The following is a 57671-nucleotide window of genomic DNA, read 5'->3' as shown; positions in this document are numbered from 1 at the left end:
CACATCCGGCGACGCCACACCGAGTGCCCCCGGGACGGCCGGCACCAAGCCGCCCGCCGACCGGCCCACCGACACGTCCGCGAATCCGAAGGCGCCGCAGGCCAAGGCACCGGCGACGAAGGCACAATTGACCACCGCGCTGCTGAACGCCCAGGAACTCCCGGCCGGATTGACGATCAAGAAGACCGCCGCGCCCGAGGAGATCGAGACGCCGACCGCCTCCGATCCCCGGTGTCAGCCGCTGATCGGCCAGCGTCGAACCAGCGTCGCCGCGATCGAACGCGAGCTCGTCGGCGGCACCGACCCGCAAGGGGTCGCCCAGCCCGACACCGATCTCGTCCTGAGCAGCTACCCACTCGACCTGCTCGACAGCCAGTGGTCCACCTACCTCGCGGCGGCCAAGACCTGCAAGCGGTTCACCTTCGACGTCGACCGCGGCACGGTCGAGTACCAGGTGCTCGGCGTCCGGATCGACGCGTACGGCCCGGGCAGCGTCGAGATCTCCTCGATGTTGCGGGTCCAGGGCGCCACCGCGCCGTTCACCCAGGCCGTCGCCCGAGTCGGCACGACCGTAGTGCAGTTGCGGGCGACCGGCGAGGACGGCACCACGACCCCGCCCACCTTCCCGGACCACCTCGTCCAGGGCCAGATCGACAAGGTCAGGTCCCAACTCGGCGGCTGACCGGCTCCGTACGGCCGGAGTCGGGTCGGGGGCGCGAGCCGGCCCCGTACCCGGCTCCCGCCTCCGCCCCGGCTCCGCCTCCGCCCGGCCCCGATCCCGGCTCGGTGGTCGGCTCCCATTGGCGCAGGTGCCGCGCGCCGGGGTGCGACCCGCGGATTGCACCTCGATCGGGTGCCGTCGCCGGAGCACGCCGATCCGAGCCGGCCCATTGACGTCGCCCCGTCGTGGCGTGACGATGAGTCGCGGCCCGCTCCACGCTCTCGATTCGAGAGAACCGCATTCGGCACGGTGAGGACCGCTCGTGGCGCACACCGATCCCACGCGGCACGACCTGATGCTCCTGGTCCGGCGCCGACTCGCCGACGGCGGCGTCGTGCTGCACGGCCCGAGCGGGATCGGCAAGACCTTCCTGCTGCGCTCGCTCCTCGACACGGGCGATCCCAAGGCGGTCGTACTGGTCACCGAACCCGCGGCCGCCGATCGTGAGGTGCCCTTCTCCTCGCTGGCCGACCTGCTCGGCCCGGTCGACGACGAGGTGCTCCGGACACTGCCCGCACCACAGCGCTCCGCGCTCCGCGTCGTGCTGTGTCGCGAACCGCCCGCGCCGGGCGGCCCGGACCCGCTTGCCCTGCGCCTGGGCGTACTCGCGGTGCTGCGCACGCTGTCCGCGCGCGGCCCGATACTCGTCGGGATCGACGGTGCGCAGTGGGTGGACGTGGCCGGCGCCGAGGTGCTGGCCTTCGCCGCCCGGCGGCTGGACCCGGCCCGGGTGCGCGTCGTCGTCGCCGAGACCGCGGATCCGCCCGCCGGCCCGGTACACGGCACCCGGTTCTGCCCGGGCACCCCCTTCGAACTCGAACTGCCGCCGCTGGGCCTGCCGGAGACCCGCGACCTCCTCGACCGTCACCGCGTCGCACACGCGCACGGCCACGACCCCGAGGACGGCGAGCACCGGCCGCTTCCGCACTGGCTGAGCAGGCAGGTGTACGAGGCGAGCGCGGGCAACCCGATGTACGCGCTCGAACTCGACCGTGCGCTGCGCCGGTTGCCGCACCTCCCGGCCCGGGACCAACCGTTGCCGGTACCCGACCGGCTGCGCCGACTGCTCACCGCGCGCCTGGAAGGGCTGCCTCCCGAGGCCCGTTGGCTGCTCCTGCTGGTCGGCTCCACCGCGAGACCCACCATCGCACTGCTGCGCGCCGCAGCCGGCCTGGCCTACCGCGCGCTCGACGCCCCGACCGCCACGAGCGAGCAGGCGAGCGCCGAACTCGTCCGGCGTACCGTGGCCGGCGCAGCCGCCGCCGGCATCCTCGACGTGTGCGAGGAGGGCGGGCAACTCCGGTTCACCCACCCGCTGTTCGCCGCCGCGCTGTACGCCGACGGCTCACCGCAGGAGCGCCGGGCCGCGCACGCCGCGCTCGCCGAGTTGTCGGGCGAGCCGATCGACCGGGCCCGGCACCTGGCGTTGGCCTCTCCGTGGCCCGACGAGCGGGTCGCCGCGACGCTGATGGCCGCCGCCGCGCAGGCTCGCCGCAGGGGCATGCCCGAGGAGGCCGCGGCGCTGGCCCGACTCGCCGTGGCCCGAACCCCCGACGAACACGCGGACCGCCGTTGCGAACGTTGCCTCGACGGCGCCGGTCACGCGTATGCGGCGGCCGACTACGAGCTCGCGCGGGAACTGGCGCACCGGGTGTTCACGTTCGGCTCCACCCCCGGGCAACGGGTCCGGGCCTGCATCCAGATCATCAACGCGGCCAACCAGGCCCTGCACGACCTGGACGAGGTGTTCGCCGAGGCCTTCGCCCAGGTCGGCGACGACCTGTGCGGCCGGGCCCGACTGCACTACCTGCGGGCCTGCAAGGCCCATATCAGCGACGGCGATTCCGCCGTCGCCTGGGCCGAGGCGGCACGTGCCGCGGCGCTCGCGCGGCAGGCCGAGGACCTGACCACCGAGCAGGTGGCGCTCGCCCTCCAGGCGTTCGTGGGCACCCTCCAGGGTCGCCCGGACGCGCGCGACCCGCTCACCCGCGCGTTGGCCCGCCCGCAGGACGCGGGGCCCACCGGACGCCACGCCGGGCCCCGGGCGGTCAAGGCCCGGCTCGACTTCTTCGCCGACCGCCTCGTCGACGCCGGCGCCGAACTCGATCGGATGTTGCGCCGGGCCGAGGAGTCCGACGACGCGGAGGAACGAGTCTTCGTGCTCTGCGGAAGGATCGACGTAGACGTGCGGGCCGGGCGCATCGATCGAGCGATGGCCGGCGCCCACGAGGTGTTGGGCCTGGCCCGGGACATGGGCGCCTATCTCGGCCAGGTGTACTACGCGGCGGCGGTCGCGGAGGCCGCGGGCGGGGACCTCGAACGCGGCGCGGAGTTGGCCCGCGAGGGGGTGCGCGCGGCGCGGGCCGACCAGGAGCAGGTATACCTGCCGCTCGCGTTGTGCGTCCTGGGCCAGATCCAGCGGCGCCTGCGCGATCCGGTCGGCGCCGTGGGCTGTCTGAGCCGGGCCCGCGCCATCGCCGCGCGGCGCGGCATCGTCGATCCGGCGGCCATCCCGTGGTCGGTGGACCTGGCCGAGGCGCTGGTGGCGCTGGGCGACCATGCTCAGGCCCGTGCGGTCGTGGACGAAGTGCGGGACACCGCACTGCGGTTGGGCCGGGACGGGGCGGCGGCGTCGCTGGCCCGAGCGGACGCGATGGTGCGCGGCGAGTCCGGTGATCTGGTGGGCGCGGCCACGTGTCTGCGCGAGACCGCCGCGCGGCACCACGAACTCGGCCTGCCCGTCGAACACGGCCGCGACCTGCTGGCGCTGGGCGCGGTGGAGTTGCGGCGGCGGCATCCGGCCGCTGCGCTGGCCTCGTGGCGGGCGGCGGAGGCGGCGTTCGCGGAGGCGGCCGCACGTCCCTGGCTCGACCAGGCCCGGGCCGAACTCGCCCGCCTCACCCGGGTGGACGATTCCGAGCCGGGGGACCCGTCCGACGAGGCGCGATCGCGTGCGTTGACGCCCGCGGAGCACCGCGTGGCGGAACTGGTCGGCGACGGCGCGACCAATCGCGAGATCGCCACGCGCCTGTTCCTGTCCGCCAAGACGGTCGAGTCCACCCTGACCCGGGTATACCGCAAACTCGGCATCCGCTCCCGCGCCGACCTGATCAGGCTCTCCCTCGGCGCATCCGGCGAACCGGATCCGACGGCCTGAACGGGCCACCCGGGCACGCCCCACAGGCCCGACGGCCCGAACGCACCACGGGGGCAACGCCGAAGGCCCCCAACGGACTGAACGCACCACCCGGCTACGAGGCACGGGCCCAACGACCACCCGGGTACGACGCGGCCCCGACGGCCTGAACGCACCACCCGGGCGCACCGAATGCCCCCCAGCGCCCCGAGCACCTCGCCGACCCGACGACGGATGCACCTTCCGAGCAGCCCGGCGACTCACGCACTTCCCGAACGGCCCCGCGCCGGCCCGGCAGACGTACGCACCACCCGGCCACCCACCGCCCCGGCACCCCCCTACCCACCGCCCGCCGCCCGCCGCCCGCCGCCTCGACCCGAGCAGGGGGCCACCGGGAAACCCCCTGCTTTGTGGTCGGGGGGTTCCCGGTCGCCGTCGGGTGGATCAACGTTGCACATGTCCCTCCGCCGGCCGGCGAGGGGCTTCCTCCGCAACCCGGACGTCGTGCCGTGCCTGCCATGTCGCCCATGTCGTCCGGGTTGTCCGACACCGCGTGCTCCGTCCCGTGCGTGGTGTGCCCTCGCCGGTCGCGTCCCCTCGATCTCCGTCCGGCGTCCCAGGTGCCGGACGAGAAGGAGACACGATGATTCTGCGGAATCGCGGTACGTCCCGACCCGCCGCAGCCGAATCACCCGCCCCGCCTCGGCGTTGGCGGAGCGTGTGTGCCGGTGTGACCGCCGCTCTCTGCCTGGCTGCGCCCATGGCCGGCACCGCGTCGGCAACCGGCACCCCGACGGCTGCCACGAAGCCGTCCGTCGCCGCGCCGCTCAAGGTGACGCCGGACGCCCCGGCCGCATCGCACGCCGCCTACGGCTCGGCGCAACTGGCCTTCACCGAACTGACGCAGGTCCAGAATCAGTGGTGCTGGGCCGGTACCGGCCTGTCCGTGGCCCGCTATCTCGGTCGCGGGCTGAGCACCAGCCAGAACACCTTCTGCGACTACGCCCGAGGTCTGCCCGCCGGATACCCCTGCCCCAACCAGCCCGGCGAACTCAGCGATGTACAACGGGCCTGGACCCGCCTGGGCCTGACCCCCGGCCGGATCACCGGCACGTTGGACTTCGGCACGGTCGCCTCCTCGATCGACGCCAACTCGCCGATCGAGGTCGGCATCTACTGGACCTCGGGCGGCGGCCACGCGAACGTCCTGTACGGCTACGACTCGGACTACGGCACGTTGATGTACGCGGACCCGTGGCCCGCCAGCCCGCGCTACGGCGAGATGGATTACGACTCGTACGTCAGCAACTACGAGTTCCAGTGGGCCGAATCCCTGTACGGAGAGGCGTGAGCGTGATGACCGACAACCACCCTTCCCCCCAGAGTGTTTCGCACCCCCTCCGGCCCCGGACCGTACGCTCGCGCACCCTGCGTCGCGGCGGCGGCGCGCTCGCGGCCGTCGGTGTCGGCGCGTTGTTGTTCCTGGCCCCGACGGCGTCGGCCGCCCCGGCCGGCTCCGCATCCGACAACGCCGCCCTCGTCGGCGGCGACGCGCCCACCGCCGCCGACCGCAGCGCGGCCCAGCAGACGCTGGCCGCCCCTGCGACCACGAGCCGACTGGCCGCGTTCTTCGTCCACCTCGACCAGCGCACCGCGGGCCGATCCGGTGCCGTCGTACAGTCGAAGGTCGCCCCCGAGGCCGCCGCGGCACAGGCCCCGCAACTCGTGGGCGCTCCGGTCCCGGTCTACTCGCTCAACGCGGACTTCGTCCGCGGGAGGACGTCCGCGCCGGTCGCCGACTTCGCGTATCTGGCCACCGAGGCCCGTTCGGCGGCCGGAGTCGAGGCGACGGTGTGGACGGTCCGCGACCGGAACACGCGGGCGTGGCGCGTCACCAACGTGCTCTCCGGAGCCGACGAGGTCGGCTACGCCCGGCAGGCGGCCGGTGACCCGGTGTTCACCGAACCGCAGATCGCCGCCTGGTATCACGTGCGGGACGGCCGGGTTCTGCCGCTGAACCCCGCCGCCCGGGAGTCGGTCGGCGCGAACGGCACCACCGTGGCCGCGTATCGGCAACTCGTGCACGGCCGATACGGCGACAAGCTGCCCGGCTCGGACTACCGACGATCCGGCAAGGTGGGCGGCTTCACATCGAACGGAGCTCCCGCCGCCGACACCCACGACGGTGGGTTCGCCGCGTCCGATCTGGTCCTGCCGGGGAGTGCGGCCGGTGCCGTGGTCCTCGGGGTCGGCACGTGGGTGATCCGCCGCCGACGCCCGGCAACGGCCTGAGTCCGCCCGCCTGTTCCCCCCGCCGCCGCCCCGCGACCCGAGGTCGCGGGGCGGCGGCGTTCGGATGCCGGTTCGGGTCCGGCCGACGGCGGCCGTTTCGCCACCCGGGTCGACATCCAGTGGTCGTCGGCCGCGGGTTCGGCGCGTGGCCCATCATCCGCCCAGGACACGCGCACTGCCGTGCCCATCGCGGAACCATCCGGTCCGGTTCGCTCGCACCGGACCCGGCGCTCCCGTCCCGCGTCGGCCGGTGCGTGGTCGGGGCCGGTTCGGGAATGGCCGGCAATCGTCGTCGACGTCGCGGGGGGCCCTCGATCCGGCCCTCGACCTCGATCGATTCCATGCAATCGCAACACGGCGCGGGTACAGTCGCATCCCACACGTCAGCCGACCGAACCGCTCATAGAGTGGGTCGCGACGGTCTACGGACGGCAGCGTCGCGTGCGACGATCCGGTGCCGAGGGAAGAGGTGCGGGTGAGCGGGAGAGTGGACGGCGGTCAGGGTCGGAGACATGTGCGTCGACGCAGTGCGGCGACGTCGCAGGGACCGATCCCCCGAAGCCGCGCCACCCGTGCCACCCGCGATCAGCTCAACTGGCTCAACGAGGCGAGCCTGCGGATCGGCACCACCCTCGACCTGAAGACCACCGCACAGGAGCTGGCCGACTTCACCGTTCCCCGCCTGGCCGACGCCGCCGCCGTCGATCTCCTGGAGTCGGTGCTCCAGGGCGAGGAGGGCCAACGGCCACGCGGCCGGGGCAGACCGGTCCGTCGGGCGATGGCCGTGGCGGCGATCGAACGACTCGCCGACCTGGAACCCGACGAGGTGGGCGAGCTGTCCACGTCCGCCCCGGACCGGGACTCCCGCTTCACCCGCGCCTTGGCCGACGGCCGACCGCTGCTCATCGGCAGGTTCGGACCGGACGACTACGAGGAGTTGGCGCCCACCCCCAGTGCCGCCGCCAAGCTGCGTCAGGCCGGCGTGCACACGTACCTGATGGTGCCGCTGATCGCCCGTGGAGTGCTCCTGGGCCATGCCGACTTCATCCGCGCGGGCGGTCGGCCCGGCTTCACCGAGGCGGACCTGGCCCTGGCCGTGCAGTTGGCCTCCAAGGCCGCGGTGGACATGGACAACGCCCGGCTGTACGGGCGCGAGCGCGAGCACGTGGCCCGGCTCCAACGCAATCTGCTCCCCCGGGTCACGCCGCGCACGCCGGGCCTGGAGGTGGCCTCCCGATACATCCCGACCGCCGATCCGCTCGGGGTGGGCGGTGACTGGTTCGACGTGGCACCGCTGCCGGGCGGGCGGACCGCCCTCGTGGTGGGGGACGTGATGAGCCACGGCATGTCGGCGGCGGCCACCACCGGCGTACTGCGCGCCGTCGCGCGCACCCTGATGGCCCTGGATCTGACGCCCGAACGCATGCTCGCCCGCCTGGACTTGGCCGCCCGCGACCTGGAGGACGACCAGGTCGCCACCTGTCTGTGCGCCGTCTACGACCCGGCCGAGGCCAGTTACACCCTGGTCAGCGCCGGCCACCCACCGCCGCTGTTGGTCACTCCGGACGGGAAGGCGTCGTTCGTGGACGTGCCGGTCGGTGCGCCGATCGGTGCCGGCGTCATCCCCTACGATCCGCTGCGGTTGACCGTCCCGCCGGGCAGCCGACTGGTGCTCTACACCGACGGGCTGGTCAAGTCGCGCACCGAGGACATCGACGTACAACTGGCCCGACTGCGCGCCCTGGCCGCCGGGATGGGGCCGGTCGGGCTGGACTCCGGTGCGCTCGGCGACCTCGCGCCCGGCGGCGGGACCCGCTTCGACGAGGCCGTCGTGCTCGTCGCCGCCACCGAAGAACCCTTGCTGGGCACCGACTTGCACACCTGGGACCTGCCCGCGAGCGGCTCCGCGGCGGGGGTGGCCCGCAAGCTGGTCCGGGAGCAGCTCGACGTGTGGGAGCTGAGCGATCTCTCGGACGTCACCGAACTCGTGGTCAGCGAACTGGTCGGGAACGCGCTGCGCTACGGCATCGCACCGGGCCAACTGCGCCTGCTGCGGCACGATCGCCTGGTCGTCGAGGTCTCCGACACCGGCCCGGATCTCCCTCAGATCCAACACTCCTCGCTGAGCGACGAGGGCGGCCGGGGCCTGCAATTGATCAACATGCTGTGTCGGGGCTGGGGTTCCTGCCGGACCCCCAACGGCAAGATCGTCTGGGCGGAACAGGACATCCCGTAGGGGGCGCTCCGACGGGGCGGAAACGCGAGGTCCGCCGGTGCGTCGTCGTGGTCCGGCCTCGGGGTGGGCCGGCTGCGCGGGTGTCGGTCCGGCCGGGCCGGGTTGCCCGCCCGCCGCCGCCTCCTTCGATGCGGCGGCGGGCGGGCGTTCCGGCGCGGCGGACGGTCGGCAGTTCGGCAGTCGCGGCGCGGAATCGGTTCAGGTGCAGGTCGGTTCGCCGGCCACGGCCGGGACGGCGACCGCGTCCCAGGCGGCCCTGGTCTTGCGGAAGACGTCGCAGGTGGGGTCCAGGGCCTTGGCCGCGTACAGGGTCTGCCTGCGCTCCTGGCGGTAGTTCGTACCGCCGGCCCGGAACATCAGGCCCTGGTAGACGACCTTGGCGGCCATCCGGATGCCCACGCCGGTGACCGAGGTGGGGATGCAGGTCGGGCTGACGGGCTTGCCCCCGCCGGGGTTGGAGCCCTCCGCGAGCAGGTAGAACCAGTGGTTGAACACGCCCGCGGCCCGGTATTCGTCCATGGTCGGGATCGCCGAGCTGTAGCAGTTCGCGTCTCCGCGCAGCGACGGGTCGTACATGAAGCGCAGCGGTCCGCTCCCGAGGAGGTCGATCGTCTCGCCGATCGTGTAGTCCGGGGTGTCGAACGGCGCCGGCTCGTTGGCATATGCCTCGGTCAGGGTGCCCATGATGTCCGCGAACCCCTCGGCCAGGCCCGGTTCCGTGAACGGCCAGGCCGGGGACATCCGGTCGATGGCGTGCCCGTACTCGTGGCCCACCATGTCCATCGAAGTCAGCCACTGGTTGTTCGTGTTGTGGCCGATCACGACCCTGGTGCCGTCCCAGTGGAGCCGGACGTCGTTCAGGCCGACCTGGAGCGGCCAGGCGCCGCCGTTGCCGTTCTGCCCGTTGCGGCCGAGCCAGGTGCGGAGCATGTCGAACTGCTTCTGCGCGGCCCACATGGCGTCCACGCAGCCGGTCTCGATGTTGGTGGGGTTTCCGTTGCCCCAGTCGTCGACGGGCTTGCTGAACACACCACCACCGCCGTATTTCGCACAGCTCAGGTTCACCCGGAGCGGGTCGCGCAGCGAGTACGTGGAGCCGGAGTGCAGCGTGTCGATGGTGATCGGATCGGGACCGTTCCACGCACCGTGACCGGCCCCGGCACGCACCTCGTCGACGGAGTCGAGTACGGCACCGGTCGACGCGTCCACGTAGACGTGCAGCCTGCTCGGCGCGGAATCGGTGCGCCCGACCAGGACGGCCTCCCAGGCCAGTCGCGCCGCGTTCGCGTCGACCCGCACCACCAGGCGATGGCTGTCGACCCGATCGACCACGCGCAGCCGCGTCCGAGCGGTGCGCTCGGCCGCGGGCCATTCCACGGCCGGCCGGGTCGGCACGTCGATGCGCACGACGTCGGCCGTCTGCACGGCCTGCACCCGGCCGCTGCCGTCGGCAAGCACCGCGGCGTCTCCGCCGACCACGGGTAGGCCGCGATAGGTGCGCGCGTAGGAGATCGAGTAGGTGTCGCCGACCCAGGCCGACACGCTCTGCCGCACGTAGCGCTCACCGGGCGAACCGGGCGAACCGGTCGGGGTGGTCGGGCCGGTCATCGCCCGGTCGGCCGCGGCGATGGCCGTGGCCCGGGAGTCGGCCGCGAGGACAGGCCGTGGTCGGGCCGCGCCCGATGGGGCGGTCGTGCCGATCAACAGGCCGACCAGGACGCCCAGGACGGTCCCGAACGTCAGCGTTCTGCGATGCATCGAGGCTCCTCGGATCGAAGGCGGACCCCGACCACGAATCCGACTGCCGCCGCCCCCACCGTCCGGGACGAACAGCCCACCACACGAGCCGTTTTCGTCGCCCGAGCGCTCGAAACGCTCACAGCCCCCCGGCGCCGCGTCAAGCACCCACCACCCACCGTCACATTCCAGCAAACCCACCCGCGCCCGAAGCCCACGGCGGGGCGGCGCGGGAGGTCCGGGGACGAAGGGGCGCTGGGTGGTGGGGCGTATCGGGGTCGGGGGTGTGGTTTTCCGCAGGGGGGTCGGGTGCCGGGCCTCATGGTGTGCGGATCGGTGATCTCGCAGGCTGGTTCTGCCGGTGGTTCGGGCCCGTTCGTGTGGATCGCGGTCGCATCGGGTGAGCGAGGAGGTCGGCGGATGCCGAGGAACAGGATGCGGGCGGCGGCGGTCGCCCACGGCGCGCGGGAAACGTCGTCGGTGGTCGCGCGGGCCAGGGGGTTGGTCAAGGAGTACGGGTCGGGACCGACCCGGGTCACGGCGTTGGCGGGCGTGGACGTGGACATCGAGCGTGGTGGCTTCACCGCGATCATGGGGCCGTCCGGTTCCGGCAAGTCGACGCTGATGCAGTGTCTTGCCGGACTGGACACCGCCACCCACGGCAGCGTGGCCATCGGCGGTACCGAGTTGGCCGGTCTCGACGATGTCGCGTTGACCGAACTGCGGCGCGACCGGATCGGGTTCGTCTTCCAGGCGTTCAACCTGCTGCCCACGCTGAACACCCTGGAGAACATCACGCTGCCGGTGGAGATCGCCGGGCGCCGGGTCGACCGGGCGCATCTGGATCGCATCGTCGCGGCCACCGGCCTGGCCGGGCGCCTGCTCCATCGACCCGCCGAGTTGTCCGGCGGTCAGCAACAACGCGTCGCAGTGGCACGGGCGTTGGTGTCCCGACCGGAGATCGTCTTCGCCGACGAACCGACCGGGAACCTGGACTCGCGCGCGGGAACCGAGGTACTCGAACTGCTCCGGCACGGCGTCCGCGAGTGGGGTCGGACCGTATTGATGGTCACCCACGACCCGAACGCGGCGGCCTATGCGGACCGGGTGGTCTTCCTGGCCGACGGCCGGATCGTGGACGACCTGCCCCGGCCGACGGCGGAGGCCGTGTTCGAGCGGATGAGACGCCTGGACGGCTCCGGACGAAACGCCGAACCCACCCCTGCCACAGGCGTGGTCGGTCACGGCGCGAGCGAGGTGCGCGCGTGATGCTCGCTCGGATCGCGGTGCGCGGGGTCGTGGCGCACAAGGCCCGCATGCTCCTGGCCCTGGTGGCGATCGCCCTGGGCACTGCGTTCGTGGCCGGGACGCTGGTGTTCCGCGACTCGGTCGCGGCCTCCGCCCGCGCATCGTTCGCGGGATCGACGGCGGACGTGACGGTGACGCCCGCTCGCGACGGCGAGCGCCAGGACGGTACCGGGCTGCCTGCGACGCTGCCCGGCCGAGTCCTGGACACCGCGGCCCGCGCCGACGGCGTGCGTGCCGCCCACGGGCGGGTGCACGTGCCGCACACGGTGGTCCTGGACGGCCGTGGCAGGCCTTTGAGTTCGCGCGGGGACACGATCGCCGACTGGTCCGCCGATGCCGAGTCCGCGCCGCGGGTGACCCGGGGACGCGCACCGCTCGCCCCGGCGGAGCTGGTCGTGTCTGCGGACACCGCCGCGAAGCACGGGATCCGGATCGGCGATCGACTGCGGATCATGGCCGTCCCCGGGACCTTCGAGGCCACCGTGGTCGGCTTCGCCCGTGACCGCGCGGACCGGACTCCCGACGCCGACATCTTCCTGGAATCCGGTACCGCGCAGCGGCAACTCCTGGGCTCCATAGGCCGGTTCACCTCCATCGCCGTCACCGCCGCACCCGGTGTGCCGGATGCGCGGTTGCGTGCGCAGGTGCTGGCCGCGCTGCCCGATCCCGCCGCCTACACCGTCCGCACCCGCGACCGGGAGGCCGCCGCCCGCGGCGAAGCTGCCGGCGCCTCGTTGGACGTGGTCACCTACCTGATGCTCGCATTCGCCGGGATCTCCGTGCTCGTCGGCGTGTTCCTGATCGGCAACACCTTCTCCATGCTGGTCGCCGCGCGAACCCGGCAGAGCGGGCTGCTGCGCGCCGTCGGTGCCCGGCGCGGCCAGGTGAACCGGCTGATCCTGGGTGAGGCGGGGCTGTTGGGCGTCGCCGGGTCCACCCTGGGCCTGACCCTGGGGGTGGCCCTCGCGGCCGGGCTGACCCGGTTCGTCGGACCGGACGGCACCGGCCCGACGGCGAGCACGCCGACGGTGCGTTGGTCGACGCCGGTGGTCGCGTACGCGGTGGGCGTGTCGATCACCCTGGTGGCCGCCTACGTGCCCGCCCGGCGGGCCGGCCGGGTGTCCCCGATGGCGGCGCTGCTGCGCGCGGCCGGGACCGACGCGCAACGGCCGTTGCGCGCCCGCAACATCGTGGCCGGCACGAGCGTTGTGGCGGGCGCGGGTGCCCTGTTGCTCGCGGTATCCGCCGACGACCTCGCAGTGGCGGGGCCGTTGCTCGCGGTCGGCATCCTGCTCACCCTCCTGGGCATCGTGGCCGGCGCGCCGATCCTGAGCGTCCGGGCCGTGCGCGGCCTGAATCGGCTGCTCTCGCGGCACAGCGGACCGATCGGCCGGCTGGCCCGCGGCAACGCGATTCGCGACCCTCGGCGTACCGGCGCCACCGCCTCGGCCCTGATGGTCGGCATCGCACTGGTGAGCTTCCTGTCCCTGGTCGCCGCGTCGTTGGTGAGCTCGGTCGACGGGCAACTCGAACGCACGGTGAACGCGGACTACTTCGTCCTCTCCTCGCAGCCGATGACCGCGCAGGTGGCCCGCGTCGTCCGAGAGACGCCGGGTCTGGACCACGTCACCGCGCAGCAGACCGTGCGCGCCGACCTGATCACCGCGCACGGCACCGATCGCAATCACGATCTCACCGCGACCACCGAGCGCTTCACCGACGACTTCCGGCTCGCCTTCACCGCCGGTGACGCCCGTTCGACGCTGGCCGCGGGCGGGGACGGGATCACCGTGCCCCAGGCGTTCGCCGACGAGTACCGGCTCGCGGTCGGCGATCCGGTCCAGGTTCGTTTCCACGGCGGCGGCACGGCCCGGCTCCGGGTCGGCGGCATCGTGCGCGAGGGGGACGTATTCGCCTCCGGCGCGACCTACGTCGGTACCCACGTCGTCCGGGCGCAGCTGCCCGCCGACCAAATGCCCCTGGACGACGTGTACTTCGCCTCCGCCGCGGCAGGCGCGGACCGGGCCCAGGTCTACGCGGCCCTGGCGAAACGCCTGGACGGTTTCCCGCAGACCAAGGTCCGCGACCGGGACAGCTACCGCAAGGCGCTGCACGACACGGTCGCGTCGGCCCTGGGCCTGGTGTACGCGCTGTTGGCGCTGGCGATCCTGGTGGCCGTCCTGGGCGTGGCCAACACCCTCGCCCTGTCCGTGGTCGAACGCAGCCGGGAGATGGCGCTGCTGCGGGCCCTGGGCATGACCCGGCGGGGCGTGCGCCGGATGATCCGGGCGGAGGCGGTCCTGATCGCCGTGGTCGGCGCCGTCCTCGGTCTGCTGCCCGGCCTGGCCTGGGGCGCGGCCACCCAGCGCGTCCTGGCCGGCAAGGGTCTGGACACGCTCACCGTGCCGTGGCCGACCTGCGCGGCCGTCCTGGTCGGCGCGATCGTCGCCGGCACCCTCGCCGCCTGGCTCCCGGCCCGGCGCGCCGCCCGCGTGCACCTGCGCGAGGCGATGGCCGGCGCGGGATGAGCCGGTCGAGCGGCCGGTGACCCGCCCCATCGGGCCGGCCGGGTCGGGTGAGAGGCTCGAAGCACCGAGACGTGGGCGAGCGAAGCGAGGAAGGGTGTCGGAGGATTCGGGTCAAAGGCCGGCCACGGGACGCACGCGCCGATTCGCGGCCCCGGTGCGGGCCGGCGCGAGGGCCGTCGCGGACGCGGTTCGGGTGCTCTTCGTGGGTGCCGTGACCGTCGTGCCGACGACGCTCTTCTTGCTCGGAGCGGGCCTGGTGTACGCGGGCGTCCTCCGGTCCCGCCCGCGCCGGCGCGTGTTGCGCCCGATCGCGCGCGGCGCACGGGCACTGACCGACCTGGAACGCAGGCGCCTGACCGGGCCGCCCTCCCGCGCCACGCCCCGCCCCGCCCCTCCCGGTCCCGGCGCGGACCGCGCCGACCCGGCCGGTCCGGCCCCCACCGAGCCGGGCCCGGTCCACCCCACCCCGAGCGATCCGCGGCGCCTGATCCGCTATCTCGCGGCGCGTGTGCCGATCGGGCTGCTCGGTGGTGCCCTGCTCGGCCTCGTCGGCGGCGGGATCGGGTTCGCCGCGGTGATGGTGGGGGCGTGGCTCGCGGGCAGTCCGAACACCACCACGACCGACGTACTGATCCTGATCCCCTGTGGACTGGCCCTGCTCGCCCTGGCCCTGTACGGCCTGGTCGGTCTCGCGGACACCGATCGGGCCCTGGCCCGGCGCCTGCTCGAACCGGACCGGAGCGAGGTACTGCGCCGTCGGGTCGACGAGTTGGCCGCGAGTCGGGCGGGCGTGGTCGAGGCCGTGCACGAGGAACGTCGGCGGATCGAACGCGATCTGCACGACGGGGTGCAGCAGCGCCTGGTCGCCCTGGGCATGTTGCTCGGCCGGGCCCGGCGCGGCGGCGACCCCGCACGCACCGACGAATTGTTGCGGCAGGCGCACGAGCAGGCCCAACAGGCGCTGACCGACCTGCGGGACGTGGCGTGGCGGATCCACCCGACCGGATTGGACCACGGCGGGCTGCGCGCGGTGTTGGAGACGATCGCCGAACGGGCCCCGGTTCGGGTCGCGTTGAGCTACGACGTGGCCGCGGAGCCGGCGCCGATCGTGGCCACCGCCGTGTACTTCGTGGTCGCGGAGGCGATCACCAATACGGTCAAGCACGCACGCGCCGACACCGTCACGGTGTGCGTCCTCGGCGCCGGCGCCGCGGGTGATGCGGTTCGGGTACGCATCGTCGACGACGGCGTGGGCGGCGCGGATGCCGCCGGCGGCGGCCTCTCCGGGCTGGCCCGCCGGGTCGCCGCCCTGGACGGAACCCTGCGGGTGGACAGTCCGCCCGGAGGCCCCACCACGATCACCGCGGAGGTGCCGTGCGCATAGTCCTGGCCGACGATTCGGCCCTGCTGCGGGAGGGGTTGGCCCGCCTCCTCGCCGACGAGGGACACGACGTGGTCGCGAGCGTCGGCGACGGCGACGCCATGGTCGAGGCGGTCGCCGTGCACGTCCCCGACGTCGTGGTGGCCGACGTGCGCATGCCGCCCACGCACACCGACGAGGGACTGCGGGCGGCCCTGGAGGTCCGCCGCCGACAACCGGGGGTGGGCGTGCTGGTGCTCTCCCAGTACATCGAGAAGCGGTACGCCGTCGAGCTGTTGACCCACGACGGCGCGGCCGTGGGCTACCTGCTCAAGGATCGGGTCGCACACGTGGACGACTTCCTGGACGCGCTGGCCCGGGTCGCCGCCGGCGGCGCCGCGTTCGATCCCGAGGTGGTGCGCCAACTCCTGGCCCGGACCAGCCACGTCGACCCGCTGGACCGGCTCACCCCGCGCGAACGCGAGGTTTTGGCACACATGGCCGAGGGTCGCACGAACGCCGCCATCGCCCGGGCCCTGCACGTGTCGCAGAGCGCGGTGGAAAAGCACGTCAACGCGATCTTCGAACGCCTCGACCTGGCCCACCCGGCCGGTTCCGGATACAGCCGCCGGGTCCTGGCGATCCTGCGCTACCTGGGCTCCTGACCGACGACCGCACGGCGCGCACTTCACACCCGCCGGTCCGGACGAGCGCTCGCGGGCGCGTGCCCGCCGCGCGGTCACCCGGCGGCAATCCGCCGCCTGCGGCCCGCAATCGAGTACCCACCGCGCCCGTGGGCCGCTGACCGACCCGCGCCGCCCGCCTTCGGCCGATGCCGGGCGGGGACCGATCCCCGTTCGATCCCCGCCGGGTCGGGTCGAGATCCCGACGACGCCGTCGTGCCCGGCCCCGGCCTCCGCCCCGTGTCGGATCCGCGGCCGGATGACGTCGCCTACGGAACTCACCTCCCGACTCGTGCCTCGGCGGGCGAACCACGCGGGGTCACCCCCGACACCGCCAGCCTGGCGGACCGGACGATGTCTGAAAACGCCTTTCAGCCTGAGCCGAAACCTGCTGGTCCGAGGGCGTTCGAGGACGCACACTGTCGTGGTCCTCCCGACGCCGCGCCGACCGGGAGGCCACCCGCCACGGGGCATCCCGGGCGCAACGGACACGACCATGGGGGTACACCGGTGCTGCGCATCCACTTCACTGCGGACGACCTGGCCCGGACCCGACTCGCCACGACGGTCGGAGCGGTGGCCGAGACGTACCACGGCCTGGAGTTGTTACTCGGGCCGCGCAGACCGCTGCCCTTCCGGGCCTGGCGCACCGCGGTGACCGACCGGACGGACCCGGCGAGCGGCCCGCTCACCGCGCTGATGCCGGTGCGCGGCCCCGGCCTGGATCTGCGCACGCTGGTGGGGGACTCCTTCTCGCTCGACGAGGGCATCGAGAACCTGCTCGCGGTACCCACGCGGCGGCTGCGCAAGGAAATGGCGCACCTGACCTTCGCACCCGGCCACGCCACCTGGGTGCGCGACTTCCTGGACGGCGGCCGGGAGCCGCGCCGCGAGTTCGCCGACGCCCTGCGCGCCTTTCACGACGTGACGCTGGCGCCGTTCCGATCCCGGGTGCGGTCCCACCTGGAATCGGTGCGAAACGTATACGCGCGCACCCTGCTCGACGGCGGCGTCGACCGCCTGTTGGCCGAGTTGTGCGTACCGCTCGTGCGCTGGAAGCCGCCGGTCCTGGAGGTGGACTATTCCACGAAGGACGAGGACATCCGGCTCGGTGGCCGAGGGCTGGTCATCGCGCCGACCGTGTTCCTGTGGCGGAAGCTGATGCTGCTCCACGACACCGAGGACGAGAGCGCGCCGTACCTGCTCGCCGTCCCCACCGTGCGCGAACTGCGGGACGGCGCCGCGTTGTGGGAGCCCGGCGCGGCCGACGGCCGGGCACTCGGCGCGCTCCTGGGACAGACCCGCGCCGCCGCGCTGACGGTGATCAACGACGGGTGCAGCACCACGGAGTTGGCCCGTCGGCTGGACATGTCGGCGGCGTCCGCGAGCCAACACGCGACCATCCTGCGCAACGCCCGCCTGATCACCACCACCCGCCGCGGCAGCGCCGTCCTGCACACGCTGACCCCGCTGGGCCTCGAACTCCTCGGCAGCGACCCCCTCCATCCGGCCCACACCTGACCGGGGCCCATCCGGAGGGCGCCGGCGCCGGACATGGCGACAGCCCCCACGCACGGACCGCGTGAGGGCTGTCGGACATCGCACCCGGCCGGGTGCCGGGCCTCGCCCGTGTGTTCGGCCGCCCGCCGCCCGTGGGGTGCGGCGCAGCCGGATACGGGCTACGAGAGGCGGGTCGAGTCGGCCGCCTTCGCCCGGCGGCGCCCGGAACCGAGCAGCGGGACGATGTTGAGCAAAAGACCGACGATCGCCACGCCGGTGACCAGGTTGGCACCGGGCCGGTAGGCGCCGAAGTCGGTGTCCCCGGCACTGGCGCCGGTGGTGACCGCGGTGACCACGGCGAGGACGAGTGCCGCGCCGACCTGGCCGGAGGTCTGCACCAGGCCGGAGGCGAGGCCCTGTTCGGAGTCCTCGATGCCCTCGGTGGCCTGGGACATGATCGAACTGAAGCCGAATGCGAAGCCGCCGCCGAGGAGCAGCATGGTGGGCAGCACGGTGAAGGCGTAGTTCGGTGTGCTGCCGGCGGTGGCGAGGAACCAGGCGTAGCCCAGGCTCATCGAGGCCATCGACGCGATCAGCAGCGGCGCGGTGCCGTAGCGGTTGATCAGGCGTCCGGTGAACGGCGATCCGAAGGCCACCACGAGGCCGGCGGGCAGCAGCGCCAGCGCCATCCGCAGCGCGGACCAGCCCAGACCGTCCTGGAGGTAGAGCGTCATCATGAACTGGAAGCTCATGTACGAGCCCATCAGCGCGACGATGCTCAGGTTGGCCCGCACGACCGTGCCGATCCGCAGGATGCCGAAGCGCACCAACGGGTGGGCGAGTCGCTTCTCGACGAACACGAAGGCGGTGAGCAGCGCCGCGGCCAGCACGATCGAGCCGAGCGTGAGGGGTGCGGCCCAGCCGCGCTCGGGCGCGGAGACGACGGTGTAGACGGCGAGCAGCATGCCGCTGCTGAGGGTGGCGGCGCCGAACAGGTCGTGGCCGCCGGAGTCGGCGGGGCGGTCGCGCGGGATGAGTACGTAGCCGGCGACCAGGGCCAGGATGGCCAGCGGTACGGGGGTCAGGAAGGTCCAGCGCCAGCCGAACTCGGTGAGCAGTCCGCCCAGGATCAGGCCGGAGGAGTAGCCGCTGGCGCCGAAGACGGAGAAGACCGAGAGCGCTCGGTTGCGGGCCGGGCCCTCCGGGAACGTCGTGGTCAGGATGGACAGTGCGGTCGGCGCGGTGAAGGCCGCGGCCAGACCCTTGATGAAACGGCTGGCGATGAGCAGGCCGCCGCTGTCCACCAGGCCGCCCAGCAGCGAGGCGGCGGCGAACACCGCGAGGGCGATCAGGAACACCCGGCGGCGGCCGAGCAGGTCGGCGGTGCGACCGCCGAGCATCATCAGACCGCCGTATCCGAGCACGTATCCGTTGACGATCCACTGCAGCGAGGTCGCGGACATGCCCAGTTCGTGACCGATCGAGGGCAGCGCGACACCCACCATGGAGACGTCGAGGCCGTCCAGGAAGAGCACGAGGCACAACACGGCCAGGACGCCCCAGAGTCTGGGGGTCCAGTGCGGGGCGGACGTCGTCGGGTCGGACGCGGCGGACGAGGGGGCGGAGTTCTCGCGGGAGGACGGTCCCGCGTAGGTCTCGACTGTTGGGGCCATGGGGAAGAACTTATATGCGCACGCATTGAATGTCTACGCATAAAATGTGGGTGCAATAAATTTGCTTGCATGTTATGACGGGTGGCGCTACCGTGACGCGATGAAGACCGAGGAGCCGCTGATCGAGAGCTGGCGCAACCTGTTGTCGCAGTACAGCCGGGTCGCCCACGAGCTCGACCGTGCCCTCCAGGCGGACCACTGCCTGACCATGAGCGACTACGAGGTCCTGGATCGGCTGATCGCCGCCGACGGCTGCAAGGCCCGCATCCACGACCTGGTCGGAGACCTGCACCTGAGCCAGAGCGCCTCCTCGCGCGCGGTCGCCCGGCTGGAGAAGTGCGGTCTGGTGGAACGCGCGATGTGTGACACCGACCGCCGCGGCGTGTTCGTCACCGCCACCGACCGCGGCCGAGCCCTGCACGTCGAGGCCCGCCAAACGCAACTCGCCGTCCTGCGAAAGCACTTGACCTGACCCGAACGGGAACGGGCATGCACCGCGCGAAGGAGCGGGGCGGGGGTGGGGTAGCGTCGCGCGCATGTCCGAAGCCCCGAAGGTCCGTCCCTATCTCCCCGCCGACGAGGATGCCGCGGTCGACGTCTGGTCCCGGGCGGGCCGCATCGCACATCCCTTCATCCCCGGCGAGGGGGAGGGCGAGCGCGAGCGGAAGATGCGCGAGCTCTACCTCGTGCACGCCGACAACTGGGTCGCCGAGGTCGACGGCCGGGTGGTCGCGCTCCTCGGTCTCATCCTCGGCGAGGTCGACGGCGTGAACTGCCGTGAGATCGGCGGCCTGTTCGTGGCGCCGGAGGCACAGCGCACCGGCGTCGGCCGACTGCTCGTCGAGCACGCGGCGACGCTGCACGGCAGGCTCACGCTGGAGGTCTACGAGAAGAACACCCGGGCACGCGACTTCTACGCCCGGGTCGGTTTCACCGAGCACAGCCGCCGCACCGACGAAGCCTACGGCGAGATCATGCTCAAACTCGTCCGCCCGGCTCCGCGCGCCTGAACCCCGGTACGCCGGCCCCGCACCGAGGCCGCAAGTCCGGCCCCGGCGCCGCGACTTCGACCCCGGACGGGCCCGGCCCGGCACCGCGAGCGCGACCCGCCCCGGGAGCCCGGACCCCGAGCCGAAATCCCGCCGCCGACCCGCGCGGCCGGAGCGACGTGCGCTCCGGCCGGGCGGGTTCCCCGCGGTGGCGTGCCGGGCGATTCGCGCTCTACCGGCCGTAGTCCCGACCGACGACGAGGGGCTGTCCCGCCCAGTCCACATCGGTGAGGTCCTGCCCGGCATCGATCCGACCCAGCACCGTGTACTGGTAACACGGGAACCGGATACAGACGACGGGATGGCTCACGCCGTGCAGCACGGGAAATCCGGTGCGATTGGCGACCGAGACCACCGGTCCGGTGACGGTGTAGCCGGCGTCGCTGCGATCCTCGATCACCCGCGCGGGAACGACCGTCCGCGTCCCGGTCAAATCGGCGCCGGTGTAGACACACAGACTGGCCGCGGGGCAGGCCGCGGCGTCGACGACGTCGGCACGGGCCGCCGGGGCCGGGACGAGCGCGCCCAGGAGCGTACCCGCCGCGGCGCCGGCGGCGATGGTGGCCAATTTACGCATCATGCGAATGCCTCACTCTCGATGGAAGAACCGGTCGACCTCGACGGCTCGACGGGTCGTACGTCGGATCCACGCCGCCTGATCGGCGGGCTCCGACGCAGGCCACGCTGCCGCATCGACAGCGGTGCGTGAAACCCCATTTACGGACAGTGGCGAGGCACGTCGTTTCGGCCGCGCCACCGACCGCCGACACCCATCCCAACCCGGAATGTAATTGTGCCACCACGGACAGTAAAGCCCATGGAATCGCCCCACCGAGGCCCCGCCGAGCCCCCGGCAGCGTGACCCGGCGGACACCTCGCGGGCCGAATCACGCGGTTCACCCACCGACTTTCGGCCACATCCCCCTGGCCGAAACCGCCACGGTCCCCGCACGACCGCACCGAGCGCGCACCGAACACCGCGGTCGCGCGAACGGCCGTACGCTCAGCGAGAGTCCGCCTCCGCGGCGGCCGCGACGGCGGCGCGGCCGGCTTCCAGGCGGGCGGCCGGCAGTCGGAACGGCGAACAGGACAGGTAGTCCACGCCGACCTCGTGGAAGAAGTGGATCGAGTCCGGATCGCCCGCGTGTTCCCCGCACACCCCGATCCGCAACCCCGGCTTCGCCCGCCGGCCCTCCCGCGTGGCCAGGTCCACCAACCGCCCGACGCCGGCGCGGTCGAGGGTCTCGAACGGCGAGACGTCGAGGATGCCCCGCTCCAGGTAGCCGGCCAGGAAGGACGCCTCGGCGTCGTCCCGGGACAGGCCCCACGTGGTCTGGGTCAGGTCGTTGGTGCCGAACGAGAAGAAGTCCGCGACCGGCGCGATGGTCGCGGCGGTCAGCGCGGCCCTGGGCAGTTCGATCATGGTGCCCACCGGGCAGTGCACCGGGAACCCGGCCGCCCGACCGACCTCGACCAGGACCCGTTCGACCTCCGCGCGCACGATGCGCAGTTCCTCGACGGTGGCCACGAGCGGAATCATGATCTCCGCCCGCGGGTCCCCGCCGGCGCGCACCCGCGCGACCACCGCCTCGCCGATGGCCCGCACCTGGGTGGCCACCAGCCCGGGAATCGTCAGCGCCAACCGCACCCCGCGCAATCCCAGCATCGGATTCTGCTCGTGCAGGCGTTCGATCGCCTCGTGCACCCGCACCGCATGCGGGTCGGGATCCTCGCCCCGGGCCCGGGCGTTGGCCAGGCGGACCGCGGACTCGGTGTGGTCGGGCAGGAATTCGTGCAGCGGCGGGTCGAGCAGCCGAATGGTCACCGGCAGGCCGTCCATCGCCGCGAGCAGTTCGGTGAAGTCCGCGCGCTGGAGCGGCAACAGGGCGTCCAGGGCGAGCCGGCGGTCCGCGTCGGTGCGGGCCAGGATCAGGTCCTCGACGAGCGGACGACGCGTTCCCAGGAACATGTGCTCGGTACGACACAGCCCGATCCCGCGAGCGCCGAAGCGCCGGGCCCGGGCCGCGTCCGGGGCCGTGTCGGCATTCGCCAGGACCTGCAATCGCCGTACCGCGTCCGCCTGTTCCAGGAAGCGGGCGACCGCCTCGACCACGCCGGCGGAACGCACGCCGGTCTCCAGGTAGCGGGTCACCGCCGAGGGCACCAGCGGCAACGCGCCCGCGTACACGGTGCCGGCCGTACCGTCCACCGAGATCGTGTCGCCCTGTTCGAGCACCGTCCCGTCGGCGCCGGTGCAGCGTCCGCCCTCGACGTCGATGTCCAGGTCGGCCGCGCCGCACACGCAGACCTTGCCCATGCCCCGGGCCACCACCGCCGCGTGGCTGGTCTTGCCGCCCCGGCCGGTCAGCACGGCCTCGGCGGCGATCATGCCGGGCAGGTCGTCCGGGCTGGTCTCCGGGCGGACCAGCACGACCCGCTCACCGGTCGCGGCCCGCCGGATGGCCTCGGCCATGTCGAACACCGCCGCGCCGACCGCGGCACCGGGCGAGGCGGGCACCCCGTGCGCCAGCGGCGCGGCGTCCGCGTCCGCGTCGAAGCGCGGGAAGGTCAGCTGGTCCAGTTGCCGGCCGTCCACCCGGGACAGCGCCTGCGACCAGGTGATCGTGCCCTCGTCCACGAGCGCACAGGCGATCCGGAAGGCGGCCTCGGCGGTCCGTTTGCCGACCCGGGTCTGCAGGACCCACAACCGGCCGCGCTCGATGGTGAACTCGACGTCGCACAGGTCGCGATAGTGCCCTTCGAGCAGCCGCAGCACCTCGGTCAGGCGCGCGTACGAGGCCGGATCCAGCCCTTCGAGGTCCTGGAGCGGCAGCGCGTCCCGGACCCCGGAGACCACGTCCTCGCCCTGCGCGTCGGGCAGGTAGTCGCCGTACACGCCGGCCCGCCCGGTGCCGGGGTCGCGGGTGAAGGCCACGCCGGTACCCGAGTCCGGTCCCGAGTTGCCGAACACCATCGCCTGTACGGTCACCGCCGTGCCCAGGTCGTCCGGGATGTGCTCGCGCCGGCGATAGACCCGGGCCCGCTCGCCGTTCCACGATCGAAACACCGCCAGGACGGCTCCGGCGAGTTGTTCGCGCGGATCCTGCGGAAACTCCTCACCCGCCTCCTCGCGCACGATGCCCCGGAACTCCCGGACGATCTCCGTCAACTCGCCCACGCCCAGCCCGAGATCGTCGGCCACACCCGCGCGCAGCCGATATCGGGTGAGCACCTCCTCGAAGCGCGCCGCGGGCACGCCCAGCACGGTGGCCCCGTACATCTGCACCAGTCGGCGATAGGAATCCCACGCGAAGCGCTCGCGGCCGCTCGCCGCGGCCAGGCCGAGCACCGAGGCGTCGTTGAGGCCGACGTCGAGGATCGTGTCCATCATGCCGGGCATGGAGAACCGGGCGCCGGAGCGCACCGAGACCAGCAGCGGGTCGTCGGCCCCGCCCAGCCGCCGCCCGATCGAGCGTTCCAGGCGGGCGAGGTGTTCGGCGATCTCCTCGGGCAGTCCGCTCGGCGGCGCGCCCGTGCGCAGGAAGGCCCGGCACGCGTCCGTGCCGATCGTGAATCCCGGCGGCACGGGCAGGCCCAACCGGGTCATCTCGGCGAGGTTCGCGCCTTTGCCGCCGAGCAGTTCGGCCTGATCCCGGGAGCCTTCGCCGAACTCGTACACGTACGCGGTCGCCATGGGGGCATCCCTTCCCGCGCGGTGGGCCCGCGACGAACGGCCCGTACCGACGCGTGCCGCCGGGCGCGACCGGCGCGGCTGCCCGTCCGGTCCGCCGAGAAGGTCCGCCGGCATCCGGGCCGGGCTCGGGACGCGCCCGTCCGCGGCCGACCCGTCGCGATCGTCACGACATCGACACCGGCTGTCTTTCAGGGTAACGCCGTGTCGGATCGGCGCCGAGCCGTCCCGTCCCGGCCGCCGCCGGGGCGATCCGTGGCGGGGGAGCGCAGGCATCCGTCGGACACCGGCCGCGCAATGCCGCCGACGTGCGCGGGGCGCGCAAACGACCATTGACAACGCACAGTAATCAATCGATCGCGCTAAGCGTACCGCCGTCGTCGACACCTCGCCACAAACCCCCGAACACCGGGGCCCGCGTGCGCAAACGGCCGGCGCGGCGACACCGGCCCGCAGGCTCACGCGAGGGACTGCACCGGCCGCCGCGTCGTCGTCTCGATCTCACCCGCCGCCTTGTCCAGCAACTGCCGGGTCAGGTCGGTCAACGCCCGCGCGGCGGCGATCTCCTCGCCGACCTGCGGCTGATCGGGGTCGTCCGGGAACCGGCTCGCGTGCGCGTGCGAGCGCAACTCCGTTCCGTCCCGCAGCCGAAGCAGGGCGGCTGCCTCGGTGCGCTTGCCGTCCTCCTTGAACTCCATCTCGATGTGCCATCCGACGATCTGCATGAGTGTCGCCTCCAAGCCCCCGTCCGGTCGGTGCCGGCCGTGCCCCTCCGCACCGGCGTGGTGCGACCTGCCGCACCACGATGTTCCGCTCCCTTCCCTCACCCCGATCCGTCTCCCGGGTCGCCTTCGACTCGGCCACCCGTGGCCCGATCCCGGTCCGCCCGCTCGTCGATCGGCGGCGGTCCGGTCACCGTGACCCGGGCCGGGCGCAGCAGCCGATCGCCGACGCGGTAGCCCGGGGTGTGCACCACCGAACAGATCGGCGGATCCACTCCGGCCCGGACCCGATACGCCATCGCGTCGTGCAGGTGCGGGTCGAACTCGTCCCCGACCGTGCCGAACCCGCGCAGCCCCAGCGCCGCGAGCGAGCTCTCCAAGGTGTCGACGGCGGCGGCCACTCCCGGGGTCGACTCATCGGCGGCGCGGACCCGGTCGAAGTCGTCGATCGCCGGCAGCAGCGGCGTGAGCACATTGGCCAGCGCGACCTCGCGCACCGCGAGCCGATCCCGCCGTACGTGGGCACGATAGGCGTCGTAGTCGGCCCGAAGCCGCCGCAGTTCGTCCACGCGCTCGCTCACCTGCCCGCGCAGGGCCGCGATCTCGGCCAGCAGGGCGGCCAGGACCGGCGACTGCGGATGCCCGACGGGGACCGGCAACAGTCCCGGGCCGGACGTGGTCCCGTTCACGCGGTCCCACCTCCCCGCTTGTCGTCGTCGACGATCTCCGCATCGACCACGTCGTCGTCGGCGGTGTCACCGGCCGCGCCCGCTCCGGCCGCATCCTCGGCGCCGGGTTGGGGGTTCGCGTACATCGCGCTGCCCAGCTTCTGACTGATCGTGCCGACCTTCTCCGCGGCGTCGCGAATGGCGCTCAGGTCCTCGCCCTTGAGGGCGTCCTTCAGCTCGGTGAGCGAGGTCTCCACCTCGGTCCGCACGTCGGCCGGGACCCTGTCGCCGTTGTCCTTGATGAACTTCTCGGTGGTGTACACCAGTTGCTCGGCCTGGTTGCGGGTCTCCGCGGCCTCGCGGCGCTGGTGGTCCTCCTCCGCGTGCGCCTCCGCATCACGCATCATCCGGTCGATGTCGTCCTTCGGCAGGCCGGAGCCGCCGGTGATGGTCATCGACTGCTCCTTGCCCGTGCCCATGTCCTTCGCGGACACGTGCACGATGCCGTTGGCGTCGATGTCGAAGGTGACCTCGATCTGCGGCAGCCCGCGCGGGGCCGGCGGCAGACCGGTCAGCTCGAACATGCCCAGTCTCTTGTTGTAGGCGGCGATCTCCCGCTCGCCCTGGAACACCTGGATCTGCACCGACGGCTGGTTGTCGTCCGCCGTGGTGAAGATCTCCGAACGCTTGGTCGGGATCGTGGTGTTGCGCTCGATCAGCTTGGTCATGATGCCGCCCTTGGTCTCGATACCGAGAGACAGCGGCGTCACGTCCAGCAGCAGGACGTCCTTGACCTCACCCTTGAGCACACCCGCCTGGAGCGCGGCACCCACGGCGACGACCTCGTCCGGATTGACGCCCTTGTTGGGCTCCTTGCCGTCGGTGAGCTCGCGGACGAGTTCGGTGACGGCCGGCATCCGGGTCGAGCCGCCCACCAGCACCACCTGGTCGACGTCCGAGACGGAGATGCCGGCGTCCTTGATCGCCGCGTGGAACGGTCCCCGGCAGCGCTCCAGCAGATCGACCGTCAGCTGCTGGAACTGGGCGCGGGTGAGCTTCTCGTCCAGGTGCAGCGGGCCCTCGGCCGAGGCCGTGATGTAGGGCAGGTTGATCGAGGTCTCGGTCGCGCTGGACAGCTCCACCTTGGCCTTCTCCGCCGCCTCGCGCAGCCGTTGGAGGGCCATCTTGTCCTTGGACAGGTCCACGCCGTGGGCGTTCTTGAACTGCTTGACCAGGTAGTCCATCACTCGCTGGTCCCAGTCGTCACCGCCCAGATGGGTGTCGCCGTGCGTCGCCTTGACCTCCACGACGCCCTCGCCGATCTCCAACAGCGACACGTCGAACGTGCCGCCGCCCAGGTCGAACACCAGGATCATCTGGTCGCGCGACTTGTCCAGGCCGTAGGCCAGCGCCGCCGCGGTGGGCTCGTTGACGATGCGCAGCACGTTCAGACCGGCGATCTCCCCGGCCTCCTTGGTGGCCTGCCGCTGGGCGTCGTCGAAGTACGCCGGGACCGTGACCACCGCGTCGGTGACCTTCTCGCCGAGGTATGCCTCGGCGTCGCGCTTGAGTTTCTGCAGGACCCGCGCGGCGATCTCCTGCGCGGTGTACCGCTTGCCGTCGATCTCGCCCACGTCGGGAAAGTGCCACGAGTTGTCGCCCATGTGCCGCTTCACCGATCGTGCGGTGCGCTCGACGTTGGTCACCGCCTGGCGCTTGGCCACCTCACCGACCAGCACCTCGCCGTTCTTCGCGAACGCGACCACCGACGGTGTCGTCCGCGCACCTTCCGCATTCGTGATGACGGTGGGTTCACCGGCTTCGAGAACCGCGACCACCGAATTGGTCGTGCCGAGGTCGATACCGACCGGACGTGCCATGACGACGCTCCTCGTCGAACGTCGAGCGCTCCGGTGGCCGATCCCGCTTCGCGCCCCGGCACCACCGGCGCCGCGACCGCCCCCGACCCACGGACCCGCCACCGGGCTCTCGTACCTAGCGGCCGTGCGGGTACTACCTCCGGAATATGACCCGCCTGCCCCCATGTCAATCGCAACCGTCCCGATCACCACTCTCGCCCCACCAACGGTGACCGCACCCGCACGGCCGGTTGCCGAAGTGGCGCCCACCCCCGGCCACGCCCCGCCGGTCCCCGGGGCCGACTACCGCTCCGGGCCGAGTCCGGCGGGACGCGTGCACCCATAGGGTGATCACGACGTCACCTCACGGAGTCGTCGATCGACTGCCCGGGGCCGGCTCGTCGATGCGGGTCGGTGGTCCGCATCGGGTGGAAGTCGTGGATCGTTCATCGCATTCGGCCGGGCGGCAAGGCCCCCGAGGTGGTCTGCCGGCGGCGCCGGGGTGCGACCGGCTGCCGGTGCACGACCCGCAACTCCCGTGACCACGACGGCGAATGCCCGGGTGGTCGCGCCCGGGCGCAGCCAACTTGGTGGTGGACGGCGGCGGCCCTCGACATAATGCAGGGGCAATCTATTGCACGACGGCGATCCGATGCAGGACGTGTCCTCCATGCCCGCCGGGCACCACGGCCGGGACCGAGGACACGCCCCGGGGACGGCTTTCGCGTGGGGCGAGGGCCGCAGGCCGATCGCGTGGGCCGACCCTCGGCCCCCGATCGATCGGGCATCGGCTTCATCGACCGCCGTAGGCAAGGAGCGACACCGTGGTCTTTCCCCTTCCCCGTACGCTCGCGGCTCTGCGCGTCGCCCGAGAGGCCGCCCAGACCATTCGCAGAGCCGGGCGTCCTCGGCGGATCCGGCTCAAGTCCTCCGCCGCGGACCTGGTCACCGCGACCGACCTGCGGGTGGAGAAACTGGTCCGGGCCTGGCTGGGCAACCACTATCCGCAGGACGCGGTGGTCGGCGAAGAGGGCGGCGGGCTGGCCGAGTTGGATCTGCGTCGGCCGACCTGGTTCGTGGATCCGCTCGACGGCACCACCAACTTCGCGCACGGACTGCCGCACTACGCCTGCGCGATCGCGTTCTGGGACGGCGAAAAACTCGCCCTCGGCGTGGTCGCCGACGCCACCCGACGCCGGACCTACTGGGCCGAGGCCGGCCGCGGCGCCTACGAGGGCCGCAAGCGCCTGCACGTATCCGACACCCGCACGCTGGGCCGCAGTGTGATCGCCACCGGCTTCCCGCCGTCCCGGGCCACCGATCCGGACAACAACCTGGCCGAGTTCCTGTCCGTGGTCAACGACACCCGTGACGTGCGCCGGCTGGGCTGCGCGGGCATCGACCTGTCGTGGGTGGCGGCCGGGCGCCTGGACGCGTACTGGGAACAGCGCTGCGGCCCGTGGGACTGGGCGCCCGGCGCGATCCTGGTCCGCGAGGCCGGCGGGCGGGCCACCACGTTCGAGGGTGCCGACTGGAAGCCCGGCGACGGCGAGTTGGTGGCCTCCAACGGCGCCATCCACGACCGGCTGCTGCGCTCGTTCGCCCAGGCCAGGGCCGGCGCCGGGTTGCCCGCCCGGCCGATCGCGGCCTGACCGGGCGCCACGTCGGGACACCGCGCGGGCCCGCGACCGGTGGTCGAGCACCGTTCGCGGGCCGTTCGCGGCCTCAGCCCTTGCGTACCCGCTCGGCCCGGGCCAGGTCCATGCGCTCGCGCGCCGCGGTCACCTCCGGCCGCACCGACACCTCCGGCACGCCCACCTCCCACCACGCGCCGGCCTCGGTCCACCGATCCGGCCGGGTGCGCACGACCACCACGGCGGGCCGACGCGCCGCCCGCGCCGCCGCGTACGCCTTCGCCAACTCCTCCACCGTGTCCGCGGTGAACACCTCGGCGCCCAACGCCGCGGCGTGCGCGGCGAAATCGACCCGGTGGTCGGCTGCGGCGCCCGGACCCCGGCAGTCGGTGATCATGTTGTTGAACGGTGCCGCGCCTTGGCCCTCCTGGAGTCGGGCGATCACCGCGTATCCGCCGTTGTCGCAGACCACCGCGACGAACCGGTGTCCGGACAGGACCGCCGAGTACAGCTCGGAGTTGAGCATCAGGTAGGAACCGTCGCCCAGCAGGGTGGTGACCACGCCCGCCGGCCGCGCCATCGCCGCGCCCCACGCGCCTGCGATCTCGTAGCCCATGCAGGAGAACCCGTACTCGACGTCCATCGTCGCCGCGCCGACCGGGCCGTGGGACCGCCAGCCGCCGACCAGTTCACCGGGCAGCCCGCCCGCCGCGGTGAGCACGTAGTCGTCGGGCCCGGAGATCGTGTTGACCACGCCCACCACCTGCGCGTACGTCGGCGGCACGGCCGGCTCGCCCGCCTCGCGCAGCCGATCGACCACGCCGTCCCACGCCCGTCGTTCGCCCTCGGCCCGCGCGGTCCAGGCCGGGTCCGCCCGCCATTCGCCCAGCAGCGGCCCGAGTTCGCGCAGCGCCTCGCGGGCGTCCGCGGTCACCGGGGCGGCGCGCCGCTTGACCGCGTCGAACCGGGCCGCGTTGATCGACACCAGGCGCGCGTCGGCGGCGAACACGCTCCACGACGCGGTGGTGAAGTCCTGGAGGCGGGTGCCGACGGCCAGGATCAGGTCGGCGTCGGCGGCGAGCGCGTTGGCCGAGGCGGAGCCGGTCACCCCGAGCGGTCCGGCGTGCAGGGGGTGGTCGTGCGGGAGCAGCGTGCGTCCCGCGACCGTCTCGGCGAACGGGACACCGTGCGCCTGCGCCATCGCCAGCACCTCGCGCGCCGCGCCGGAGTAGCGCACCCCGCCGCCGACCACCAGCAGCGGGCGCCTCGCCTCGCGCAACAGCTCCGCCGCGTCCGCGAGTTCGCGCAGGTCGGCGCGCGGTCGCGGCGGCCGGTGCAGGCGCGGCGCGAACAGACTCACCGGGAAGTCGTACGCCTCGGCCTGGACGTCCTGCGGCAGTGCGAGGGTGACCGGCCCGCAGTCGGCCGGGTCGGTCAGCACCCGGGCCACGTGCGGGAGGGTGGCGATCAGCTGTTCCGGCCGGGTGATCCGGTCCCAGTAGCGACTGACCGCGCGGAAGGCGTCGTTGACGGTCGTGCTCGGGTCGTGGAAGTGCTCGACCTGTTGCAGCACCGGATCCGGGGCGCGGCTCGCGAAGGTGTCGCCGACCAGCAGAAGCAGCGGCAGCCGGTTGGCGTGCGCGACGCCCGCCGCGGTGACCATGTTCAGCGCGCCGGGCCCGATCGAGGAGGTGGCCGTGAGCACCTGGCGGCGCTGGGTGGCGCGGGCGTAGCCGACCGCGGCCAGCGCCATGCCCTGTTCGTTCTGGCCGCGCCAGACCGGCATCGCCGCGCCGGCCTCGTGCAGCGCGTCGCCCAGACCGAGCACGTTGCCGTGGCCGAAGATGGCGAACACGCCGGGGAAGAGCCTGGCCCGGCTGCCGTCGAGGAGTTCGCTCTCCTGGGCCACCAGCCAGCGCACCAGGGCCTGCGCGGTGGTCAGCCGCACGGTCGCCCCGGGCGTCGGGCCGGCCGCGGGCGTCGGCGTGCTCATCGGTTTCCTCCATCCGGCGTCGGCAGCGGGGTCATCGGGCACCTGGGATCGGGCGTCTGTTCGGCCCAGCTCTCCCGTACCCAGTGGTGGGCGGGGTCGTCGCAGGCGAGCATCGCCCGCTCGTCGCCCGGGCCGGCCATCACGTTGAGGTAGTAGAGGTGGTGTCCGGGGCAGGCCACGCAGGGACCGTGGTAACCGCGCGGGACGAGGAACACGTCGCCGTCGCGGACGGTCACCGTCTCGTCGATCGCGCCGTCGGTGGTGTAGGTGCGGTGCAGGCCGAAGCCGGTCCGGTCGGGCGTGCGTCCGTCCCGCCCGGCCACCCGGAAGAAGTAGATCTCCTCGTTGACGCTCTCGTGCGCGCTCGCCGTGTCGTGCTTGTGCGGCGGGTACGAGGACCAGTTGCCGTCCGGGGTGAGGATCTCGCAGACGATCAGCCTGTCCGCCTCGAACACGTCGGGGGTCATCAGGTTGTTCGCCTGCCGGGTCGCGCGCCCGGCGCCGCGCACCTCGACCGGCACGCCGGTCGCCGGGCCGTACGCCGGGTCCAGCCGCCGGCGGGCCCGCGCCGAGGCGAGCGCGAGTTGGCAGCCGTGCTCGCTGGACAGCCGCAGTTCGGCGTCGCGCGGTACGTACGCGAAGTCCGACACCGCGGTGAACACGCTCTCGCGTCCGACGAGTTCGAAGCGGCGGCCCTCGGTCTGCACGGTCGCCGAGCCGGCCAGCGGGATCACCGCGACCTCGTGCTCGCCGGTCGCCAGGTCCCGCCGGCCGCCGGGGGGCAGGTGGATCACCCGCAGGCCGCTGTGCCGCCAGCCGGCGAGTTCGGGAGTGATCAGCAGCGGATCCTCGGCGCCGGTGGCGGTGCCCCAGGGGTGGAACAGGGTCGGGTCGTTCACACGATCACCTCGATCGCTCGCGGGTCGGCGGCGCGCAGCACCCGCGCGGCGGCGGCCACCGCGCCGCGCACGTCCCCGTCCGCCGGGTACAGCAGCGCACGGCCCACCACCAGGCCGCGGACGGCCGGTTGGGCCAGGGCGCGCCCCCACGAGGACAGGTCGGCCTGCGGGTCGGCCGAGGGCACGCCGCCCAGTACCACGGTCGGCAGGGTGGTCGCGCCGGCCACCCGGTCCGGTTCCTCGGTGGCGGGCAGCTTGAGCCACGTGTAGGCGGAGGTGGTGCCCAGCGCCGAGGCGACGGTGACCGCGCGCACGTTGGCGGCGGTGCCGCGGTCGAGGACCAGTCGTCCACAGGCGTCGCGCCGGTAGGGCAGCGGTTCGATCATCGCCAGGATCCCGTGCTCGGCCAGTTCGCTCACCGCGCGGGCGCAACCCTCCAGCGTGGGTATCGTGCCCGCGTCCTCGTCGACGATGCGCAGCAGCATCTTGCCGCCGTCGAGCCGGTATCGGCGGATCGCGTCCGCGTCGTAGCCGGTGAAGCGGTCGTCGATCTCCCAGGACGCGCCGGACAGGCCGCCCCGGTTCATCGAACCGATCACCACCTTGTCCTCCAACACGCCCAGGAGCAGCAGTTCCTCGATCACGTCGGGGGTGCCCAGGACCCCGTCCACGTCCGGGTGTTCCAGGGCGTCGACCAGTCGGCCGAGCAGGTCGCGGCGGTCGGCCATGGCGAGCGGGTCGGTGCCCACCCCGAGCGAGCCGCGCCCGGGGTGGTCGGCGGCGACCAGGAAGAGGGTGCCGTGCGCGGAGAGCAGGCGCGGCCGGCGCCGGCGCTCGGCATAGGCGGTGCGTACCGCGTCGGGCCGGTTCGCCCGGGTCGCCAGCAGGTTGGTCCAGTCGCGGTCGCTGATCACGTTCGGTTCTCCAGCATCGGGTGGTTCACGAGTTCCTCGATGTCCGCATCGGTGGGCATCGCGTCGGCGCACGCGAGTCGGGCGGCGACCAGCGCCCCGGCGGCGTTGGCGTATTCGGCGATGCGTTCCGGGTCCCAGCCGGCGAGCAGGCCGTGCACGAGGGCCCCGCCGAAGGCGTCGCCCGCGCCGAGCCCGCACACCGCCTCGACCCGGCGGGGGGCGATGGTGGTGCTGCCCTCGGGCGTGGCCACCAGGACGCCTTCGCCGCCCTTCTTGACCAGGACCAGCCGCACGCCGCGGTCGAGCAGTCGGCGGGCCGCCTCGTCCGGGTCCGCGGTGCCGACCGCGATCGCCACCTCGGTCCGGTTGCCCACCACGACCGTGGCCTCGTCCACAAGGTCGCCGATGTGTCGGGTGGCGGCGGCCGGGTCGGACCAGAACATCGGCCGGTAGTCGAGGTCGAGCACGGTGTGCGCGCGTCGGCCCCGCGCGGCGAGCATCCGCCGATGGGTGCCGCGCGAGGGCTCGGTGCTCACGCCGGTGCCGGTCACCCACAACACCGGCACGTCGCGAACCAGGTCCCACGGCACGTCCTCGTCGGTGAGCGTGAGATCGGGGGCCACCGGGAGTCGGTAGAACAGCAGCGGCGGGTCCTCGGGCGGGTCGAGGGCGCAGAACACCACCGGGGTGAGCAGCCGTTCGTGGGTGGCCACCCACGTGGGGTCGACGCCGAAGTCGGTCAGCGCGGTGCGCACGTAGGTGCCGAACGGGTCGGCGCCGACCTTGGTCAGCACCGCGGAGCGGCGGCCCAGCCGGGCGGCGGCGACCGCCACGTTGGTGGCGGTGCCGCCGAGCGACCTGGCGAAGGTCTCGACCCGCTCCAGCGGGACGCCGCTCTGTTGCGGATACAGGTCCACCCCCACGCGCCCGACCGTGAGCACGTCCGGGGCCGGCCCCGAGGCCGGGCCGAGCGGGGGCCGCACACCGTCGGCGGCCCGCGCCGGCCCGGCCGCCGTCGGGCCCGTCATGTCTTCACCTCCGCATCCAACTCGTGGGCGAGTGCCTCGAGTTCGGCGCCGCCGGCCATCTGTCGGGTGAGTTCGGCCACGGTGATCTCGGATTTGCCGAAGCAGCCCTGGCTGCGGCCGCGGTTGAGCAACAGGAAGCGGTCTCCCACCGGGTAGGCGTGGTGCGGGTTGTGGGTGATGAACACGACGCCCAGACCGCGGTCCCGGGCCCGGGCGATGTAGCGGAGCACGACGCCCGCCTGTTTGACGCCGAGCGCGGCGGTCGGCTCGTCCAGGATCAGCACCTTGGCGCCGAAGTGCATGGCCCGCGCGATCGCCACGCACTGTCGCTCGCCGCCGGAGAGTGTGCCCACGGGCTGCTCGACGTCGCGCAGGTCGATGCCCATGTCCGACAGCGCCCGGCGCGCGGTGTCGCGTGCCGCGCCGATGTCCAGCCGGGAGAACGGGCCGCGGCCCTTGCGCGGTTCGGAGCCGAGGAAGAAGTTGCGCCACACGCTCATCAGCGGCACCACGGCCAGGTCCTGGTAGACCGTGGCGATGCCCCGGTCGAGGGCCTGCCGGGGCGAGGAGAACCGGACCGGCGTGCCCTCCACGAGGTAGGCGCCGCTGTCGTTGGCGTGTACGCCCGCCAGGATCTTGATGAAGGTCGACTTGCCCGCGCCGTTGTCGCCCAGGACGCACGTCACCTCGCCGGCGTCGACCGACGTGGAGACGTCGTCGAGGGCGATCACGCTGCCGAACCGCTTGCCGATGCCGCGCAGTTCGAGCAGATGCGCACCGGTGCCGGGACCGCTCGCCCCGGCCTTGGTCGCGCCCGCCCGCACGCCGGTGGCGCTCTCGCCGGTGGTCGGCTCCTCGGCCGGCGGCCGAGCTGGTGGATTCGTCATCGACGGGACCTCTCCGCGCGGCGCCGGAAGGAGTTGTTGACCAGGACGGCCGCCAGCAGCATCACGCCGAGGAAGAGCTGGAACCAGTCGCTGTTCCACTTCGCGTAGACGATGCCCTGGCGGGCCATGCCGAAGATCAGCGCACCCACCGCGGCGCCGATCGCCGAGCCGTAGCCGCCGGTGAGCAGGCAACCCCCGATCACCGCGGCGATGATGTACTGGAATTCCAGGCCGATGCCCTGATTGGCCTGGACCGAGGTGTAGCGCAGGATGTTGATCGAGCCGACCAGCCAGCCGGCGCCCGCGGTGGTCATGAACAACACGATCTTGGTGCGGTCCACCGGGACGCCGACGTTGCGCGCGCTGACCGGGGCGCCGCCGACGGCGTAGATCCAGTTGCCGAACCGGGTCCGCGCGAGCAGCCAGGTCGCCAGCGCGGCCAGTACCAGCCACCACAACACCGAGACCTGGATCTCGGTGCCGGCGAGGGCCATGGTCGAGGCGAAGAACCGGCCGGCCGACTCGTAGCCGTCGGTCGAGCGCATCCCGCTGACCTGGACGCTGTTCGTCACATGTCGGGTGACCCCGAGGTTGAGGCCCTGCAGGGCCAGGAACGTGCCCAGCGTGATGATGAAGCTGGGCAGTCCGGTACGCACCACGAGCCAGCCGTTGAGCGCGCCGACCGCGAGTGCGAACACCAGCGACACCGCGAGCGCGGGCCACACCGACCAGCCCGCCCTGGTCGCCAGCATCGCCGTGATGAGCGCGGTCGAGGCGGTCATCACCCCGGCGGACAGGTCGAATTCGCCGCCGATCATCAGCAGCGCCACGGCCACCGCCATGATGCCCAGGGTGGCCGAATCGTCCAGCCAGGTGGCGGCTCCGGACGCGGTGAAGAAGCCGTCCGCGACGATCGCGAAGAAGCACATGACCAGCACGGCGCCGATCAGCGAGCCCAGTTCGGGACGGATCAGCAGCCGGTGCACGAGTCGGGCCGGCGCGAGCCGTTCGTCCGGCCCGGGATCGCCGGCTGCGGTGCCGGCCGCGGCACGAGCCGTGCCGCCGGCCGCCGCGGCGGGCGCCGAGGGTGTCGAGGGACTCGTGCTCACCTGGTCCCCCGCTGCGCGTACTCGGCCACCGCGCCGACGTTGTTCTTGTCCACGAAGCCGGGGCCGGTCAGTACCGGCTTGCCGCCGCCGACCGTGTTGGCGTTGTCCCGGTAGAGCTTGATCATCATCACCGGCAGGTAGCCCTGGAGGTATTGCTGCTGGTCCACCGCGAAGACGATCTTGCCGTCCTTGATCCCGGTGACCACGTCCGGGTTGAGGTCGAAGGTGGCGATCTGCGCCTTGGAGTTCGCATCGCCCACGGCGCCCACCGCGACCGCGGCCACCTGCGGGTTGAGCGCGAGCACGGCGTCGATCGAGGAGTCCGACTGGAGCGCGCCGCGAATGCGGGCCTGGATGTCGGTGGGGTTGCCGATGTCCACCTGGAGCGTCTGGGTCTGGCCGCCGAAGCCGGCCTTGGCGCCGTCGCAGCGCTGGTTCAGGCCGATGTTGCCCGCCTCGTGGATGACGCACAACATCTTGGTACGGCCGGCCTGCTTGAGCTTGGCGCCGGCCGCCTCGCCGGCGATCGACTCGTCCTGGCCGACGTGCGCGATCGCACCGAACTCGGTGGACCTGCTCTGCCCCGAGTTGATGGTGATCACCGGAATGCCCTTGGCGGTGGCCGCCTTGATCGAATTCGCCAGCGCGTCCGGGTTGGCCATCGAGACCACGATGCCGCCCACGCCCTGGGTGACCGCGTTGTCGATCAGCCGGGCCTGCCCGGCCGGGTCGCCGTTGCCCTGGTACTGGACGTCCACGCCCAGCTTCTTGCCCGCGTCCTGCGCGCCGTTCTGCACGACGCTCCAGAACGCGTCCCCCGCCGAGCCGTGGGTGATCACGGACACGGTGTTGTTGCCCTTGGCCGCGGCGGTGGGAGCGCCCTTGGGGGTCTTCTCGGCATCCGGGTCGTCGCCGGACGGGCTGCTGCATGCGGCGAGGACGAGCGCGGATACGCCTAGAGCGGTGGCGAATCCGAGGGAACGTCGGGGCATCGATTACTCCTCGTTCGGGACGGTCGGGACGGTCGGGACGAACGGGTCGGGTCGGGAGTCGGTCCGCGGTCGGTGCGGATCCGCGTCGATGGGCGGGCGGCGGGCGGCGGTACGGGCGCGCGGCCCGATACCGATGTCGTACCCGGCCGGGCGGCCGGCAAGGGCGCGCCGACCCGTCGGCCGTGCGCGGGCGTCGGCGTCAGTTGCCGCGCAGGTGCGCCAGACTGCGCGCGGTGTCGTGCCGGGGCAGGGCCGCGTCGTCCGGATCGTCGGTCAGCCGGGTGTCCTGTTCCAGCACGTACCAGTCGCGGTATCCGGCCGCCCGCAGGGTCGCCACTATCTCGGCGACCGGGACGTCGCCCTCGCCGAGCGGGCGATAGATGCCGCGCCCGACGGCCTGGGCGTAGGTCAGCGCGCCGGATCGCACGAGGGCGGCGGTGTCGGCGTGCACGTCCTTGAGGTGCACGTGCCCGATCCGGTCGGGGTGCCGGCGGACCAGGTCCAGTGGGTCGGTCCCGCCGATCAGCAGGTGGCCGGTGTCCAGGCACAGCGGCAGGGCGCTGTCGCCGAGGAAACGCTCCACCTCCGCCGGGGTTTCCACGTGCGTGCCCACGTGCGGGTGCAGGGTGGTTCGCAGGCCGTATCCCCGCGCGATCCGCGCGACCTCGTCGGCCGTGTCGATCAGGCACCGCCACTGCTCGTCGGACGGTTCGGGGCGGGTGTCGTAGCCGTCCAGGCCGGTGGCGGCGGCCAGCACGAGCACCTCGCCACCGGCCGCGGCGATCAACGCGGCCGTGCGCTCCGCCGCGTCGGTCGCCTGTGCGACCCGGTCCCGCTCGTGCAGCACGAGCGCGGCGAACGAGCCGACCAGGGTCAGGCCGTGCCGCTCCAACACGCCCTTGAGCACGGTGGGATCGTCCGGCAGGTAGCCGGGCGGGCCCGCCTCGGTCGCGGTCAGGCCGAGATCGGCCATCTCGCCCAGCACCGTGTCCACCGGCAACATCGGCCCCCATCCGGGTACTTCGCACACGCCCCAGGAGATCGGCGCGCCCGCCAGTCGGATGTCCGACGAGGCCGGACCGGCCGAAGCCGAGGACGCGGCCGGCGGCGTCGGGGGGGTCGACGGGCCCACGGCGGCGGGCGCGCCCGGCGCGGCGGGCGTGGCCGCCGCAGTCGGGTCACCGGGCGTCGCCGGGGGAAGCGGTGTGCTCATCAGGCCACCTCCGTGGTCGGCGGCACCGACGCGCTCGCCGCGGCCGGTACGGCCGCCGGCTCGATCGGCCGGCCCTCGCGGCGCGACCGCTCGCAGGCGTCCGCGAGCACCAGGCTGGCCAGCGAGTCGCGAACCGGGGACGGGTTGGCCATCCGGCCGGCGACCACCTCGACGAACACCCGCATCTCGTTGCCGTAGGCGAGCGCGAATCGTTCCGGGAAGCCGGGATAGGCGTCGGCGCCGGCCTGCGGTCCGTCCGCCTCCAGCGAGGTCAGCGGGGTCCGGGGATCCAGGCCCACCGCAAGCGACTGGGTCGAGCCCAGCACCTCGATCCGGTGGTCGTACCCCGCCGGATCGTGTCGCCCGCCGGTGAGCACCGCGTGTGCCCCGCTCGCGAACCGCAGCACCACGACCGCGTTGTCCACGTCGTCCGCCTTCGCGAACGCCTCGTCCACCAGCACCGATCCGCTCGCGAACACCTCGACGACCGGTTCGCCGAGCAGCCACGGCACCGCGTCCAGGTCGTGGATGAGCAGGTCGCGGAAGATCCCGCCGGACGCGGGCAGGTAGCCGAGGTCCGGCGGCGCGGCGTCCTGGCCGACCGCGCGGACCAGATAGGGCGTACCCATCTCGCCCGCGTCCAGCCGGCGCTTCAACTCCACCACGGCCGGGTCGAATCGGCGTTGGAAGCCGACCAGGACCGGCACGCCGCTCGCCTCCACGTCCGCGATCAGGGCGATCATCGCGGCGATGTCCGAGGCGATCGGCTTCTCGCACAGCGTCGGTACGCCGGCGGCCACGGTCCGCCGCACCATCTGCGGGTGGGTGTCGGTGGGGGTCGCCACCACGACGCCGTCGACCGTGCCGAGCAGGGTCTCCGGGTCGCCGACCGCCTCGACGCCGAGTTCCCGCGCGAGGGCGTCCGCCCGGCCCGGTAGCGGGTCGAACAGGACCAGTTCGTCGACCGTCTCCAGGCTCGTGAGGTTCCGCGCGTGCATCGCGCCGATCCGCCCCACGCCTGCGACTCCGATACGCATCAGATTCATTTCTCCAGTGGACGAGTGGGCAACCGGTTGATCGGACCACCGGTGATTGGGCGACCGGCCGACCGGGCAGGTGGGCAACGGGACTTCGGCGGCCGACCGTCCGACTGCCGTGCTCGCGGAGCACCTCCGCATCGGCACGCTCCACATTTTGGAGCGCTCCAATCCGGGAACGCCCCAAGACTGATACCCGCCGTCCGAGCGTGTCAAGACTCACTCGCAACCTTCGCTCGGCGGCGCCGACACACCAGAGCGGGTGGGCATTACAGCCATTCGTCGGACCGTTCGGCGGGTGTTCGGGTCGTTCCGGGTGGAGCGCTCCATTCTTTGGAGCGCTCCAAGCGTGTAATCTTCGTTCCACGGCCGTCGGCCGTCGGATCGCCGGGATCACCGGCGTCGCCGGAGGGCCGATCGTGCGGGGCGGCGCTGCGGCATCGGGTGGCACGGGGTGGGATCGCGGTTGTGCGGGTCGCGGGCCCACCGGAGGGTCGCAGGCGTCGAATCGGTGGACGTCGAACCCCGGGTCGGCACGTTGTCGACCGTCGGGCCTCGACGGTCGGAGCCCCGACGACCGAGGCGTCGATCGTCGGGTCCCCCCGACCGACCCGGCCGCCGGCTCCACATCGGGAGAAAGGTGAGCATCAGTGTCCGGTCCCACCCTCGAGGACGTCGCCGCCCGCGCCGGGGTTTCCCGCTCGCTCGTGTCGCTGGTGATGCGTGACTCGCCCAAGGTCGGCGAGGTGCGCCGACAGGCCGTCCTGGCCGCCGCGCGCGAGTTGGGCTACCGCCCCAACCTCAACGCCCGCACCCTGGCCACCGGCAGCAGCAGCACGCTGGGCGTGATGATCTCCGACCTGCACAACCCGTACTTCGCCGAGGTGGTCGACGGCATCGAGGCCGCCGCGCACGCCTGCGGCATGGACATCATCCTGGGCACCGGCGGACGCCGTCCGGCGCACGAGCGCCGCAGCCTGGAACGCCTGCTCCAGTTCCACCCGGCCGGCCTGATCCTGCTGGGCCCGGTCGTGGAGACCTCCGCGATCGAGGAGGCCGCCGCCCAGGTGCCCACGGTGCTGGTGGCCCGCAGCGTACGGGCCGCCCTGGTGGACTCCGTCAACGACGACGGCGCCACCGGCTCGGCGCTGGCCGTCGAGCACCTGGCCGCGCTCGGCCATCGCGACATCGTGCATGTGGACGGCGGCGCCGGCTCGCAGTCCGCGGTCCGCCGCCGCGGCTACGAACAGGCCATGACGCGGCTGGCGTTGAGCCGCCACATGTCCGTCGTGCCGAGCGAGTACACCGACACGGGCGGCGCCCGGGCCGCGCGCGCCCTGCTGGACCGCGACACCCTCCCGACGGCCATCGTCGCGGCCAACGACTTCAACGCGGTCGGCATCATCGGCGAGTTGTCCGCGTCCGGTGTCCGGGTGCCCGGGGATGTCTCCGTGGTCGGCTACGACAACACCCATCTGGCCGGACTGCGGCACATCGGCCTGACCACGATCAACCAGCCGCGCGAGGAGATGGGCCGACTGGCCACGGAAACCCTCCTCCAACGCCTACGCGGCGAACGCGGCAAAGCCGCCCGCCACCTCCTCCATCCGGAACTGGTCATCCGCACCAGCACCGCACCCCCGAGGCCCTAGCGTCCTCGCACGAGATCCCGCGGGAGGTGGCGGTCGGAAAGTCCGCGACCCGGCGGCATTAAATTACTATTATGTGCGGCCGGCCGATACGAAACCGACTGTTGTCGATCCCTCCGAATCGCCGATCGCGCGCGGATGGTACCGGCTGCGCGAAACAACACCCGGAAGAGCCGGGCCGCCGTCGCAAGGAAATCTTCGAGAGACCCTCCGAGGTTTATAGCCGGACCCCGCATTGTTCGGCTCGCGACAAAGTCGCTTTCCTCGAAATCCCTGCTCCGGTGTGGGAGCGACATCCTCGGATGCGGGGTCGGAGGCAGGGTAACGGTCACGGCCGACACCCCTGCGGCGCAATGGAATCACCCGTACGGTCGCCCTCCGAACGGTGCCGCGGCAGCGAATTTGCCGGCCCATGGGAAAGGCACGACACCTGCCCGACACTCGCGAGAAATGCCGCTGTGGCCTGCGAAAACGTAGTCGGTCGTTGATATCGACGACGCGGGTTGTCTAGCGTCTGCGCCAAGTGCAGACCGCACCCCCGTTTTTCGCCGTGCAGATGCGGCCGAACTCGCGACCGAGTCGCGAGGTGGAGGCAACGAAACGCTCGTCACAAGCATCCGGGCGATTCGGATGACCGGAACGGATTCCTCGCGGATCGCCGCCGGTCGAGCCCCACAGGGGGAATTCCGAAGGGAATCCATGCTTTCTCACAGCACCACGCACCGTGACGAATCGCACCGAGCCGGCAGCCGACGCCGGCTGCGCACCTCGGCCGTCGTCGGGGTCGTCGCGACCTCACTCGTCGGCTTCGTCGCGGTGGGCCAGGCCCGGGCCGCGGACGATGCCACCTGGGACCGGGTCGCGCACTGCGAGAGCGGCGGCAACTGGACCACCGACACCGGCAACGGCTACCACGGTGGACTGCAGTTCAAAGAGAGCACCTGGAAGGCCAACGGCGGCAGGGGCCGCGCGCAGGACGCACCCAAGGCGGAGCAGATCCGCGTCGCCGAGAACGTACTGCGATCACAGGGGGCGGGCGCCTGGCCCGTCTGCGGACGCAAGGCCGGTCTGGCCGGTGCCGACCCCGCCCGGCGCGCCGAGCGCTCGACGAACGACCGGTCCGGGCGGCCTGCGAAGGCCGCCACACCCGATCGGCCGGCTTCCGACCCCCGCGAGCAACCCGCCTCCTCCCCGGAGCAGTTCCCGCTGCCCGCGAACGCCGACGAGATCGTCGTCCGGCCCGGCGACACCCTGTCCGGCATCGCCGCCGCACACCACCTCCCCGACGGTTGGCAGGCCCTGTACGCCAAGAACCGGGCAACGGTGGGCCCGAACCCCGACCTGATCCACCCCGGCCAACGCCTGTCGCTGCGCTGACCCGCGACACCACGCGGGGGAGGTCGGGGCCGGCCCCGACCTCCCCGCCGGCCGGCGAGACCCGGCCATGAACAGGATTCATGCCAACGGTAGAAAACAAGACTTGGACTCATGACGTCCCCTCGGGCGAGGGTGGTGACCTCGGCCGCGGCGCACCAGCGCACTCTCCGCGGTCGATCCATCGGCTCCCTCGTTGCAAAGGTGTTCCGTCATGCCCACATCCGCCGCCTCGCTCGCCGACCGCCGCATCGTTGTCGTGGGCGCCGGCTCGCACACCGGCCGCCTCCTCGCCCGGGACGTGTCCGCCGCCGGGGCCCACGTGATCCTGGCCGGCCCCGACCCGCGCAAGCTGGAGTGGACCGCCGGCGAACTCGGCGGCTCGGTCGACGTGGTACCGGTCGACCTCGCCGACGAGGACTCGATCGCCGGACTCGCCGCCAAGGTCGGCCGCTTCGACCATCTCGTGTCCACCGCGGCGCGGCCCGCCAACGGCGCCCTCGCCGAACTGGAACTCGCAGCCGTCCAGGGCGCGTTCGCGGCCAAGGTGATCGGCCCGCTGCTGCTCGCCAAGCACCTGGCGGCGCAGGTCGAGCCGGGCGGCTCGTTCACCTTCTTCTCGGGTGTGGCCGCGTGGCGCCCCGCGCCCGCGCGCACCGTGATGGCCACCACCAACGGCGCCTTGGCGTTCCTGGTCCAGGCCCTGGCGGTGGAGATCGCGCCGGTCCGGGTCAACGCCGTCTCGCCCGGCATCGTCGACACCGGTTCGTGGGACGGCCTCGGCGCCGACAAGGACGCGTTCCTGCGCGGCGTCGCGGAGCGCAATCCGGCCCGCCGGGTGGGCACCCCCGACGACCTGATCCGGGCGGTGCTGTTCGCCATCGCCAACCCCTACGTCACCGGCACCGTCCTGCACGTCGACGGCGGCGGTCGCCTGGTCTGAGCAAACGGCAAACGGCAAACGGCGGACGACGGACGACAGATGGCCGACAACCGACGACCGCCGATCTCCAACCGGCCTCCTCCGCGCCGCACCACCCCGCCCCCGGACCGCCGCCGGCCCGTCGCGCAGGCGATGCACGACGGGCCGGCGGCGGGACCCGCGATCACGGCGACGTGTACCGGACCGCGGGGTTCGGTGCCCGGCCCGCGGCGCATCCACGGGCCGGGCACCGGCTACATCGGGGTGACGTACGCCCCCGCGATACCGCCGTCCACCAGGAATTCGGCGGCGTTGACGAACGACGAGTCGTCGCTGGCCAGGAAGGCGACCGCGGCCGCGAGTTCCTCGGGTTCGGCGAAGCGGCCGACCGGGATGTGCACGAGCCGGCGGGCCGCCCGCTCCGGGTCCTTGGCGAACAGTTCCTTGAGCAGCGGCGTGTTCACCGGGCCCGGGCACAGCGCGTTGACCCGGATGCCCTCGCGGGCGAACTGCACGCCCAGTTCCCGTGACATCGCGAGCACGCCGCCCTTGGACGCGGTGTAGGAGATCTGCGAGGTCGCCGCGCCCATCACCGCCACGAACGACGCGGTGTTGATGATCGAGCCCCTGCCCTGCCGCTGCATGTACGGCAACGCGGCCTTGCAGCACAGGAAGACCGAGGTGAGGTTGACCTCCTGGACCCGGCGCCACGCGTCCAACCCGGTGGTCAGGATCGAGTCGTCGTCGGGCGGCGAGATGCCCGCGTTGTTGAACGCGACGTCGACCGACCCGTAGGTGTCGAACGCGGTCTTGAACAGCGCCTCGACCTGGTCGGCGTCGGTGACGTCGACCCGCACGAAGAGTCCGCCGACCTCTTCGGCGGCGGCCTTGCCGGATGCTTCGTCGATGTCGGCGCACACCACGTTCGCGCCTTCGGAGGCCAGTCGCCGGGCGGAGGCCAGGCCGATACCGCTGCCCGCTCCCGTGACGACGGCGGTACGGCCGACCAGGCGGCGGCACACGGGGGTCTGCTCGGTCACTTAACTCTCCTCGGTGCTGGTGGACTCGGTGCTGATGAACACGTTCTTGATCTCGGTGAAGGCCGCCAGTGCGTCCGGTCCCAACTCGCGCCCCAGCCCGGACTGCCCGAACCCGCCGAACGGGGTCGAATAGCGCACGCTGCTGTGCGAGTTGACGGACAGGTTCCCGGCCCGCACCGCCCGCGAGACGCGCAGCGCGCGACCCACGTCCCGAGTCCACAACGACCCGGACAGGCCGTACGCGGTGGCGTTGGCCAGCCGGATCGCATCGGCTTCGTCGTCGAACGGCAGGACCACCGCGACCGGGCCGAAGATCTCCTCCACGGCCGTGCGGTCCTCGGCGGAGTCGGGCGTGAGGACCGTCGCCGGATACCAGAAGCCCTTGCCGGTGGGCGCGTCCCCGCGGATCGCGGCGGGCGCGTCCTGCGGTACGTAGGAGCGCACCCGCTCGCGATGCGCGGCGGAGATCAGCGGGCCCATCTGCGTGTCGGGATCCCTGGGGTCACCGACCCGGAAGGCCCGCACCGCCGGTTCGAGCAGGTCCATGAAGCGGTGGTAGACGCCGCGCTGCACCAGGATGCGGGTGCGCGCGCAGCAGTCCTGTCCGGTGTTGTCCAGGAACGCGCCCGGCGCGGCGGCCGCAGCGGCCTCGATGTCGGCGTCGGCGAAGACGATGTTCGCGCTCTTCCCGCCCAGTTCGAGGGTCACCCGCTTCACCCCGGCGGCGCACCTGGCCATGATGTCCTTGCCCACCGCGGTGGAGCCGGTGAAGACCACCTTGGCCACGCCGGGGTGTTCCACCAGGGCCCGTCCGGCGACCGGGCCGGCGCCCGGCACTACCTGGAACAGTCCCTCGGGCAGGCCGGCGGCCAGGCCCAGTTCGGCCAGGCGCAGTGCGGTCAGCGGGGTGGTCTCGGCAGGCTTGAGCACAACCGCGTTGCCGGCCGCGAGCGCGGGCGCCAGGCCCCACGCGGCGATCGGCATCGGGAAGTTCCAGGGTGCGATCACCGCGACCACGCCGAGCGGTTCGTGGAAGGTGATGTCCAGGCCGCCGGCCACCGGGATCTGCCGGCCGGTCAGTCGCTCGACGCCGCCGGCGGCGTAGTCGAGCAGGTCGCGGACGTTGCCCGCCTCCCAGCGGGCGTTGCCGATCGGGTGGCCGGCCTCGCGCACCTCCAGGCGGGCGAGTTCCTCCAGGTGCTCGTCCACGACGACGGCGAAGCGGCGCAGGATGCGGGCCCGGTCGCCGGGGGCGCAGGCCGCCCAGTGCGCGGCGGCGCGGGTGGCCCGGGCCACCGCGGCGTCGACGTCGTGCGCCGAACTCGCCCGGATGGTCGCGACGACCTCCTCGGTGGCGGGGTCGAGGATGTCGTGCTCGTGCGGGCCGTCCGGGTCGGGTCGGCCGTGTTGTTCGTGTTGCTGGGACAACGCCTTGATTCCTTACATGCGCTCGAAGGAGCGGAAGCGCTCCCAGTCGGTGACTGCCGTGTCGTACGCGTCCTGTTCGACCTGCGCCATGTGCAGGTAGTGGGCCACCACCTCGGCGCCGAAGGCGTCCTCGGCGATCTTCGAGGCGGCCCACAGTTCGGCGGCCTCGCGCAGCGTGCCGGGCACATGCGGCGCGTCGCCGGTGTAGGCGTTGCCGGTGCAGGCGTCGCCGGGTTCGAGTTCGTGCTCGATCCCGTACAGGCCGGCCGCGATCATCCCGGCGACCGCGAGGTAGGGGTTCACGTCGCCGCCGGGCAGGCGGTTCTCGAAGCGGTGCGAGTGACCGCGTCCGATCACCCGCAGCGCACAGGTCCGGTTGTCCGGGCCCCAGGCAACCGCGGTCGGCGCGAAGGAGCCGGGCCGAAAGCGCTTGTACGAGTTGATGTTGGGCGCGTACAGCAGGGTGAACTCGCGCATCGCGGCGAGTTGCCCGGCCAGGAAGTGCCGCATCGTCTTCGACATCCCGTACTCACCGCTGTCGTCGGCCAGCACCGGCCGGCCGTCGGTGTCGCGCAGGGACAGGTGGATGTGGCACGAGTTGCCCTCGCGCTCGTCGTACTTGGCCATGAAGGTGAGCGACATGCCCTCCTGCGCGGCGATCTCCTTGGCTCCGGTCTTGTAGACGCTGTGCTGGTCGCATGTGGTCAGCGCGTCGTCGTAGCGGAAGGCGATCTCGTGCTGGCCGAGGTTGCACTCGCCCTTGGCCGACTCCACCGTCATCCCGGCCGCACCCATCTCGTTGCGGATCCGGCGCAACAGCGGTTCGACCCGGCCGGTGCCCAGCACCGAGTAGTCGACGTTGTACTGGTTGGCGGGTGTCATGCCGCGGTAGGCGCGGTCCCAGCCGGCCTCGTAGGTGTCCTTGAAGACGATGAACTCGAGTTCGGTGCCGGCGTGCGCGGTCCAGCCGTGCTCGGCGAGTCGGTCGAGTTGACGGCGCAGGATCTGTCGCGGCGAGGCCGCGACCGGGGAGCCGTCGTGCCACAGCAGGTCCGCGGTGAGCTGCGCGGTGCCGGGATGCCAGGGGGTGCGCCGCAGGGTGGCCGGGTCGGGGCGCATCACGAAGTCACCGTATCCGCGTTCCCAGGACGACATCGCGTAGCCGGCCACCGTGTTCATGTCGGTGTCCACGGCGAGCAGGTAGTTGCACCCCTCGGTGCCGTGGGCGAGCGTGTCGTCCAGGAAGAAGCGGGCGGCGAAGCGTTTGCCCTGGAGCCTGCCCTGCATGTCGGTGAAGGCCAGGACTACCGTGTCGATCTCCCCGGAGTCGACGAGTGCGCGCAGCTCGTCGACGGACAGCGGGGGCGTTCGGTCTGCCAAGGGAATGCCTCCTGTCGGTCCAACCGGAAGCCATAAGGTATGGCCACGAACCATTGATTGGGAAGAGCCGGAGGGGAGGGATCGTGGACGAGCGATCCGGGCCGGAGCCGAGGGACGGGCTGTCACCGCTGCTGCGGCCGGTGCGGGCGGGCAACGGCTTCGAGGAGGCGTTGGAGCAGATCCTCCAGGTCATCCGGCTGGGACTGGTCTCCGACGGCGGCCGACTGCCCGCCGAACGCGATCTCGCCGATCGGCTGGGGGTCAGCCGGGTGACCCTGCGCGAGGTGCTCAAGGTGTTGGCCGATCAGGGCATCGTGGAGAGCCGCCGGGGTCGCTACGGCGGCACGTTCGTGCGCGAGCGCCCCGGGCCGGTGGGCGACGGCTCGGCCGCCGAGCTGCGCCGCCGGATCGCGAAGGTGGACGTGGAGGACACGCTGCGCTTTCGCGAGGTGCTGGAGGTGGGCGCGGCCGGGCTGTGCGCGGCCCAGGGCCTGGACGAGGCCCAGGCCGCACGGTTGCGGGCGGCGCTGGCGCAGACCCGGGACGCGCCGCTGGCCGAGTACCGGCGCCGGGACACGCTGCTGCATCTGACGTTGGCGCAGTTGTGCGGCTCGCCGACCCTGGCCGGCCAGTACGCGGCGGTCCGGGCCACGGTGAACGACCTGCTGGACTGCATTCCGCTGCTGGTGCGCAACCTGGAGCACTCGCAGCACCAGCACACCGTGCTGGTCGAGGCGATCCTGGACGGTGATCCGGACGCGGCGGCCGAGGTGATGCGCGAGCACTGCGCCGGAACCGCCGCGCTGCTGCGCGGATTTCTCGCCTGAACCTCCCGCGCGCCCCGGCGCCGGCCGCGCAAATCCCCCGCCCGGCCGGCGCCGTTCTCCGGTCCGAGCCGCGTCGATTTCCGGCCCGAGCCACGGCGATTTCGCACCCGCCTCGACCCGCCCGCCGAAAAGACATCCGCGCCGGGGCCTTGCGCTGCATCGACCCGAAGGGCAAAGGTATGCGCTCGAACCAATAATTCCCCCTCCCCTCCCTCCCGTCAGGAGTGGCTCGTGGCCGACGACATCCAAGCGCGCACGAAGCAGGGCAGCGGCGGCGCGTCCGCCGAGGCGGAGGACTATCTGGAGAAGCGGGCCCTGCGCCGGGGCAGCGCGGGCTGGTTGCTGCTGACCGGTCTGGGCGTGGCCTACGTCGTCTCGGGCGACTTCTCCGGCTGGAACTTCGGCCTGGCCGAGGCCGGCTTCGGCGGTCTGGCGATCGCCGCCGCGCTGATGGGCCTGATGTACACGTGCATGGTGTTCTCGCTCGCGGAACTGTCCTCGATCCTGCCCGCCGCCGGCGGCGGCTACGGCTTCGCCCGTCGCGCGCTGGGCACCTGGGGCGGCTTCCTGACCGGCACCGCGATCCTGATCGAGTACGTGCTCGCGCCCGCCGCGATCGTCATCTTCATCGGCGACTACGTCGAATCGCTGAACCTGTTCGGCCTGACCTCGTCCTGGCCGGTCTACCTCGCCTGTTTCGTCGTCTTCATCGGCATCCACCTGTGGGGTGTCGGCGAGGCGCTGCGGTTCAGCTTCGTGGTCACCGGGATCGCGGTCGCCGCACTGCTGATCTTCGCGATCGGCGCGTTCACCGAGTTCGACGGCGGCGGGCTGAACGACATCCCGGTGGACCACGACGCGCTCGGCGCCAACTCCTGGCTCCCGTTCGGCCTGCTGGGCATCTGGTCCGCCTTCCCGTTCGGGATGTGGTTCTTCCTGGGCGTGGAGGGGGTGCCGCTGGCCGCCGAGGAGACCAGGGACCCGGCCCGCACGCTGCCCAAGGCGATGGGCCTGTCGATCGGCGTGCTGCTGCTCCTGGCCGTGCTCACCTTCCTGGCCGCGACCGGTGCACACGGCTCGAACGCGGTACAGGAGGCGGGCAATCCGCTGGTGACCGCGCTCCAGGGCGACGGCGACCCGACCCCGCTGAGCCGCTTCGTGAACTACGCCGGCCTGGCCGGGCTGGTCGCCTCGTTCTTCTCGCTGATCTATGCCGGATCCCGGCAGCTGTTCGCCCTGTCCCGGGCCGGCTACCTGCCCCGCTTCCTGTCCCTGACCAGCCGCCGCAAGGCCCCCTACCTCGGTCTGCTGGTGCCCGGCGCACTCGGCTTCGCCCTGGCCGCGTGGAGCGGCGACGGCGCCCGGATGCTGAACATCGCGGTGTTCGGGGCGACCATCTCCTACGCGCTGATGTCGCTGTCGCACATCGTGCTGCGCCGCCGCGAGCCCGACCTGCCCCGGCCGTACCGCACCCCGGGCGGCATCGCCACCTCCTCGGTGGCCTTCGTGCTGGCCTGCTCCGCGCTGGCCGCGACGTTCCTGGTGGACAAGCGGGCCGCGTTCATCGCACTGGGTGTGTACGCCATCGCCCTGGCCTATTTCGCCCTGTACAGCCGGCATCATCTGGTGGCCAACGCACCCGAGGAGGAATTCGCCGCACTCGCCGCGGCCGAGGCCGAACTCGCCCGGGACTGACCACCCGCACCGGCCGTCATCACACTCCGTCCACCGCCGCCATCCCGAGGCGGCGACCCCCGAGCTGCAATCCCCGCGCAGCAGATCCGAAGCCGCAATCCCCAGGAACCGAGCGACCCTTCATGCCCAAGCCACTGATCGGCATCAGCACCTATCACGAGGAATCCGCGCAGTGGGGAGTGTGGCATCTGCCCGCCGTACTGCTCCCCCTCGACTATCCGACCCACATCCAACGCGCCGGCGGTCTGGCGGTGCTGCTGCCTCCGGACGCCCCGGAGGCGGCGGCCGAAACGGTGGCCCGGCTGGACGCCGTGGTCATCGCGGGCGGTCCGGACGTACGGCCCGCCCGCTACGGCGCCGAGCCGCACGCCCGGACCGGGCCCCCGAACGAGGCCCGGGACGCGTGGGAGAGTGCGTTGATCGAGGCTGCGCTGGCCTTTGACACACCGCTCCTGGCGATCTGCCGCGGCATGCAACTGCTGAACGTGGTGCTGGGCGGCACGCTGATCCAACACGTGCCGGACGTGGTCGGCCACGGCGGGCACACCGGCCCGGCCGGAAAACTGGCCGCGCACGTCGTCGCGCCGATCCCCGGCACGCTGTTCGCCTCGCTCGGCGCCGAGCCGTACGAGGTGCCGACCTACCACCATCAGGCGGTGGACCGGCTCGGTCGCGGCCTGGTGCCGAGCGCCCGGGCCGAGGACGGCCTCATCGAGGCAGTGGAACTGCCCGGCGAGACCTTCGCGCTGGGGGTCCAGTGGCACCCCGAGGCCGGCACCGACCAGCGGCTGGCGCACGCGTTGATCGCCGCGGCCCGTCGGCCGCGGCTGGTACCTGCCCCGTCCGCCTGAGGTTCGTGCGCGACGGCCGCAGCCGGCCCCGATCGCGGCCGTCGCGCGACGATCCCACGGCACCGCTCAGCAGATCCTGGGCAGTTGCTCGCCGATCGGCATGTCCAACACGCGGGTGCCGCCCAGGCCGGTGCGCGCCACCACCATCCCCGGATGCGCCTCGACGCACTCTCCGATCACCGCCGCCCCGACGCCCAGCGGATGCGCACGCATCGCCGCGAGCACCGCGTCGGCGTGCTCGCGCGGCACGAACGCGACCAGCTTGCCCTCGTTGGCCACATACAGCGGATCCAGGCCCAGGATCGCGCAGGCGTTGGCCACCTGGGGCGGCACCGGGACATCGCGTTCGGCGATCGTCACGCCGACCCCGGCCGCGGTGGCGATCTCGTTGAGTGCGGCCCCCAGGCCGCCCCGGGTGGGATCCCGCAGCACGTGCAGGTCCGGCGTGACCGCCAACATGGCCTCGACCAGCCCACCCAGCGCGGCGCAGTCGCTGCGGATCTCGGTGTCGAATTCCAGGCCCTCACGCACACTCATCACGGCCACGCCGTGGACGCCGATGTCGCCGCTGACGATCACCACGTCGCCCGGTGCGGCGCGCTGCGGTCGGATGTCGACGCCGGCCGGGACCAGGCCGATCCCGGCGGTGTTGAGGTAGATGCCGTCCCCGTGCCCGGCCTCGACCACCTTGGTGTCGCCGGTGGCGATCTCGACGCCGGCGGCGCGGGCCGCGTCGCCGAGCGCGCGGGCGACCCGGGCGACGATCGACGTCTCGACGCCCTCCTCCAGGATGAAGCCGACGGACAGATATGCCGCCCTGGCGCCGCTCATGGCCAGGTCGTTCACCGTCCCGTTGACCGCGAGCTCGCCGATGCCGCCGCCGGGGAAGAACAGTGGACGGACCACGAACGAGTCGGTGGAAAAGGCCAGTCGAACCCCGCCGAGGGTGACCACCGCGGAGTCGGCGAGACCGGCCAGCAGGGGTCCCCCGAACGCGGGCGCGAAGACGTGCTCGACGAGTTCGGCGGACAGCGCGCCGCCCCCGCCGTGCCCGGTCACGATCCGCGGATGGTCGCGCAAGGGGGCCGGGCAGGTCCACCCGGAGAAGTCCGGCGCGGCGGGCACGGCGACCGGGGCCAGGTCGGTGAGCTCAGACAACGGGGGTCGCCTCCCGAGGCGCGGTGGGAGCGGCGTCGAGCCGGCGGTAGAGGTAGTAGGCGGCGCACGCGCCCTCGCTGGAGACCATCGTGGCGCCGAGCGGATTGCGCGGGGTGCAGGTGGTGCCGAACGCCGCGCACTCGTTGGGCTTGAGCAGGCCCTGCAACACCTCGCCGCTGCGGCACTCGGCCGGTTCCAGGGTGGTGATCCCGGTCACGTCGAAGCGGTACTCGGCGTCGTGGTCGCGGTAGCGCGGAGACAACCGCCACCCGCTGTCCGGGATGACCCCGATGCCGCGCCAGGCCCGGTCGGTCACCTCGAACACATCGGCCAGCATGGCCTTGGCGGCGGGATTGCCCTCGGTCCGCACCGCCCGCGCGTACGCGTTGTCCACGGTGTGCTCGCCACGCTCCAATTGGTGGACCGTGCGCCGGATGCCCTCCAGGATGTCCAACGGCTCGAAGCCGGTGACCACGATCGGCACCCGATGGCGCTCGGCCAGGTCCGGATACTCGTCGACACCCATCACGCTGCACACGTGGCCGGCCGCCAGGAAGCCCTGCACCCGGCAGTCCGGCGACTGCATGATCGCCTCGATCGCCGGCGGCACCCGCACGTGCGAGACCAGCAGGCTGAAGTTGCGGATGCCCTGCCGCCTGGCCTGATACACCGTCATCGCGTTGGGCGGCGCGGTGGTTTCGAAGCCGATGCCGAAGAACACCACCTCGCGGTCCGGGTTGTCCCGGGCGATCGCGAGCGCGTCCAACGGCGAGTAGACCACCCGCACGTCGCCGCCCTCGCTGCGCACCCGGAACAGGTCGCGGTCGGTGCCCGGCACCCGCAACATGTCGCCGAACGAGCAGAAGATCACCCCGGGTCGGGCCGCGATCGCCAACGCCTTGTCGATCACCTCCAGCGGGGTCACGCACACCGGACAGCCCGGCCCGTGGATCAACTCAACCCCGGAAGGCAGGAGTTGGTCGATACCGTGCCGGATGATGGTGTGCGTCTGCCCGCCGCAGACCTCCATGATCGACCAGGGCCGGGTCACCGTGGCCCGGATCTCGTCCAGCAGTCGGCGACCGACCTCCGGATTCCGGAACTCCTCCAGGTACTTCACCGACGGGCCTCCTTCGGAACGCCGTTGTGATTCGGGTCGGGGACGACCACCGGCTCCGGCCGGACGAACTCCCCGGCGGCCGCTCCGGCCGCCTCCCAGGGGTCTGCGAACTCCTCCTGGAGCAACCCCATTTCGTCGAACAGAGCAAGCGTGCGCAGGGCCGACTCCTCGTCCAGTCGTTGCAGCGCGAAACCCACGTGCACGATGGCGTACTCGCCGACGCTCAGGTCGGGGACGTACTCCAGGCACACCTCCTTGACCACGCCGCCGAAGTCGACGAGGCCCATCCGGGTTCCGTCCCGATCCTCGATGTGCGTCACTCTGCCGGGCACCGCCAGGCACATGGCTCTCTCCTCGTCATCCGACAACGACCGCGGTACGTCGGTCGTCGACCTCGTGTCGGGCGAACGTTCACACGTGGGCCGGATCACCGGGCACCGGCCGACCGGCCCCGACCAGCACCTGGCCCAGCGCCAGCCCGCCGTCGTTCGGTGGCACCCGGCGATGGCGCAGCACGGTGAAATCCCGTTCGCGCAACGCCCGTCCGCAGCCCGAGGACAGGATCGCGTTGGCGAACACGCCGCCGGTGAGCACGACCGGCGTGGGCCCGAACCGCTCCCGCGCGTGTTCGGCCACCGCGACCACCAGGTCGACGACCGCGTGGTGAAAGCGCGCCGCGAGCAGTTCCGGCTCGCTCCCGGCCCGCAGGTCGGCGATCGCCGCCGCGAACACCGGGCCGGGGTCGGCGATCAGCGGATCCTCGTCGCCGTCCCCCGCAAGCAGCCCGAACGTGTACCCCGGGACCGGTCCCGGGCGCCGAACGGCCGCGCCCTCCAGCTCGATCGCCGCCTGCGCCTCGTAACCGGCCACGTGACAGACGCCGATCAGCGACGCGTACGCGTCGAAGAGCCGGCCCATGCTGGAGGTAGGCACGCAGTTCAGGTCGCGTTCGAGCTGGCGCGCCAACACCCGGCGTTCCTCGTCCGATCCGGCCCGCACGCACGGCAGGTCGTCCGCCCACTCGATGCCCGCGGCGTGCAGGTGGGCCAGCGCCATCCGGTACGGGCGGGCCACCGCCGCGTCGCCCCCGGCCAGCGGCGCGTAGCGCAGGTGCGCCACCCGCCGGTAGCCGGCGTAGTCGGCGAGCAGGAACTCCCCGCCCCAGATGGCACCGTCGTCCCCGTAGCCGGTCCCGTCGAAGGCGACGCCCAGCACCGGCGCGGCGCCGGGCAATCCGTGTTCGGCCATCGCGGCGGCGATGTGCGCGTGGTGGTGCTGGACCAGCCGCACGGGTCGCCGGGCCGCGGTGCGCCGAGCCCAGCCGGTGGACCGATAGCCCGGGTGGCGATCGGCGACCAGTACTTCGGGACGCACGCCGGTGACCGTGCCCAGGTGCTCCGTCGCGTGTTCGAACGCACGCTGCGTGGCCAGGTCGTCCATGTCGCCGACATGCCCGGACAACCACGCCTCGTGGCCCTCGGCCAGCGCGAACGTGTTCTTCAGGTCCCCGCCGACGGCGAGCGTCGCGGGCACCGCCACCGGCAGCCGGATCGGCATCGGAGCCCAGCCCCGGGAACGCCGGACGAACAGCGATTCGCCGTCCACGACCCGCACCACCGAGTCGTCCAGCGGCACCCGGATCGCCCGATCGTGGGTGAGCCAGCCGTCGGCGAGCGGCGCGAGCCGGGTCAACGCCTCGGCGTCGTCGGTCACGATCGGCTCGCCGGCCGCATTGCCGCTGGTGAGCACGAGCAGGCGCGGCCCGGGCCGATCGTCGAGCAACCCCAGGAGCAGGTGGTGCAGGGGCGTGTACGGCAACATGAAGCCCAGGTCGGGGCAGCGCGGGGCGATCGCCTCCGGCAGCGCGGACCCGGGCGCCCGGCGGCGCCGGAGCAGCACGATCGGTCGGGCGGCGCCGGTGAGCAACTCCCGCTCCTCGTCCCCGATCGCGGCATGCGGCTCGATCTCGGCGAGGCTACGGGCCAGCAGCGCGAACGGTTTGTCGCCGCGCCCCTTGCGCTCGCGCAGCCGCAATACCGCGTCCTCGTCGGCCGCATCGCACGCCAGGTGGTAGCCGCCGATGCCCTTGACCGCCAGGATCGCCCCCTCCGCGAGCATCCGGCGGGCCTCGTCCAACGTGCCGAAGCCGATCGGCGCCCCGTCCGCGCCGACCAGGGAGAGCCGGGGCCCGCAGGCGTGGCACGCGATGGGTTGTGCGTGGAAGCGCCGGTTGCTCGGATCGGTGTACTCCCGGGCGCAGTCCGCGCACATCGGGAAATCGGCCATCGTGGTGTGCGCGCGGTCGTAGGGCAGTGCGGTGACGATGGTGAAGCGTGGGCCGCAGTCGGTGCACGTGATGAACGGATGCAGGTGGCGGCGATCGCTGGGGTCCGCCAGCTCGGCCAGGCAGGGCGCGCACGTGGCGACGTCCGGTGGGATCTGCGTACGCGGCGCGGCGCCCGGCTCCGGCGGTGCGGATGCCACGATCGCGAATCCGGTGTCACCGCCGATCTCGAGTTCCTCGTGGGTGATCGACTCGACCGAGGCCAGCGCGGGCGCGTCGGTGTCGATCCGGCGGCAGAAGGCGGCCACCTCGGTCGACCGGCCCTCGACCTCCACCAGCACGCCCGCACCGGTGTTGGTGACATGGCCGGCCAGACCCAGCTCGGTGGCCAACGTGTAGACGAACGGCCGGAAGCCCACGCCCTGCACGGTGCCCCGCACGGTGATCCGGCGCCGCTGTGCGACGTCGGCCTGCCCCTCGGCGGTCACGACGGCTCCCCCGCCGGCGCGGGCCACCGGTCGAACCCGTGGTCGTCCGCGTGCGCGCGAGCGAGGTGCTCGTGCCCCTGCCCGTGCTGGTGCTCGTACGGGTGGGTGTGCTCATCCCCGTTTCGGTGGCCGCGGTCCGGCGATCCACCCGAATGCCCGTGCCCGTGTTCGTGCCCATTCGCCGCGTGCCGCGCCATGACCGGCGTGTGCACCGCGCCCCCGTCGAGCACCGCGAGCGCCCGTGCCAGCAGACCACCCACACCACGACCGGTCCTGGCCGACGTGAACAGCACCTCGACTCCGGGGTTGACCCGCCGGACGTTCGCCAGGAACGCGGGTTCGTCGAACTCCACCGCCTCGGCGAGGTCGGTCTTGGTCACCACCACCAGGTTCGCCAGGCCGAACGCTGACGGATACTTTAGCGGCTTGTCCTCCCCCTCGGTCACCGACGCGAGCGCGACCCGCAGGCTCTCGCCCAGGTCGTAGGAGGCCGGGCAGACCAGGTTGCCGACGTTCTCCACGAACAACAGCCGGGTCCGCGTCGGCAGCCAGCCGGTGAGCTGCCCGCGCAACATCGCGGCTTCCAGGTGGCACAACCCGTCGGTGAGGACCTGCTTGACCGGCGCGCCCGCCCGGGCCAGCCGCGTGGCGTCGTTGTCGGTGGCCAGGTCGGCGGTCAACGCCGCGACCGGGACACCGCGTTCGCCGGCCAGGCGCAGTTCGGCCTCCAGCAGCGCGGTCTTGCCGCTGCCGGGGCTCGACAGCAGGTTGATCGCGATCACCCCGCGTGCGGCCAGTTCGGCGCGCAGTTCGCTCGCGCCGCGATCGTTGTGGGCGAGTACGGCCTGCCGCAACTCGTCGACTCGGCACATGACGGATCAACCCTCCTGAATGGCCTCGGCGTATCCGACGTCCTCGACCGGGTCGGCCCAGCACACGTCGAGGATCTGCAACTCGCGTCCGCACAGCAGTTCGGCTGTCGCTCCCGCGCACGTCGGACAGCACAGGTCCGGCGGGACGCCCACCGCCCACTCCACCGCGCACGCCGCGCAGCGGGCCCGACCGGCGACGATCTCCATCACCAACTCGGCATCGCACAGCACCGTTTCGGCACGCGCGACCTCGAAGGCGAAGGCCAGGGCGTCGGGGACCACACCGGCGAGTTCGCCCACCCGCAGCCGCACGCTCAACGCCGCGCGCTCGCCGGTGCGCGTGGCCGCCGCCTCGACCTGTTCGACGACGGCCATCGCAATCGACATCTCGTGCATCGGCCCTCCGCCGGTTCGCCGGTCCCGCGCTTCGACCCACCGGCTCGGCCGACCCGAGCCCGGGGCTCCATTACAGGCTCGGCCGGCGATGCGTCCCGGCACCCACGCCGTGGCCGACGCCCGGCGTACCCCATTCGCCGCAACCCGGTGAGGCCGGCCAGGTACCGCGCGGGCCGGCCTACATGGCGCGCATCCGCAGATAGCGCTGGATGTCGGCCCGATTCACGAGCACGGCCAGCCCCGCCATGAGCACTCCGCCGATCAGGATCCTTCGCATACCGGCACCTCTCCGGAATCGGAACCGCGCACCGCGTCCACGGCGGCGGGTCGTGCGTCGACCGGGCCCGGCGCGTCCGAGGCACCGACTCGCCCGTCGACCGTTTGTTCGGTTGCCTGCCCGGCCGGGCGGTCGATCTCGCGCTCGGCCGGTGCCTGGTGCCGCAGCACCCGCAGGATCAGCGCGACCGCCTCGTCCACGGCGGCCGCCACGGGCGGACTGAGCCCCACCCGCTCGTCCAGGTCGGCCGGTTCGCAGCCGACCACCAGCACCCGGCGCGGTGGTGTACCACCGGTGCCCGCGCTCAACGTGCCCAGCAGGGCGAGCACCGCGTCGGGCCCCATCCGGTGGCCGTCCAGCAGCGCCGACTCCGGCTCCACCGACCCCGGTACGGCGGCCTCGATCAGGTAGACCGTGCCCGGTTCGCCGCCGCGTGCGGTGGCATCCACCAGGATCAACGTGTCGTAGCCTTCCAGGAGTTGGTAGGCCAGATGCACACCACGCACCCCGAAGTCGACCACCTCGGCGCCGGCCGGCAGCGAGTGTGCGGCGATCCTGCCGACCGTCTCCACCCCGAATCCGTCGTCGCCGAGGAAGATGTTGCCGACTCCGGCGACGAGCACGCGCTCGACGCCGTCGGTCGGCAGACCGCGGCCGGTCATGCGTCCTCCGCGAGGGTGAGCTCGTCGGGTCGGAAGTACAGGAACCGACCCTGTGCCCGCCGGATGTCCGCGCCGGGGTCGTCCGCCACGGTCACCGCGACGTGCACCGCGCCGTCGACGTCGTGCAGCACCGCCTCGACCACCGCGTCCCGGCCGTGCAGGAACAGGTCCTGGGCATCGGTGCGGCGCAATCCCGGCCGCAATCGCACCCGACTGCCCGCCCCGACCGAACGCCCGTCCACCGGAACCCGATCCGAACCGGGATCGAACCCGGCGTCGCTCGCCGGATCCCACCAGGGCCGCTCGCCGCCCGACCCGAACGGATCGGCCGCGCCGGGTTCGACCAGGGTCGTCGGCGCACTGGGCCCGCTGCTCCCGC

Annotated in this window: 46 protein-coding genes (2 of these 46 cut by a window edge); 19 read left to right on the top strand and 27 right to left on the bottom strand. The window is 72.6% G+C overall.

Translation table 11 applies throughout. From position 1 onward, the window contains the following. The 5 genes from ACZOOI_RS40700 to ACZOOI_RS40680 all read left to right on the top strand — a co-directional run. A protein-coding gene (locus tag ACZOOI_RS40700; RefSeq protein WP_465281851.1) for a hypothetical protein crosses the window boundary here: on the top strand, positions 1 to 682 show its 3' portion. Its footprint begins 134 nt before the window's first position; the window shows 682 of its 816 coding nt (coding positions 135-816); its start codon lies beyond the left edge, outside the window; it ends in the stop codon at positions 680 to 682. Positions 683 to 983: 301 nt separating this feature from the next. Beyond that, on the top strand, positions 984 to 3878 hold the full coding sequence (locus ACZOOI_RS40695; protein WP_465281850.1) for a helix-turn-helix transcriptional regulator: 2895 nt from the start codon (positions 984 to 986) through the stop codon (positions 3876 to 3878). 709 nt (positions 3879 to 4587) lie between these two features. Continuing rightward, the gene (locus tag ACZOOI_RS40690) at positions 4588 to 5208 is read left to right on the top strand and encodes a papain-like cysteine protease family protein (protein WP_465281849.1); all 621 of its coding nucleotides are present in this window, start codon (positions 4588 to 4590) and stop codon (positions 5206 to 5208) included. Between the two features lie 5 nt (positions 5209 to 5213). Beyond that, positions 5214 to 6149 carry a hypothetical protein gene (locus tag ACZOOI_RS40685; RefSeq protein WP_465284147.1) on the top strand — a complete coding sequence of 312 codons (936 nt, stop codon included), beginning with the start codon at positions 5214 to 5216 and terminating at the stop codon, positions 6147 to 6149. 514 nt (positions 6150 to 6663) lie between these two features. Continuing rightward, positions 6664 to 8385 (top strand): ATP-binding SpoIIE family protein phosphatase, encoded by a 1722-nt coding sequence (locus ACZOOI_RS40680; protein WP_465281848.1) that lies wholly within the window; start codon positions 6664 to 6666, stop codon positions 8383 to 8385. A 198-nt stretch (positions 8386 to 8583) separates the two neighbouring features. Here the strand turns inward: ACZOOI_RS40680 and ACZOOI_RS40675 are convergent, their stop codons facing one another. Then, positions 8584 to 10143 carry a M4 family metallopeptidase gene (locus ACZOOI_RS40675; RefSeq protein WP_465281847.1) on the bottom strand — a complete coding sequence of 520 codons (1560 nt, stop codon included), beginning with the start codon at positions 10141 to 10143 and terminating at the stop codon, positions 8584 to 8586. A 414-nt stretch (positions 10144 to 10557) separates the two neighbouring features. Here ACZOOI_RS40675 and ACZOOI_RS40670 point away from each other — a divergent pair, with 414 nt between their 5' ends. The 5 genes from ACZOOI_RS40670 (at position 10558) to ACZOOI_RS40650 (ending at position 17522) form a co-directional block, all read left to right on the top strand. Further along, a complete protein-coding gene (locus ACZOOI_RS40670; protein WP_465284146.1) occupies positions 10558 to 11391 on the top strand; it encodes an ABC transporter ATP-binding protein in 834 nt (277 codons plus the stop codon). Further along, positions 11391 to 13958: an ABC transporter permease gene (locus tag ACZOOI_RS40665; protein ID WP_465281846.1), complete on the top strand. Its 2568-nt coding sequence runs from the start codon at positions 11391 to 11393 to the stop codon at positions 13956 to 13958. Before ACZOOI_RS40670 ends, ACZOOI_RS40665 begins: the two co-directional genes overlap by 1 nt. A 202-nt stretch (positions 13959 to 14160) precedes the next feature. Then, positions 14161 to 15342, top strand: coding sequence for a sensor histidine kinase (locus tag ACZOOI_RS40660; RefSeq protein ID WP_465281845.1), 1182 nt, complete (start codon positions 14161 to 14163; stop codon positions 15340 to 15342). After that, a complete protein-coding gene (locus ACZOOI_RS40655) occupies positions 15333 to 15983 on the top strand; it encodes a response regulator (protein WP_465281844.1) in 651 nt (216 codons plus the stop codon). Before ACZOOI_RS40660 ends, ACZOOI_RS40655 begins: the two co-directional genes overlap by 10 nt. Positions 15984 to 16511: 528 nt before the next feature. Beyond that, on the top strand, positions 16512 to 17522 hold the full coding sequence (locus ACZOOI_RS40650) for an ArsR/SmtB family transcription factor (protein WP_465281843.1): 1011 nt from the start codon (positions 16512 to 16514) through the stop codon (positions 17520 to 17522). Positions 17523 to 17680: 158 nt separating this feature from the next. Here the strand turns inward: ACZOOI_RS40650 and ACZOOI_RS40645 are convergent, their stop codons facing one another. Then, on the bottom strand, positions 17681 to 19174 hold the full coding sequence (locus ACZOOI_RS40645; protein WP_465281842.1) for an MFS transporter: 1494 nt from the start codon (positions 19172 to 19174) through the stop codon (positions 17681 to 17683). 100 nt (positions 19175 to 19274) lie between these two features. Here ACZOOI_RS40645 and ACZOOI_RS40640 point away from each other — a divergent pair, with 100 nt between their 5' ends. Continuing rightward, positions 19275 to 19646 carry a MarR family winged helix-turn-helix transcriptional regulator gene (locus ACZOOI_RS40640; RefSeq protein ID WP_465281841.1) on the top strand — a complete coding sequence of 124 codons (372 nt, stop codon included), beginning with the start codon at positions 19275 to 19277 and terminating at the stop codon, positions 19644 to 19646. Positions 19647 to 19710: 64 nt separating this feature from the next. Further along, entirely contained in the window at positions 19711 to 20184 is a 474-nt protein-coding gene (locus ACZOOI_RS40635; protein ID WP_465281840.1) for a GNAT family N-acetyltransferase, read from the top strand. A 211-nt stretch (positions 20185 to 20395) separates the two neighbouring features. Here the strand turns inward: ACZOOI_RS40635 and ACZOOI_RS40630 are convergent, their stop codons facing one another. The 5 genes from ACZOOI_RS40630 to dnaK form a co-directional block, all read right to left on the bottom strand. After that, a complete protein-coding gene (locus ACZOOI_RS40630; protein WP_465281839.1) occupies positions 20396 to 20803 on the bottom strand; it encodes a peptidase inhibitor family I36 protein in 408 nt (135 codons plus the stop codon). A 423-nt stretch (positions 20804 to 21226) separates the two neighbouring features. Further along, positions 21227 to 23917 carry a pyruvate, phosphate dikinase gene (gene ppdK, locus ACZOOI_RS40625; RefSeq protein ID WP_465281838.1) on the bottom strand — a complete coding sequence of 897 codons (2691 nt, stop codon included), beginning with the start codon at positions 23915 to 23917 and terminating at the stop codon, positions 21227 to 21229. A 455-nt stretch (positions 23918 to 24372) separates the two neighbouring features. Then, complete coding sequence (locus ACZOOI_RS40620; protein ID WP_040876035.1) at positions 24373 to 24639, bottom strand: DUF1876 domain-containing protein; 267 nt, start codon at positions 24637 to 24639, stop codon at positions 24373 to 24375. A gap of 98 nt (positions 24640 to 24737) precedes the next feature. Beyond that, on the bottom strand, positions 24738 to 25325 hold the full coding sequence (gene grpE / locus ACZOOI_RS40615) for a nucleotide exchange factor GrpE (protein WP_465281837.1): 588 nt from the start codon (positions 25323 to 25325) through the stop codon (positions 24738 to 24740). After that, positions 25322 to 27184: a molecular chaperone DnaK gene (gene dnaK / locus ACZOOI_RS40610; protein WP_465281836.1), complete on the bottom strand. Its 1863-nt coding sequence runs from the start codon at positions 27182 to 27184 to the stop codon at positions 25322 to 25324. Before dnaK ends, grpE begins: the two co-directional genes overlap by 4 nt. A gap of 803 nt (positions 27185 to 27987) precedes the next feature. Between dnaK and ACZOOI_RS40605 the strand changes: the two genes are divergently transcribed. Then, the gene (locus tag ACZOOI_RS40605; RefSeq protein WP_465281835.1) at positions 27988 to 28815 is read left to right on the top strand and encodes an inositol monophosphatase family protein; all 828 of its coding nucleotides are present in this window, start codon (positions 27988 to 27990) and stop codon (positions 28813 to 28815) included. Positions 28816 to 28888: 73 nt separating this feature from the next. Here the strand turns inward: ACZOOI_RS40605 and iolD are convergent, their stop codons facing one another. The 9 genes from iolD to ACZOOI_RS40560 all read right to left on the bottom strand — a co-directional run bounded on the left by iolD (position 28889) and on the right by ACZOOI_RS40560 (position 38869). After that, positions 28889 to 30790, bottom strand: a complete 1902-nt coding sequence (gene iolD / locus ACZOOI_RS40600) for a 3D-(3,5/4)-trihydroxycyclohexane-1,2-dione acylhydrolase (decyclizing) (protein WP_465281834.1) — start codon at positions 30788 to 30790, stop codon at positions 28889 to 28891. Next, complete coding sequence (gene iolB / locus ACZOOI_RS40595) at positions 30787 to 31689, bottom strand: 5-deoxy-glucuronate isomerase (RefSeq protein WP_465281833.1); 903 nt, start codon at positions 31687 to 31689, stop codon at positions 30787 to 30789. The genes iolD and iolB overlap by 4 nt, the downstream gene beginning before the upstream one ends. Further along, entirely contained in the window at positions 31686 to 32603 is a 918-nt protein-coding gene (locus tag ACZOOI_RS40590; protein ID WP_465281832.1) for a Cgl0159 family (beta/alpha)8-fold protein, read from the bottom strand. The genes iolB and ACZOOI_RS40590 overlap by 4 nt, the downstream gene beginning before the upstream one ends. Continuing rightward, positions 32600 to 33631: a 5-dehydro-2-deoxygluconokinase gene (iolC, locus tag ACZOOI_RS40585; protein WP_465281831.1), complete on the bottom strand. Its 1032-nt coding sequence runs from the start codon at positions 33629 to 33631 to the stop codon at positions 32600 to 32602. The genes ACZOOI_RS40590 and iolC overlap by 4 nt, the downstream gene beginning before the upstream one ends. Next, on the bottom strand, positions 33628 to 34518 hold the full coding sequence (locus tag ACZOOI_RS40580) for an ATP-binding cassette domain-containing protein (RefSeq protein WP_465281830.1): 891 nt from the start codon (positions 34516 to 34518) through the stop codon (positions 33628 to 33630). The genes iolC and ACZOOI_RS40580 overlap by 4 nt, the downstream gene beginning before the upstream one ends. Then, the gene (locus ACZOOI_RS40575) at positions 34515 to 35627 is read right to left on the bottom strand and encodes an ABC transporter permease (protein WP_465281829.1); all 1113 of its coding nucleotides are present in this window, start codon (positions 35625 to 35627) and stop codon (positions 34515 to 34517) included. The genes ACZOOI_RS40580 and ACZOOI_RS40575 overlap by 4 nt, the downstream gene beginning before the upstream one ends. Further along, entirely contained in the window at positions 35624 to 36619 is a 996-nt protein-coding gene (locus ACZOOI_RS40570) for a sugar ABC transporter substrate-binding protein (RefSeq protein WP_465281828.1), read from the bottom strand. The genes ACZOOI_RS40575 and ACZOOI_RS40570 overlap by 4 nt, the downstream gene beginning before the upstream one ends. Before the next feature lie 199 nt (positions 36620 to 36818). Further along, positions 36819 to 37832, bottom strand: a complete 1014-nt coding sequence (locus tag ACZOOI_RS40565) for a TIM barrel protein (protein WP_465281827.1) — start codon at positions 37830 to 37832, stop codon at positions 36819 to 36821. Beyond that, positions 37832 to 38869, bottom strand: coding sequence for a Gfo/Idh/MocA family protein (locus ACZOOI_RS40560; protein WP_465281826.1), 1038 nt, complete (start codon positions 38867 to 38869; stop codon positions 37832 to 37834). The genes ACZOOI_RS40565 and ACZOOI_RS40560 overlap by 1 nt, the downstream gene beginning before the upstream one ends. 650 nt (positions 38870 to 39519) lie before the next feature. Between ACZOOI_RS40560 and ACZOOI_RS40555 the strand changes: the two genes are divergently transcribed. The 3 genes from ACZOOI_RS40555 to ACZOOI_RS40545 all read left to right on the top strand — a co-directional run bounded on the left by ACZOOI_RS40555 (position 39520) and on the right by ACZOOI_RS40545 (position 42835). Then, positions 39520 to 40521, top strand: a complete 1002-nt coding sequence (locus ACZOOI_RS40555) for a LacI family DNA-binding transcriptional regulator (protein WP_465281825.1) — start codon at positions 39520 to 39522, stop codon at positions 40519 to 40521. Positions 40522 to 41217: 696 nt separating this feature from the next. After that, the gene (locus tag ACZOOI_RS40550) at positions 41218 to 41895 is read left to right on the top strand and encodes a transglycosylase family protein (protein WP_465281824.1); all 678 of its coding nucleotides are present in this window, start codon (positions 41218 to 41220) and stop codon (positions 41893 to 41895) included. A 211-nt stretch (positions 41896 to 42106) separates the two neighbouring features. Continuing rightward, complete coding sequence (locus tag ACZOOI_RS40545) at positions 42107 to 42835, top strand: SDR family oxidoreductase (protein ID WP_465281823.1); 729 nt, start codon at positions 42107 to 42109, stop codon at positions 42833 to 42835. Between the two features lie 233 nt (positions 42836 to 43068). Here ACZOOI_RS40545 and ACZOOI_RS40540 read toward each other — a convergent pair whose 3' ends face one another. Genes ACZOOI_RS40540 through ACZOOI_RS40530 form a run of 3 tightly spaced genes read right to left on the bottom strand, consistent with a single transcriptional unit; the run spans position 43069 to position 46662 of the window. Then, positions 43069 to 43854: a 3-oxoacyl-ACP reductase gene (locus tag ACZOOI_RS40540; protein WP_465281822.1), complete on the bottom strand. Its 786-nt coding sequence runs from the start codon at positions 43852 to 43854 to the stop codon at positions 43069 to 43071. Continuing rightward, positions 43855 to 45282 carry an aldehyde dehydrogenase family protein gene (locus ACZOOI_RS40535; RefSeq protein ID WP_465281821.1) on the bottom strand — a complete coding sequence of 476 codons (1428 nt, stop codon included), beginning with the start codon at positions 45280 to 45282 and terminating at the stop codon, positions 43855 to 43857. 12 nt (positions 45283 to 45294) lie between these two features. Further along, positions 45295 to 46662: a glutamine synthetase family protein gene (locus ACZOOI_RS40530; protein ID WP_465281820.1), complete on the bottom strand. Its 1368-nt coding sequence runs from the start codon at positions 46660 to 46662 to the stop codon at positions 45295 to 45297. 83 nt (positions 46663 to 46745) lie between these two features. On the opposite strand from ACZOOI_RS40530, the gene ACZOOI_RS40525 reads away from it, so the two are divergent. The 3 genes from ACZOOI_RS40525 to ACZOOI_RS40515 all read left to right on the top strand — a co-directional run bounded on the left by ACZOOI_RS40525 (position 46746) and on the right by ACZOOI_RS40515 (position 50035). Further along, positions 46746 to 47489, top strand: coding sequence for a FadR/GntR family transcriptional regulator (locus ACZOOI_RS40525; protein ID WP_465281819.1), 744 nt, complete (start codon positions 46746 to 46748; stop codon positions 47487 to 47489). A 231-nt stretch (positions 47490 to 47720) separates the two neighbouring features. Continuing rightward, a complete protein-coding gene (eat, locus tag ACZOOI_RS40520) occupies positions 47721 to 49184 on the top strand; it encodes an ethanolamine permease (RefSeq protein ID WP_465281818.1) in 1464 nt (487 codons plus the stop codon). 122 nt (positions 49185 to 49306) lie between these two features. Continuing rightward, the gene (locus ACZOOI_RS40515; RefSeq protein WP_465281817.1) at positions 49307 to 50035 is read left to right on the top strand and encodes a gamma-glutamyl-gamma-aminobutyrate hydrolase family protein; all 729 of its coding nucleotides are present in this window, start codon (positions 49307 to 49309) and stop codon (positions 50033 to 50035) included. 66 nt (positions 50036 to 50101) lie between these two features. On the opposite strand, the gene hypE is transcribed toward ACZOOI_RS40515, so the two are convergent. The 8 genes from hypE to ACZOOI_RS40475 form a co-directional block, all read right to left on the bottom strand. Then, entirely contained in the window at positions 50102 to 51193 is a 1092-nt protein-coding gene (gene hypE / locus ACZOOI_RS40510; RefSeq protein WP_465281816.1) for a hydrogenase expression/formation protein HypE, read from the bottom strand. Further along, the gene (hypD, locus tag ACZOOI_RS40505) at positions 51186 to 52313 is read right to left on the bottom strand and encodes a hydrogenase formation protein HypD (RefSeq protein ID WP_465281815.1); all 1128 of its coding nucleotides are present in this window, start codon (positions 52311 to 52313) and stop codon (positions 51186 to 51188) included. The genes hypE and hypD overlap by 8 nt, the downstream gene beginning before the upstream one ends. Then, positions 52310 to 52657: a HypC/HybG/HupF family hydrogenase formation chaperone gene (locus ACZOOI_RS40500; protein ID WP_465281814.1), complete on the bottom strand. Its 348-nt coding sequence runs from the start codon at positions 52655 to 52657 to the stop codon at positions 52310 to 52312. Before ACZOOI_RS40500 ends, hypD begins: the two co-directional genes overlap by 4 nt. Positions 52658 to 52724: 67 nt before the next feature. After that, the gene (gene hypF, locus ACZOOI_RS40495) at positions 52725 to 55085 is read right to left on the bottom strand and encodes a carbamoyltransferase HypF (RefSeq protein WP_465281813.1); all 2361 of its coding nucleotides are present in this window, start codon (positions 55083 to 55085) and stop codon (positions 52725 to 52727) included. Then, positions 55082 to 55957 carry a hydrogenase nickel incorporation protein HypB gene (hypB, locus tag ACZOOI_RS40490; RefSeq protein WP_465281812.1) on the bottom strand — a complete coding sequence of 292 codons (876 nt, stop codon included), beginning with the start codon at positions 55955 to 55957 and terminating at the stop codon, positions 55082 to 55084. Before hypB ends, hypF begins: the two co-directional genes overlap by 4 nt. A gap of 6 nt (positions 55958 to 55963) precedes the next feature. Continuing rightward, positions 55964 to 56353, bottom strand: a complete 390-nt coding sequence (locus tag ACZOOI_RS40485; protein WP_465281811.1) for a hydrogenase maturation nickel metallochaperone HypA/HybF — start codon at positions 56351 to 56353, stop codon at positions 55964 to 55966. Positions 56354 to 56614: 261 nt separating this feature from the next. Then, on the bottom strand, positions 56615 to 57292 hold the full coding sequence (locus ACZOOI_RS40480) for a hydrogenase maturation protease (protein WP_465281810.1): 678 nt from the start codon (positions 57290 to 57292) through the stop codon (positions 56615 to 56617). Beyond that, positions 57289 to 57671 carry the end of a hypothetical protein gene (locus tag ACZOOI_RS40475; RefSeq protein WP_465281809.1) on the bottom strand. The gene runs 1027 nt beyond the window's last position, so only the last 383 of its 1410 coding nucleotides appear in the window; its start codon lies off the right edge, out of view; it ends in the stop codon at positions 57289 to 57291. The genes ACZOOI_RS40480 and ACZOOI_RS40475 overlap by 4 nt, the downstream gene beginning before the upstream one ends.

It is taken from the genome of Embleya sp. L77, assembly GCF_055557415.1.
This window is presented reverse-complemented; position numbering and strand designations above follow the sequence as displayed.

Bases quoted from the DNA above. Each gene is read 5' to 3' on its own strand.
- ACZOOI_RS40665 (WP_465281846.1), top strand. From the start codon at position 11,391: ATGCTCGCTCGGATCGCGGTGCGCGGGGTCGTGGCGCACAAGGCCCGC.
- iolD (WP_465281834.1), bottom strand. From the start codon at position 30,790: ATGAGCACGCCGACGCCCGCGGCCGGCCCGACGCCCGGGGCGACCGTG.
- ACZOOI_RS40640 (WP_465281841.1), top strand. From the start codon at position 19,275: ATGAAGACCGAGGAGCCGCTGATCGAGAGCTGGCGCAACCTGTTGTCG.
- ACZOOI_RS40550 (WP_465281824.1), top strand. From the start codon at position 41,218: ATGCTTTCTCACAGCACCACGCACCGTGACGAATCGCACCGAGCCGGC.
- ACZOOI_RS40645 (WP_465281842.1), bottom strand. From the start codon at position 19,174: ATGGCCCCAACAGTCGAGACCTACGCGGGACCGTCCTCCCGCGAGAAC.
- dnaK (WP_465281836.1), bottom strand. From the start codon at position 27,184: ATGGCACGTCCGGTCGGTATCGACCTCGGCACGACCAATTCGGTGGTC.
- ACZOOI_RS40580 (WP_465281830.1), bottom strand. From the start codon at position 34,518: ATGACGAATCCACCAGCTCGGCCGCCGGCCGAGGAGCCGACCACCGGC.
- ACZOOI_RS40500 (WP_465281814.1), bottom strand. From the start codon at position 52,657: ATGTGCCTGGCGGTGCCCGGCAGAGTGACGCACATCGAGGATCGGGAC.
- ACZOOI_RS40480 (WP_465281810.1), bottom strand. From the start codon at position 57,292: ATGACCGGCCGCGGTCTGCCGACCGACGGCGTCGAGCGCGTGCTCGTC.
- hypB (WP_465281812.1), bottom strand. From the start codon at position 55,957: ATGTGCCGAGTCGACGAGTTGCGGCAGGCCGTACTCGCCCACAACGAT.
- iolC (WP_465281831.1), bottom strand. From the start codon at position 33,631: ATGACGGGCCCGACGGCGGCCGGGCCGGCGCGGGCCGCCGACGGTGTG.
- ACZOOI_RS40620 (WP_040876035.1), bottom strand. From the start codon at position 24,639: ATGCAGATCGTCGGATGGCACATCGAGATGGAGTTCAAGGAGGACGGC.
- ppdK (WP_465281838.1), bottom strand. From the start codon at position 23,917: ATGGCGACCGCGTACGTGTACGAGTTCGGCGAAGGCTCCCGGGATCAG.
- ACZOOI_RS40515 (WP_465281817.1), top strand. From the start codon at position 49,307: ATGCCCAAGCCACTGATCGGCATCAGCACCTATCACGAGGAATCCGCG.
- ACZOOI_RS40630 (WP_465281839.1), bottom strand. From the start codon at position 20,803: ATGATGCGTAAATTGGCCACCATCGCCGCCGGCGCCGCGGCGGGTACG.
- ACZOOI_RS40570 (WP_465281828.1), bottom strand. From the start codon at position 36,619: ATGCCCCGACGTTCCCTCGGATTCGCCACCGCTCTAGGCGTATCCGCG.
- ACZOOI_RS40560 (WP_465281826.1), bottom strand. From the start codon at position 38,869: ATGCGTATCGGAGTCGCAGGCGTGGGGCGGATCGGCGCGATGCACGCG.
- ACZOOI_RS40675 (WP_465281847.1), bottom strand. From the start codon at position 10,143: ATGCATCGCAGAACGCTGACGTTCGGGACCGTCCTGGGCGTCCTGGTC.
- ACZOOI_RS40485 (WP_465281811.1), bottom strand. From the start codon at position 56,353: ATGCACGAGATGTCGATTGCGATGGCCGTCGTCGAACAGGTCGAGGCG.
- ACZOOI_RS40545 (WP_465281823.1), top strand. From the start codon at position 42,107: ATGCCCACATCCGCCGCCTCGCTCGCCGACCGCCGCATCGTTGTCGTG.
- ACZOOI_RS40685 (WP_465284147.1), top strand. From the start codon at position 5,214: ATGACCGACAACCACCCTTCCCCCCAGAGTGTTTCGCACCCCCTCCGG.
- ACZOOI_RS40565 (WP_465281827.1), bottom strand. From the start codon at position 37,832: ATGAGCACACCGCTTCCCCCGGCGACGCCCGGTGACCCGACTGCGGCG.
- ACZOOI_RS40670 (WP_465284146.1), top strand. From the start codon at position 10,558: ATGCGGGCGGCGGCGGTCGCCCACGGCGCGCGGGAAACGTCGTCGGTG.
- ACZOOI_RS40635 (WP_465281840.1), top strand. From the start codon at position 19,711: ATGTCCGAAGCCCCGAAGGTCCGTCCCTATCTCCCCGCCGACGAGGAT.